Below are 52,679 nucleotides of genomic sequence, written 5' to 3'. Positions count from 1 at the left end.
AAGAAGGAATAAAGGTGTACCTAGCTCCCTTAAAAATCAAATATGAGTCCTATAGATACTTAATATCAAGTCCGGTTAATCACTTATGATTCAATACGGTTCAGATAAGCTTTTTTTTCTCCCCCTGCTTCCCCTGCATCCCCTGCTCCCCCTGCCTGCCTCAACGGATAAATTTCCTTAACTGAACCGTATTGACTTATGATTACCGCATCTGTGCAAAAATCCCAAAAGCCTCTTTCGCCCTGCTCCCTGCGGTCTAAATAATAAGTCTTTAGCCGGACATGATCTGACTGGATCTGAAATTATTAGCGGTTTGGTAATTTTATTAAGGGCATCATCGCAATATTATCTAAATTGATTGATTGCAATAAACTTTGCCAATCTTTTTTAATAGATGCATCATTAGAATTAGAAATGCGTATTTGTGCTAGCATATTTAAAGCATTAAACCAAATCCCTTTTTCAGCATAGATTATAATCTTTTGTCGAGGCTCATTTGCGGCTTGTAATTGTTGCATAACACGAGCATTTAAATTGATTCTTTTAATGTCACCTTCTACATATATGGGAATGCTTGCTGTCTCTTGGTTACAACGTACTTTCAAATACCAGCGATATGTCTTATTTACTTCTAATGAAGCAGTACTAGGGAGAGAAATACCAATAATACTTGGCTCTGAAGGTAGAGCGATCGCATTTCTATAAACATCATTTTCGGCGCTATCCTGTAAGCTAAATTCAGCGCTTGAGTTAGACAAATCCTTAGTGTAGGGAATGTAAAACCAAAACGTAGGCCGTTCTAAAGTGGTTAGTCCCTCTACAGTCCCAATAATTGATTTGTTTGTCTGTTTGCCAACCTTTTGTTGCTCTTGAAATGGTACTAAGGCAGTGAGCGGAGTTGAAACCGCAGGGCAATTATCTCGACTACCCATTCCTGTTCTCCGCCCAGATACAGGACTTAATGGAGCAGGTGCTTTTGGCAAAATAAAAACTGGTCGAGAAGTAGGTTGTTGAGGTGAAGCAGGTGTTTTAACTGGTTGTGCAGGCTGTTTATTAGTAATTGGTTGTTTAATTTGATCTGTTACTTGTGCTGAATATTGGGTAGTGCTGCTCAAAATCAGAGCAGTTGTTAAGATCCATTTCATTGACTTAACAGGTACGATTTTTGCTTGTTGCTATCGTCATCATAAAGGTTAACGTAGCATTTGGTTAAATCGATCGTCACTATTTTTGTACGCGATCGCATTTTGTTTGAATTGAAGCTGGGAGCACAGAAAGCACTTAATCGATTTATTCAAGAAATAAAACTTATGATTGACAGTTTCTGATTGGTGCTAAAAATGTGCTTATTAGGGCTATTTTCTTAATGCGTGGTGAAGTTAAGTCTTTGAAATCAGCCACAACTGTGGAATTTTGGGGTACTATCAACACCACTTGATTTTTCAGCAAGTTTTTGCGAGTCCCATCAACTAACAAACCTTTTTGCTGTAAAGCATCTATCTGTTTAGTTGCAGCTGAGATAAAAACGTCAACTCCTGCACCCTGTTCAATCTGTTGTTGCAAAGCGCCTGATGAACCAAAGTTGTAGCTCAGAGTAACATTTGGCTTTTCCTTACTGTAGAGAGGTTTGATTTCGTCCATTGCATCTCTGAGGCTAGCAGCTGCTGATATCGTCAAATTTGCTGTTTGGGCTGCTGGGCTAGCAGTTGAGGATAAGTTAGGTGTAGTCGTTTGACTACAGCCGACGATTAGTAAAAACGAGATATAGCGGTTCTCGGTTGAGTGAGGTGCAAGAACCCCACCCCCAACCCCCTCCACGAAATAACGGGGAGGGGGCTATGATGTACCTCATGTGATTAGGAAACGCTATAAATACCCAACTAACAAAAGTTAGGATTCGTTTGTTATTCATTATGCAGTCTCTCAAGCATTTTTTCTTAATCAATTCATAATTTACCAATCTAGCGACCTAGTAACCAAAAAAACTGGTAAAAAATTATAGATTACTACTTAGAACTACTATCAGATTTGCCCAAGGCAAGCAATCTCCCTGGTTAACTAAGATACTTTTGGTTGCTGCCATAGGATGAGTTTCAATTCAGAGCAGTAGCAAGCCTCATCACTGATTTGGTGTTCGTGGTCAGCTATCCAATCATAAATTCTTGTTGCTTTTGCTAATGCCACTTTTTCTGAACGATAAAGCTGAGGAGTAGGGCAGTAGGCTTGCCCATTGATGTGTATGGCTGCAATCTGCCAATAATCGCTCTCTGGTACAACTTCTAAAAACCCGTTACTGTAAGGCTGGATTATTCCTATGTTCATCTACAACCATCAAACTTTCTAACATTGGCCACAATAAAGCCGATACCAGCCAATTCTTCTGAGTCAAAGCTGGAATCACCCACCAGGGAATGCAGTCGCAACCCCTGCTAATGATTTTGGGTTCATAGTCAATGGAAATCTGAATTATTGGTCACTTTTTGGGCTTGATTCCTTTATTGGCAGCAACAATAGCACCACTTTTTAACTGAAGCACCCTGGTCTAATTCACAGATCAATGAACGTCGTTTAGGGGAACTTTACCTTTTGGTGCGACAAAAACATAATTCGTCGCCGAAGCAATGTCTTTTCCAGATAAATGTCACACTTCTTTATGGGTTGTTTTCCTTACAGACGCTTTGCTTGAGAGAATAAGCAGTCCTCTGCAAGATCCGTGTGTTCCTGAATCGGCGGATTCAGACTACGATAAGGTTACGCCACAGGCTGAAAAAATCAAAAAGCGGCATTCTATCAGACTGACCTGTAAGCTATCGGTGAAGACAACCGTCATGACAAGCACCATGATTAGCGCGATCGCACCTGACCAACGGCTCAATCGATCTCTGGTGTTCTCCAGCCAGCAGCAGGACTGGAATGGAATTTTGGTTCACCACTATCAAAACGCTCCATATCTCATTGAGACTGAAGTTCCTGCCCTGTCAAATCACTGGATTCAGTTGATGCTGCGAGAGCAACCAACTCGTTTAATCCAGAGACGGGACGATCGCGTGCATGACTCCATTGTGCAAACGGGTGACAGCATTTTTATGCCAGCGGGGCAGCCGAGCTACTGGCACTGTCCGGAAAAGAGTACCTGTGAGTCAATCCTGCACATTTACTTGAAGCCAGAATTAATCATGCAGGTTGCTGAAGCATCGAATCTCAATGGCGATCGTCATCAATAGACCTCTTGCAAAAGTCCCACATACGTGGGACAAGTAGGTTAGAGTTGGGTAGCATCTATGACCTACTTTCCAGGTAAAGAGCCTGAAGCCAGAAGACTTGAAACGCTTGTGTGGTGTACGTCCAGATACTTTTAGCAAAATGGTAGAGGTAGTGCGATCGCTTCATCGAACAAAACAGAAAACAGGACGACCGGGTAAATTCAGCTTAGAAGACCAATTGTTGATGACATTAGAATACTGGAGAGAGTACCGTACCTACTTCCATATAGGTCAGTCTTGGGGGGTAAATGAGTCTACAGCTTACCGAATTATCCGAAAAATAGAAGATACGCTGACCTATTTCTAGGGCATTCACGCTTCCAGGTAAGAAAAAACTCGCTACTTCTAATCATCAGTTAGAGGTCGTGGTGGTCGATGTTACAGAAAGTCCGATTGAACGCCCTAAAAAAAACAAAAAAAGTTTTACAGTGGAAAAAAGAAACAGCACACACTGAAATCACAAGTAGTGGTAGATCAAGCCAATGGTCAAATCATCTGCACTTCTCACGGGAAAGGTAGAGAGCATGATTTTCGTATATTTAAAAATAGTAAACTTAGGTTAAGAGAAGACATAGAATGCTTGGGAGATAAAGGTTATCAAGGTATTCAAAAACTACATTGCAATAGCAGGGTAAGCGCATCTAATTTTGTAGCATAAAATACAGATAATGTTGTACAGCTATAGTTTTACAGAGAGATTTGAGTATCTAGAGATGTTAAGTAGTAGGCTAAGGGAACAAAGCGTCTATCTTAGCTAAACGGATCATTCTCATGGGATCAGGTTTTGGATCTCGAAAAAAAATAGTTAAAAGCTCAAAAAAATTGAATATAGCGAATGCGGATGCACGTAAAGAAAAAATGGCATCGATTTTTAGGGAGATAGAAGACCCGCGTGTAGAGAGAAGCCGTGTCCATGTATTAACAGATATTTTAATCATTGGAATATTATCAGCGATCGCAGGTGGCAAGGGATGGGAGGCATTGGTGTCAACTTAAGCTGAAACTCCTTTAAAACCTCGTTTCCAGCCAGAGGCTGGAAATGCTGCTCTTGGCGGCTCTGCCGCCAGCAAAAGAGGCTCTGCTTCTAGGACGGCATTCCCAGTTGGAGACTGGGAACAAGACAATATCTAAAAGCTTGTTCTAGGATGGCTTTCACGTTAAGTTGACACCAATGGTAAGCGTAGCCCGTCATAGAAATCCTATCCAATTCCCAATGCCCTATGACCAACTACTTTCGCTCCAATGTTGATGCAATGGCTAGCTATGTTCCCGGTGAGCAGCCTCAACGCGGTACACAAATTATTAAACTTAATAGCAATGAAAATCCCTATCCTCCTTCTCCTGCGGCATTAGCTGTGCTACGAAATATTGATGGTGAGTGGTTGCGGCGCTATCCAGAACCTTTCGGGGGGGAGTTTCGGCAAGCTGCAAGTCAAGTTTTAGGAGTTCCTAGTGATTGGATAATTGTCGGAAATGGCAGTGACGAATTGTTGAGTGTGGTGATTCGAGCTTGTGCAGAACCTGGGAAGAAGGTAGTTTATCCGATGCCTACTTACGTGCTATATCGCACATTAACAGAAATGCAAGCGGCGGAAATTATTGAGATTCCCTACAGCAAAGACTACAGCTTACCTTTGGAAGAATTAGTTGCTGCCAATGGGGCTGTGACATTTATTGCATCGCCCAATAGTCCATCGGGGCATCTGGTAGCAACAAATGATTTACGAAAATTAGCCAGCCAGTTATCTGGAGTTTTAGTGATTGATGAAGCTTATGTCGATTTTACCGAAGAGAATGCATTAGCTTTGGTTAAGGAATACGAAAACGTCATCGTGATTCGGACACTATCTAAGGGGTACTCGTTGGCAGGATTGCGATTGGGCTTTGGGGTGGCGAATCCCAAACTGTTGCAGGGATTATTTAAGGTTAAAGATAGCTATAACATTGATGCGATCGCTTGTGCAATTGGCACGGCTGCCATCACTGACCAAGCTTATAAAAATGCTTGTGTAGCCAAGATTAAGACATCACGGGCTAAGTTAGCAACAGAATTGAAACAATTAGGTTTTCATATCTGGGATTCCCAAGCTAACTTTTTGCTGGCACAACCAAGAGAAGGAAACGCAGAATATCTCTATCAAAAACTGAAAGAACGGGGAATTTTAATTCGCTATTTCAAGCAGCCCGGACTAGATGATAAATTACGCATCACTGTTGGGACAGATGAGCAAAATCAGGCTTTAGTAGAGGCACTAAGCTGTTATGCAAAGAAAATTGCACATTAACTAGTGAGGGTTGTCCTTTGTCATTTGTCCTTTGTCCTTAAAAACACTTTTGACCGAATTTTAGATTTTAAATTTTAAATAATGGAATTGAAAATTCAAAATTTAGAATTTAAATTGGTTTGAAGCCCACGCCACTTGCTTCTCCCTTCTCTACGAGACGCTCCGCGTTCGCAAGTGCGTCTCGTAGAGAAGGCGCTAGCCTCTCCCAAAGGGAGCTATCCATTAGTCACATCTTTCTTTACAATCTTGAAACGCTTGTTTTGTAGGCATCTTAAACACGCTCGGTGTGAGGCATACTTGACAAGTTACCTCTTAATATTCTTGCTAAAAGTAGGTTTTTATTGAGAATTAACGACGAACGAATCAGGGTTATAAAAAACGTGAGTGAATACTCTCGCAAATGTTAAGAAAGATCCGGGTAATGGATAGCTTTGGGAGAAGGGGAGACGCGCAAGGGACAAGCCGGGAAACCCGTCCAACGCAGTGGCTCCCGAATTTAAACGCGAGAATAAATCCTCTCATCCAAAATCGAAAATTTTTAATTGAAGCCCCTGCATTCATGTATGGGGTCAATCTAAAATCCAAAATCCAAAATCCAAAATTGTGTCACATTAACTTACAGCACTTGAAAACTAAAGCTAAGACTTGCCCAATTATTCACATCTAAGCTATGTGAATCGGCTGCTGTGCCGTTCATATCTGTTTTGAAGGCACTAGCGTTATGTAGGTCTTGTAGTAAGGCTTGTACAACGTCTAAGGAGTTCAACAATGGACCAATTGACCCTTCTTCGGCTGTGGAATTCTTGGCAGCGTTCAAGGCGGCGAGAGTTCCGTTAAAAGGGGCAGTACTAAAAATCAGTTGGTGTTCGCACTCAGAAGCTGGCCCTGAAATCACCCAATCTTCGGAAGTAGTATTAGTTTGGGGTAGGGTGAGGGTTTCACCTGGAGCAATGACAACTTGTTTCAGGACGGGCTTGGTGTCCTCAGTGTTTGGTGCTTGGGGGGTTTCCCAAGAATAGAAGGCGATCGCTGTATGATTATTGTTTAATCCCAGCAAGATTAAATATACTGGGCGATCGCTCTGGTTTTCTACCCGATATTGTATTTGACTACCGATAGGGACAATCGGTGTGGGCACAGACGCGATTAATCGCGTCTGTACTGGTTTTTGAATCGAAGTTTCTGTTTTGAAAGTTCGTACTGTTTCGCGCTGCACAATCGCGCGAGGCGATATGTTGTTAATTATTTCTAAGGTTGTCTTCAGAGCCAAGCAGGAAGAACCTTGATTTTCTGTCAGTCGCCATAACTTAGCTGCTAACAAGGTTGATAATTTTGGTGCTAACTTTTGCACTGTTGATTTTACTGCTTCTCCTGCTTCCCCCGTGGCATTAGAAATTAGTTCGCCACTAAGAGAAAATAGACCATAGCGACTAGGTGTTTGCTGTAGTTTGGCAAATAAATAATCAGCTGGTTTTTCTCCTACAACTACGGTGGAGATATGGGGAAATGCAGCAAAGGCACTTGTGGCATCTACCCGCTCAATTCTTTCTAATCCAGTATCCAAAGCAATTATTAAATGGATATTTTGGGATAAAACCCGGACTGCTTCTTGGACAAGTTGCCCGACTTGTAGGGATACACCTTCAATTTGGGAAATTTGCGCTTTTGCTGTTAACCCAGTCCGCGATCGCAATACTAATTCTTCTGTTGTTGTTGCTAAGGTAAATCGAGAATTAACTTCGTAGTATAGCAGCACTTGTGGCGGTAATCCTGCTAACCACAGATGGACTGTTTTGCCGTCTTCTTCAATGGCTGTGATTGCGCCTTCTGCACCAATAATACCGTCTGGCGGTAGAGACGTTAGATGTTGATTTTTCTGACTACTTAATAACGCTGGTTGCTGTTTACTACCCAATTTGGATAGAGAATTTTCCATATAGGAGAGGGCGACTTGAATTCTGGTAGTTGGGGTGAATTCCCACAAATACTGCGTCAAGGCGTAGGTAAATAACCCAGCACTAAAACCAGAAAAGAGTTCTTCCCTCGCCGACTGCTTGGGATTTGAGGTAGCTGCTAAGACAATCGGCGTGCTGGGTAACTTCTGAGTTTTAAGTTGTTGGAGAAAGTCAAGTTCTTCTGCTGCTAGCTTTGCCCCTACTGATTCGGGAAGGGCGCGACTTTTTAATCCTAATACTGGGGTTGGCGCATAATAGCTAGTATCTAATACTGCTGTGACTCGATCTGTAGGCAGCGATCGCAATAATAGCAGTAGAGTTTCTTCTAATATACAGTTGACTATTGTCTCTTTTTCTGATGTCAAACTGCCATTAGCTGACACCAGAGCATTTTGCATTGTCTCTGGAGATGTTTCCAATTTGACACGGCTGCCATAACCGCTAAAGTGAAAGACGACCAGATCATCGGGTTTAGCTTGCTTACCCAAGCGATCTAAAAAAGCCCTCTCAATGAATTCCCTACTAGCTTCTTCCTCAGTTAAGGTTAGGATATCTGACCCTTGGAAACCAAAGCGATGAATCAAAAGTTCTCTTTGTAGTTCCACATCAGTCAGACAACCACTGAGGGCTGGAATTTTTAGGTATTGGTTAATACCTATTAACAATGCCAACTTGCGCGGACTGGGTTGTGCCAAAGCCTGATAATAGCGATTTCCCAAAGACAACCATTCAGCTTCAGTTATCCCCAATACCGCGAGTATTGAGCCAATTCTCTTTAAAAACGTGCGACGTTTCATAATTAGCTATCAGCCCTCAGCTATTCAGTTAGCAGCTTACAGGGCTGAACTCTGTATTGTAAAGTTATAAAAATGTGGGAAATGAGGGAGATGAGGGAGCAGAGGGAGCAGGGGGAGCAGGGGGAGCAGGGGGAGCAGGGGAAGATGAGGGAGATAGGGGGACAAGGGAACAAGGGGACAAGGAGGTAAACAAAACTCCTAACTCTTAACTCTTAACTCTTAACTCTTAACTCCTAACTCAGCACTCAGCACTCAACACTCAGCACTCCTAAACCCCAATTCCCTAAACCGTTACTTCTATCCGCATTGCCCGCGCCAACTCTGCTGCTACCTCTGGACGAGAAAATTCTGGTGGAGGTAACTCACCGCGCCGCAGCATTTCTCTAACTTTTGTCCCCGATAGGTGAATGCGTTCTTCTGGCCTGCTGGGACTGGTTTTAGATGTTGCCATCTGCTTAGTGCGCGTGCAGTAAAAAGCGTGTTCAAATTTCATCGGCACAATGCCTAATTCGTTTGGCGCAAATTCATCAAAGATATACTGAGCGTCGTAAGTGCCGTAATAGTCACCGACACCAGCATGATCCCGTCCGACGATAAAGTGAGTACAGCCATAGTTTTTGCGAACTAAAGCATGGAATATGGCCTCACGAGGCCCAGCATAGCGCATTGCAGCTGGATTAATTGCCAAAGTTACCCGGTCTAAGGGGTAGTAGTGTTCCAGCAAAATTTCATAGCAGCGCATCCGCACATCAGCAGCGATATCATCTTCTTTTGTTGCCCCGACTAATGGGTGCAAAAATAAACCATCAACGATTTCTAAAGCGCACTTTTGAATATATTCATGGGCGCGGTGGATGGGGTTGCGAGTTTGAAAGCCGACGATGGTTTTCCAACCCTTGTCTTTAAATAGTTGCCGTGAGGCCGCTGGATCGATTTGATAACTGGGAAACTGGGGATGAGGTTCGCGTTGCAACAACCAAATATCACCCGCCAGATGTACAGTACCTTGGTTATAGAGTACCTGCACGCCGGGATGATTGACATCATCAGTACGGTAGACTTTTATTGCTTCGCGGATTTTGTCGTAGTGATATTTTTGGGTAAGTTGCAAAACTCCGATAAATTCGCCTCTGGAATTATCCAGACGAATTAAGCCACCTTCTGGCAACGGTGAAGCTACTTCTTCGCTTACCGATAGTGTAATCGGGATTGACCAGACAAGACCGTTAGCTAATCGCATTTCTGTCACAGTGCGATCGTAGTCTTTCTGGTTCATAAAACCCGTTAGCGGACTAAAAGCACCGATCGCAATCATTTCTAGATCGGAAACGGCGCGATCGTCAAGTTGCACTCGCGGCAAAAAGTCAGCTTTTGAGAGAAACTCTGCCCTTTGTTCTGGTGTGGCGATACGGTTAACCAACTGTCCACCGTGGGGGGCTATGGCATCTGGATTGTGACTCAACGTAATCCCCTCTCTGCTTTTACTGTTATTGTTTCAGATTATGTACTAACTTACCAAATGCTGGTACGTAGAGAAAAAGAGATTGGGGATATAGGGGTCTGGGAACTGGGTTCTGAAATTGGTATCAGCGTTCCAAGAGATTGGGGGTATACCCTAACAAAAAACTCCCCTCAAGTGAATGAAGGGAGTCTAGAGAGTTAGTGAAGAGTTATTGCATTTCTAACAGTCCTATCACTTGCTCCAATTTCGTCATAAGAAAGGTAAAAACAATTATGCCAATCGCCAATTGGTGCATTATTATTGCCATCAGCAAATAAACTCACAATAAAAAGGACTGGGGACTGGGGACTGAGGACTGGGGACTGGGGACTGGGGACTGAGGACTGAGGACTGGGGACTGGGGAAGTAGGGCAAAACTACTAATAACTCTTAACTCCTAACTCAGCACTGGGAACTTTTCCAAGGCACTTTTGTAAAGTACATATTGACCTATCCAACCTGATAGTTGTAAGGAAGAATAATGGCAGATTGGCAAGAAATAACAGGTGGTATCACAGCACCAAGGGGGTATCAGGCGGCGGGAATTACCGCAGGATTAAAACCTTCGGGGTTGCCAGATTTAGCTTTGATATTCTCAGAGGTGGAAGCGATCGCAGCGGGTGTGTTCACCACCAGCCAAGTGAAAGCTGCCTGCGTAGAATATTGTCGCCAACGCTTGCAAGCCAAACAAAGCGCTCGTGCCATCCTCTGCAACGCTGGACAAGCAAACGCCGCTACAGGAACTCAAGGCTACCTTGATACTCTAGAATCTGCAATGGCAATAGCCCAAGCTCTAAACATCTCGTCTGAATCTGTGTTATTGGCTTCCACTGGTGTGATTGGTCAAAGAATTAAGATGGATGCTTTGCGAAGCGGGATTCCCAAGGTAGTAGCAGCACTATCAGAAACAGGCTCAGATGCCGCCGTTGGGGCGATTATCACTACAGACTTGGTAACAAAATCTATTGCCCTAGAGACAACTATAAACGACCGCTCGGTACGAATTGGCGGCATTGCCAAAGGTTCCGGCATGATTCACCCCAATATGGCAACCATGCTGGCATTTGTGACTTGTGATGCTGTAGTTTCGCCTCACCTTTGGCAACAGATGTTAGCAAGGGCAGCTGATAGAAGCTTTAATTCCATCACTGTGGATGGTGATACTAGCACCAACGACAGCTTAATTGCCTTGGCAAATGGTCAATCTCGCACCCCAGCAATTATAGAATGGGGCGCAGAAGCAGAGAAATTAGAGGCAATGTTAACAGCAGCTTGCCAGCATTTAGCCAAAGCGATCGCTCGTGATGGTGAAGGTGCAACCTGTCTCATTGAAGTGCAAGTGACAGGGGCCCATGATGAAATCTCAGCCCGACAAATAGCCAAAACCATCGCTGGTTCATCCTTAGTTAAATCTGCAATCTTTGGACGCGATCCAAATTGGGGACGCATCGCCGCCGCCGCCGGACGTGCAGGTGTGCCTTTTGAACAAGAAAACCTGCAAATTAAACTAGGGAATTTCTTAATGTTAGAAAATGGACAACCTCTACAATTTGATCGGGCAGCAGCAAGTGCTTATTTGAAAAAAGCAGCGGTGGGTGCTTATCTGCAACAGGATACGGTGTTAATCTCCGTTAATATTGGCAATGGTTATGGTTCGGGTAAAGCTTGGGGTTGTGATTTGAGTTATGACTACGTGAAGATTAACGCCGAATACACTACATGAACTACTCCCAATTGTTTGCGCTCTAAAGACGCAATGAATCACATCTTTACCGGGGGTAATTGCCACCTTCCCACTAATGTACCATTATCGAATTATTCCCTTGGACAGGCGGCGTGCGGATGTCGATATGTCGCGTCTAAAAGATTATGTGGAGTACTGGGGCAATAGTGCCAACGCCGGGAACTATATGTTAGATAGAGCAAACGCTAACTATGAGTTGGTTCTGTTTCTAGAGTATATACCGCATATTCTGGAAACATGGCTGCGGGAAAACCCTAACAAACTTCAAAAACCGCTGGATAACTTACGCACAACGACTACCTTTTTGAGAACGAAGGGAATCATCCATTTTGACGCACATTTTCGCAACATCCTCACCGACGGTAAGCAGACATATTTGACAGATTTTGGTTTGGTACTTGACAAGAGTTTTACATTGACTAAAGATGAAGAGTCTTTTTTTAGGCAAAATACATTTTATGACTACGGAGAAGGGTAAAATTTCTGAAAGTTACTCGGAAGTCTGATTGAGTGGTGGTTGTAAAGGTTTAACGACCACTCGGCCATTTTCAATTACAGTACAACTTTTAACCGTGCTCTGACTGTGGTTAACTGGCACATCCCGGCACTGCTTTTGGTGGGAGATATTTTGCTCTTGTTGTTGGTTGAGGATGACAACACAACAGGCGCAGGAAGCAAAGGACATATAACTTAATTTTGATCTCTCTATATCTATTATCGCGCTACTGATGCTGTTTGGCTGAAAAATTTGCTACTCATGTCTTTTGATCTTTCAAAGCTCTTGTCAAATTTTTGGTAAGTACTTGCTTTATTGTGCTTGTAGCCTGTTTGATATATCTAAACCAATTCAACAGGAAAGCGGTTATAGATCCCGCCCCGCTTTCCTCCCTGCCCAAACTTGTTTGCCAAGGTTAGATAATGGGTTTTTCTAATGAAAAAATTTTTGAGATATCTGGGTTTAGGTTTGTTATCTACGTTCTTGACTGCTACTCCCGGATTGGGGGCTGAACGCATTAGCTTTTATTATCCTCCCTTCGGGGAATTTTACTTATCGGTGGATTCGCTGGAAACCTTTGCTAAAGAAGGCAAAATCGATCAAGATTTTTCATTTTATGCTAGTCGTGCGACTCCCGAACAACTTGCTCAATTGCGGGATCTACTCCAGCAGCGCTTTAATGTCACTCCTACACTAGTATCTCAAGTTACCTACTCACCGATAGGCGAGCAGTTGGTGCAACAACTGGGAAAATTACTCCTCACTGAGTCTCGAAAAAATGGCTTCTATGCCATACGTGCCTCTTTAATTTTGTCTGCTGCCGATCGCGAGGGGTTAACAGTTGTGAATTTACTGCGAAAATTTCCTAGCGATACTATCCGGGTGAATTTCACAGAAGGGTTAAGGATAGTCGATGACTTGTCGCAATTGATTAAAAAAAAGGATGAAGTTTTTGCCTCTCTGCAAAAAGAAGCGATCGCTCAAGCAGCCACTTCCAAAATTGATTTCTCCCAAAAACCAGATTTGCGATCGCCAGGAAAATTCACTTGGCAGAAAAAAACCTTCGAGTTAAATGACATTTCTCGCTCACGCCGTCTACCCGTAGATATCTATCTGCCGTCAGCAGGTTCACAAAAAGCTGGAGAATTACTCGCGCCTCCCTTTCCCCTGATTGTAATTTCTCACGGACTGGCCTCAGACCGCTCTACTTTTGTCTACCTGGCTGAACATCTAGCATCCTATGGTTTTGCCGTTGCTGTACTGGAACACCCTGGTAGTAATGCCGAACGCTTTCAGCTATACTTTGCGGGTTTGGCAGGGCCGCCAGATGCAGCAGAATTTATCAACCGACCTTTGGATATCAAATATCTACTCAATGAACTCCAGCGTCTAGATCAATCCGATCCCACCCTCCAAGGAAAACTCAATTTTCAGCAAATTGGGGCGATCGGTCAGTCTTTTGGTGGTTATACTGTTTTGACTTTAGCAGGAGCGAATATTAATTTTAGCCAACTGAGGCAAGATTGCAATCCCGATAATTCCTCCTTTAATTTGTCGCTGTTTTTGCAGTGTCAAGCAAACGATTTACCTCCAAAGAATTACGAACTCAAAGACGATCGCATCAAGGCCATCATTGCGATTAATCCCATTGACAGCTCAGTTTTGGGTCAGGGGGGAATCAGTCAAATAAAAATTCCCGTCATGCTGGTAGCAGGTAGTCAAGATGTTTTTGCACCACCCGTATCTGAGCAAATTCGCCCCTTTACTTGGCTTTCTGACTCCAATAAATACCTAGCTTTGATTGAAAATGCCACCCACTTTTCAGCGACCGCCGAACCTACTTCTGGAAATAATGTCTTACCTGTGCCACCTGCTTTGCTAGGCCCCGATCGTACTGCTGTTTTTTCCTATCTCAACGCCCTCAGCGTCGCTTTTTTAGAAACCCATCTCCTCAACCGCCCTGAATACCGTTCCTATTTGCAGCCTTCCTATGCTACATTTATCAGCAAAGAGCCGCTTAATCTCAGTCTTTTACAGTCGTTGTCGGTAGCTCAGTTCAATCAAGTTTGGAGTGGGCCAACTCCCCAGTTAAGCAAGCCATCAAATCCTCAACCTACTCCTAGCCCTTATCAGCCTTTGAGGCAATGAAAGCGCTTTCTTCAACAAACTTCAAAAATTCTGATTGACTATTGATTTGTAACTCTGTTCTCGGTGAGGGTACAGAGTTTATTATTGAAATCCCCCTCTAAATTTTGCCACTTTCAGAAATGCCCCATGCCCAATGACTCTTGACTACTTACAAACTATCTGGGTCGATACCTCGCTGTTTGAGTCGATTTTGCAAGTCTTGTAGGGCGAGTTTCGCCTGTTGAGCTTGTTGTTGTGCCTGTTGAGCTTGTTGTTGTGCCTGTTCTACACGTTCATCAGGGGTAGGGAAGCGTGAGCCTGCTCGATCAAACCAAAATAACCAGTCTCGCTCCCAACCTTTATGAATACCTGAAGCTACCCCAATTCCCAATTGCAACTCCGGTATCCAAAACTGCTCTTGCGACTGCAACACAAATTCATCATCAACCCGCCGATACACCTCAAAGGGAGCATGATTATCTCGTTGCCAATATTCTGGATTGTAGATAACGTAATACAACACCCCCAAATCCACATATTTGCCCATTTTGATGTCGTATTCCCCACCATAAGTTTGAGAGACGATTTCCACAACCAAAATCGGTGGTGTCCAATTCTCTTCCCAAAGCACATAACTGAGTCTTCCATTCGGCACTCGTCGCCGTCGTTGGACACCCAAGCTCAAAAACCCATCGGGGATGACGGGTTTTTGGGGTGCAGTCGGGAGATAGTAGATACCCATGTCTACACCAAAGAACCAATCGGTGCGATCGCTCCAAATAGCTGACAAAATAGCCAACAGTAAGTTAGGAATCAGGTTTTGCAGTTCGTTATCCACTGGTGTATCGTCCGAGTCGGGAAGTTCGGCCGCCGTTGGCAGTGGCGGTAGAGGAATGGGGTGTTCCATAGGATTGATTTCCTGGCAACAGATAAACTCATTTTATCAACAACTGGAAATGGGTAACTTGGTTGCTGGTAAGCTAAAAAACATCTAATTTGCATAATCGAATTAAATATAACTCTTGTGGGGTGGGCATCCTGCCCGCCCAGCTTATGCAATTTAAATGTGGAACAGCTTATCACTCCATATCTGGGAACACTAAATCTGAAGTCTTGAGGATTTAGTGGGATGTTGAATATTTCTGGATACAAGATCAAGGACGAACTCTATAACGGTTCCAGAACTATAGTTTATCGAGCAGTTCGAGAGACTGACTCATTACCCGTAGTCATTAAACTGCTGAAAAATCCTTATCCCAGCTTCCATGAACTAGTACAATTTCGCAATCAGTATACCATTGCTAAAAATCTCAACTCACTGCTAATCGTCCAAACCTATAGCCTAGAAGCCTACCAAAATGGCTATGCGTTAGTCATGGAAGACTTTGGCGGGATTTCTCTCAAAAATTATTTCACCTCTAACCAGACGCGATATATCACATCTCTACAGGAGTTTCTAGAAATTGCGATCGCACTATGCGACACCTTAAATTTACTCTATCACGAGCGCATTATTCATAAAGATATTAAACCCGCCAATATTTTAATTAATCCCGAAACCAAACAAGTTAAATTAATCGACTTTAGTATTGCATCTTTACTACCACGAGAAACGCAAAATATCCAAAATGCCAATGCTCTAGAAGGCACACTTGCCTATCTTTCACCAGAGCAAACTGGACGGATGAATCGGGGGATTGATTACCGCAGTGACTTCTACTCATTAGGTGTCACTTTTTATGAATTACTCACGGGACAATTACCATTTATCTGTGACGATCCGATGGAATTGGTACATTGCCACTTGGCAAAAACTCCTATTCAAATCCATCAAATAAATCCTCATATTCCGTTAATTATATCTGAGATTGTTAGTAAATTAATCACTAAAAATGCTGAAAACCGCTATCAAAGTGCATTAGGAATCAAGCATGATTTAGAAATTTGTCTAAGTCAATTAAAAACCACCGAAAACATTGAATGTTTTATATTAGGAGAGCGAGATATTAGCGATCGCTTTATCATCCCCGAAAAACTCTACGGTCGAGACATGGAGGTTCAAACCCTCCTCCAAGCATTTGAAAAAGTCAGCCTTGGGGCAACGGAAATGATGCTAGTAGCAGGTTTTTCTGGCATTGGAAAAACTGCCGTTGTCAATGAAGTTCATAAACCCATTGTTCGCCAACGTGGTTACTTTATCAAAGGCAAATACGACCAGTTTGGGCGCAATATTCCCTTTAGCGCCTTTGTCCAAGCCTTCCGAGACTTAATCGGGCAATTACTTTCAGAATCAGATGCACAACTACAAACCTGGAAAACTAAGATTCTCGAAGCCGTTGGAGAAAATGGACAAGTCTTAATTGATGTCATTCCATCCCTAAAGTGCATTATCGGCAAACAGCCCCCAGTCACAGAACTATCGGGAACTGCTGCTCAAAATCGCTTCAATCTGCTGATACAGAAATTTGTGCAAATCTTCACAAGCGTTGAACATCCCTTAGTGATATTCTTAGATGACTTACAGTGGGCAGATTCCGCATCGCTGAAATTGCTACAATTGTTGATGTCAGGAGCCGGATATTTATTAATCTTGGCTGCCTATCGGGATAATGAAATATCACCGACTCATCCATTCATCCTGACTGTAGACGAAATCGTTAAAATTGGGGCAGTAGTTAATACCATTACGCTGCAATCGTTAAGTTTAGCGGATATGAATCATCTGGTAGCAGATACGCTAAATTGCAAGTTATCCCTAGCTCAACCCTTAACGGAATTGGTGGTGCAAAAAACGAAAGGAAATCCTTTTTTTGCCACGCAATTTTTGAAAGCATTGTATGAAGATGGACAGATTACTTTTGACTCAAAAACACGATATTGGCAGTGTGATATCGCTCAAGTCAGAGCCTTAGCACTTAGCGATGATGTGATGGAGTTTATGGCACTGCAATTGCAAAAGTTGCCGAACCAGACTCAGAATGTTCTGAAACTAGCGGCTTGTATTGGGGCACAATTTGATTTGAATACGCTGGCGATCGTTTCTGAACAATCATTAGAAGCAACGGCGGCTGATTTATGGAAAGCTTTGCAAGAAGGGTTGATTATTCCGAATACGGAAATCTATAAGTTTTTTATTCAGTCTGATAGTGCATCGGTTTCTGATGCCGCAGCAAATCCGACTTATCGGTTTTTGCACGATCGCATCCAACAAGCTGCTTATTCTCTGATTCCTGATGACCAAAAACAAATTACCCATCTAGAAATCGCTACATTGCTACTTCGCAACAGTAGCGAAACCCAGCGTCAGGAAAGAATTTTTGATATTGTCGGTCATTTTAACTTAGCCGCCGAGTTAATTACCGAGCCTGACGCCCGTTATGAATATGCCACCCTCAACTTACAGGCGGGCAAAGCCGCTAAAGCTGCCGCCGCCTTTGATGCCGCCTTCATGTTTGTGAGCAAGGGCATTGATCGACTACCAGATACAAAATGGCAAGATAACTATCCCTTGACCTTGGCACTGTATGATTTAGGCGCTGGAGTCGCTTACCTATGCAGCCAATTTGAGCAAACAGATCGACTAATTGCCTCGATTTTGCAAAATGCCAGAAATTTACTCGATCAAGTTAGTGCCTACGAGACTAAAATATTGTCTCATATTGCTCAAAACCAGATTCAGGAGGCTGTTTCTATTAGCCTAGATGTACTACAGCAGTTGGGACTTAAACTTCCCAAACAACCCACTAAAATCGATGTCTTGCTGGGATTAGCGAAAACAAAGCTGATCTTGGGTAATAAAAAAACAGCAGAGTTGATCGACTTACCCAAGATGAGCAATCCCAAGGCGCTGGCGATCATGCGAATTTTATCAAGTGCGGCATCTGCGACTTATATCTGCGCTCCACAGTTGATGCCGCTATTCGTCTTTGAACGGATTAATTTATCGGTTCGCTACGGTAATACCGCCCTTTCAGCCGTTGCCTACGCTTGGTATGGAATGATTCTTTGCGGTGTGGTGATGGATATTGAAGCGGGCTATCAGTTTGGGCAATTGGCTTTGCAAGTGTTAGAGCGTTTTAACGCCACTGATTCAAAGGCACAAACCCTCTTCATAAACTGTATCTTAATCAGCCATTGGCGCGAACCTATAAAAGACAACATTCCATTGCTATTAGAGGCTTACCAAACAGGGCTAGAAACAGGAGATGTAGAATATGCAACTTGGGCGGGGGTTATGTATCCTTACAACCAGTATTGTACAGGAAAACAGTTGAGTGACACGGAACAAACAATGCGATCGCTACTATTGGCGATGGCCCGGTTGAACCAGAAAAATGGCTCAATTTACCTACAAATTCATCATCAAGCTACCTTAAATCTTCTGGGTCATACCAACAATCCCAGCATCTTGTCGGGGGAAAGTTATCAAGCTGCCGAAGTAATTCCTATGCAGCAAGCCACCAAAGATCACTTAGGGTTGTTCATGAGCTATGTTCACCAACAATCCTTACATTACTTGTTTGAGGAGTATGCTGAAGCTGTTGAAAAAGCGAAGGTAGCAAAAATTTATCTTCATGCTGGTGTATCATCATTGCAGACAGTCATACATTACTTTTATGAATCTCTGTCGCGGTTGGCTGTTTATCCCCAAGTCTCATCTTCAGAACGTCAGCAACTCCTCAAGCAAGTTAAAGACAATCAGAAAAAACTGAAGAAATGGGCTTTTTACGCCCCAAGCAATTACCAACATAAGTTTCTACTGGTAGAAGCAGAACAACATCGGATACTGAAGAAATATCCAGAGGCGATCGCTCTTTACGATCGCGCCATTCAACTGGCCAAAGAAAATCAATACCTCAACGAAGAGGCACTTAGCAATGAGCTGGCCGCCAAATTTTATCTCGATTGGGGCAAAGAAAAAATCGCTCAAGTCTACATGACCGAAGCCTACTATTGTTACACCCGTTGGGGAGCAAAAGCCAAAGTTATCGATTTAGAAACCCGCTATCCCTTACTGCTCCTAGCAATCCTCCAAACACAGCAACCATCTTTCACACCCACGGAAACGATGATTCCTGTCTTCTCACAGACGATGCAGATTTCTACCTTCAATAATAATAGCCTCTCAGAAGCCCTCGATCTGGCAACTATCCTCAAAGCTTCTCAATCACTGTCGAGTGAAATTGAGTTGGAGAAATTACTCTCAACCCTACTTGAGGTCATACTCAAAAATGCGGGAGCTGATAAATGTGCTCTACTGATGCCTTCAGGCGATGATCGCTGGGTAATTGAGGCATTCTCTCAACTCGAACAACCAGCCATTGTCTTGCCTTCGCGTAACGGTGCGGATGCACTCTCGCTGTCGTGTGAGGATCATCAAACAGTACCTGTTACCCTAATCAATCGGGTCAAAAACACTCTCACTTTGGCTGTGATTGATAATGCACTAGTTGAGCCAACCCTAGCGGCTGATCCCTACATTCTGCGCCACTCACCCAAGAGTATTATCTGTGCGCCAATTCTCAACCAAGGCAAGTTGATTGGCATTTTATACCTAGAAAATAACCTGACAGTGGCAGCGTTTACGAGCGATCGCCTACAAGTTCTCAAACTTCTCACCAGTCAAGCAGCTATCTCCCTAGAAAATGCTCAACTTTATCGCCAATTAGAGGAATACTCCCACATTCTGGAGCAAAAAGTAGAAGAACGCACCCAGGAAATAACCCAAAAGGCTACTCAGCTAGAATCAACACTGGAGAAACTTTACTCGACTCAAGCCCAACTCATTCAATCAGAAAAAATGTCCGGTTTAGGACAGCTAGTTGCTGGAATTGCTCATGAAATTAATAATCCGATTAATTTCATCTATGGCAACTTAAAACCAGCAAGTGAATATGTTGCATCCTTAATTGAATTAAATAATTTATATCAGCAACTTTATCCGCAACCATTGCCAGAGATTGCCGAAAAAATGGCAGATATGGAACTAGAATTTCTTGTTACCGATTTACAAAAGCTCTTATCCTCGATGAGGGTGGGAGCAGATCGCATCTGTCAAATTGTGCTGTCATTGCGAAATTTTTCCCGTTTGGATGAATCAGAAATCAAACCCGTAGACATTCACTCTGGTATTGATAGCACGCTGTTAATTTTGCAGCATCGACTTCAGAATAATAGTAAACATCCCGAGATTGTAGTTATTCAGAAATATGGTCAACTACCTTTAGTTAATTGTTATGCTTCTGCTCTCAATCAGGTGTTTATGAACATTATCAACAATGCCATTGATGCCTTAGAAATATCAGACACAAATCGTCAGCCTACTATTGTAATTCAAACTGAATTAAAAGAATCAAACAAGATATTAATCTCGATTGCAGACAACGGTATCGGCATGATTAAGTCCGTGCAAAATAAGATATTTAATCCATTTTTTACAACGAAATCAGTAGGTAGTGGTACAGGTTTAGGATTATCAACTAGCTATTCGATTGTCGTAGAAAAACATCGGGGTCAGTTAAGCTGCATTTCTACACCAGGAGAGGGAACAGAATTTTTTATTGAAATTCCGGTATAATTTTTGGCGATTTTTCGTAAACAAATTCAGATATCTGGGAATACTAAATCTGGAAGTTTTGAGAATGAGCGCAATATGGTTAGCACTCTTGTGAATATTCCTGGATATCGCATCAATGAAGAACTCTACAATGGTTCCAGAACCCTAGTTTATCAAGGGTATCGAGAAAGCGACTCATTACCTGTAGTGATTAAACTGCTGAAAAATCCTTATCCCAGTTTCAGCGAACTAGTACAGTTTCGTAATCAGTACACCATAGCTAAAAATCTCAACTCACCTCTGATTGTCCAAACCTACAACCTAGAACCCTATCACAATGGTTATGCGCTGGTGATGGAAGACTTTGGGGGGATTTCTCTGAAGGATTGGAGAATCAGGGAAAGGCGACAATCTCTACAGGAGTTTTTAGAAATAGCGATCGCCCTCTGCAACACCTTAGATATACTCTACCACGCTCGGATTATTCATAAAGATGTTAAACCCGCCAATATTCTCATTAATCCCGAAACCAAACAAGTTAAATTAATTGACTTTAGTATTGCATCTTTACTACCACGAGAAACCCAAACACTTGTCAATCCCAATGTTTTAGAAGGGACGCTAGCTTACATTTCCCCAGAACAAACAGGGAGAATGAATCGCTTAATTGACTATCGTACAGATTTTTATTCTTTGGGTGTAACTTTCTACGAATTACTTACAGGAGAGTTACCTTTTGCATCAAATAACACAATGGAGTTGGTGCATTCTCATATTGCCAAAACAGCACCATTAGTACACGAAATTAATTCCGAAATTCCCTCAGTTATCTCAGAAATTGTCAACAAATTAATGGGGAAAAATGCTGAATATAGATATCAGAGTGCGTTGGGACTGAAATTTGACTTAGAGAATTGTTTACAACAGCTAGAAGCAACTGGTGAAATTAAATACTTTGAAATTGCACAGAGAGATTTGTGCGATCGCTTCATCATCCCCGATAAACTTTATGGCAGAGAAACTGAAGTAGAAAGCCTACTCCAAGCCTTTGAGCGAGTCAGCCTTGGTGCAACAGAAATGATGCTCGTCGCAGGTTTCTCTGGTATTGGCAAAACAGCAGTTGTCAACGAAGTGCATAAACCAATCGTCAGACAACGCGGCTATTTTATTAAAGGTAAGTTTGACCAATTTCAACGCAATATTCCCTTTAGCGCATTTGTACAAGCATTTCGGGATTTAATTGGGCAATTGTTAACCGAAAGCGATACTCAAATCCAGCAATGGAAAAGTCAGATATTAGAGACTTTAGGTGAAAATGGGCAGGTAATTCTGGAAGTTATTCCTGAATTAGAAAGAATTATTGGTAAGCAGTCATCAGCCACACAATTATCAGGAAAAGCATTAGAAAATAGATTCAATTTATTATTTAAAAAATTCATTCAAGTCTTTACTCATGCCGAACATCCATTAGTCATATTTTTAGATGATTTGCAATGGGCAGATTCAGGCTCGTTAAAGTTAATCCAACTCTTAATGACTGATACAGGTCATTTATTATTAATAGGCGCGTACCGAGATAACGAAGTCAATGCCGTCCATCCGCTGATGTTGACTTTGGGTGAAATCAGAAAAAACTCAGTCAATATTAACACGATTAATTTAGCACTACTGAATCAAGTACAAGTGAATCAATTAGTTGCTGATACGCTGAAATGTCCAGAAAATTTAGCATGGTCGCTTTCTCAGTTAGTATTTCAGAAAACCCAAGGAAATCCATTTTTTGCTAGCCAGTTTCTCAAAGCATTACATCAAGATGGATTAATTCAATTTAATATCATTGAAGGGGGGTGGCAATGTGATATTGCCCAAATACATCAGCAAGCAGTGACAGATGATGTTGTGGCATTTATGGCTTTTCAATTAGAAAAATTGCCCCAATCAACTAAACATCTCTTGCAATTAGCTGCTTGCATTGGCAATCAGTTTGACTTAAAAACATTAGCGATTATTTCTGAAAATTCTGAAGTCGAGACTGCCACTTGTTTATGGAATGCCTTACAGACAGGTTTAATTACACCCCAAAATGAAGCTTATAAGTTATATTTTGGGGCAGAACAGCAAACTATTACTGTAAAAAATTACGATATTGTTTATAAGTTTTTGCACGATCGCGTCCAACAAGCCGCCTATTCTTTAATTCCCGAAACAGAACGAGCGATCGCTCACTATCAAATTGGGCAATTGCTACTCACGCAAATTTCACCTGAAGCTAGAGAAGAACAGATTTTTACTTTAGTCAATCAGCTAAATTATGGTGTGGCGCTAATTGAAAACCAAGCAAAACGCCATGAATTGGCACAACTCAACCTGCTTGCTTGTCGCAAAGCTAAAGCCGCTACTGCCTATCAAGCAGCTCGTGAATATGTTGAAATTGGACTCAATTTGCTAGGTAGTAATACTTGGCAAACACAGTATGAGATGACTTTGATATTGCACGAACTTGGTGCAGAAATCGCCTCTCTCTGTGGCGACTTTGACCAGATGAATCAGTGGATTGAAGCCGTAATTTGTCATGCCATAACTCCCCTAGAACGAGTCGGCGTTCATATCGTCAAAATTCAGACACTAAGTTCACAAAATCAGTTTTTAGAAGCAATATCTCTGGCTCAATCGATTCTCCAAGAATTCGGAGTTAAGTTTCCTGATTCCCCTAGCTTCGATGATATTCAGCAGGCTATCCAGGAAATTAACGCCTTGATGGCAAATCGATTGATTGCAGAATTTTTCGATCTGCCAGCAATGGTAGACTCCGAAAAGCTAGCCACAATGCAAATCGCAGCAAGTATTCTCCCAGCTTGTCATCTAGTTGGTTCGCCTTTGTACGTGCTAGTAATTGCTCTCCAAGTCAGACTATCGCTTGAGTATGGCAATAGCCCCACTTCTGCCTTCAGCTATAGCATGTATGGCGCTACAATCGTCACCCTTTTACAAGATATAACGGCTACTCAGTGGGGGCGTTTAGCTTATCGTCTAGCTTCCCAAGCAGATGCTAAATATATTCGTCCGGCAACTTTTGCAGTCGTTGGCTTATCTTCACACCATTACACATCTCATTTACAGGAGACTTTACCTATCTTTCAAGCCGGCTATGAAGCTGCATTAGAAACAGGCAACTTAGAATATGTCGGATACAATGCACATGGATTTTGTTTGAGTTCCTACTGTTGCGGTCAACCCTTAGCAGAATTAGTACTCCAAATCGACGCTTATCATCAGCAATTGCTCGATTTCAAGCAATTAGCCGTTGCTAATTATTGTGCGATTTATTGGGAAACAACGTTGTTTTTACTAGGCAATCCAGAACAGAAACAACTATTATTTGAACAGTCTGCCTATGAGAAAGAACTAGTTGCTCAGGCGTTGGCAACTAACAATTTGATGCAACTATTTACGTTCTATATATGTAGGGCAATAGTAAAATTTCTCATGGGAGATATTGATTTGGCCAACGCCGATGTTGTTCGAGCCAGAAAATATATAGCAGGAGGAGCAGGAGCAATTATCCAAGTAGTAGATTTTTATGACTCCCTGATTGCCTTAGCGACTGTGGCTGAGTCGGAAACTGAGTTGGCAGGGCAACAACAGCGAGTCCAAGAGAATCAAGCTAAATTACAATTTTGGGCGCACCATGCGCCGATGAATTATCAGCATAAACTTGATTTGGTAGAAGCGGAAAAATGTCGAGTGTTAGGACACAAAGTCGCAGCCGTTGAGTTTTATGACAAGGCGATCGCTCTTGCTAAAGCTAACGAATACATTCAAGAAGAAGCACTTGCTAACGAACTAGCGGCAAAGTTCTACTTAGATTGGGGCAAACAGCGCATAGCTGCGGAATATATGACAAACGCCTACTATGCCTATGCTCGTTGGGGTGCTAAAGCCAAAGTCGCTGATTTAGAAAAACGCTATCCCCAATTACTTGCCCCCATATTACAGCAAATCCGTTCTCCCTTCTCAACTAACGAAACCATCTTTGCCTTGAGTAGTGTTACATCCACCAGTTCCCCCACATCCAGCAGTAGTAGTGTCTCAGATATCCTAGATTTACAAGCTATTCTCAAAGCTTCTCAAACTATTTCCGGTGAAATCGAACTCGAAAAACTGCTTTCATCGTTGCTTTCTCTGGTGATCGAAAATGCCGGGGCTGATAAATGTGTGTTAATGCTGTTGCGAGACGATTCGCTACGCGACACCAAAGGTGAACGCTTGCTAATTAAAGGGTCAATTACCGCAGGGACACAGCCAATCGTGTTGCAAAGGATTCCTGTTGAGGAAAGTCAAGATATTCCCCACAAACTAATTTACAAAGTCAAGCACAACAATCAAACTGTTGTCCTGCTGGATGCGACAGCAGATCCAATTTTAGCCAACGACCCGTATATTGTGCGTCAACAACCCAAGAGTATCTTGTGTAGCCCAATTTTGCATCAAGGCAAATTTATAGGCATTTTATATCTCGAAAATAATTTAGCAACCGGGGTGTTTACTAGCGATCGCGTCGAACTTCTCAACCTACTTTGCACCCAAGCGGCAATTTCCCTAGAAAATGCCCGACTGTACGAGCGCTCGCAAAACTATGCCCAACAGCTAGAGCGATCGCTTGATGAGTTAAATACTACTCAGTCTCGCTTCTACAATCTTGTAGACAACGTTCCTGGCGTGGTTTATCAGTTTCGCATCGCTGCTGATGGCACTATGACAATGCCATACATCAGTGCCGATTGTTACAATCTGTACGAGATCACAGCCGAGCAAGCGATGGCCAACGTGCAGCTGATCCTAGAGAGAATACATTCAGAGGATGCGGCGGGTTATCAGCAATCGATTGTAGAGTCGATGCAAACACTAAACCCTTGGCGCTGGGAAGGGCGAATTGTCACGCTATCGGGAATCATCAAGTGGATGCATGGAGAAGCCCGTATCGTCCAACAAGCAGATGGATCGCTAGTTTGGGATGGAGTATTGTTGGATATTAGCGAACGCAAAATCGCTGAACTTGTCTTACAGCAAAAATCAGATGAATTAGAACAGGCTCTTACCCTGCTACAAAACGCCCAATTACAAATCGTCCAAAGCGAAAAAATGTCTGCACTCGGTAACTTAGTTGCTGGTGTAGCTCATGAAATGAATAATCCTTTGGGTTTTATTGCTGCTAGCCTCAAACAAGCTAAACCCACGATTGCTGATATTAGCGAACACCTGAAACTCTACCGAGAAAGCTTTACCAATCCCGGTGAAGAAATCACAGAACACGCCGAAGAAATTGACTTGGAATATAGCTTGTCAGACTTACCGAAAATAATTGATTCCATGACGATAGCGTGCGATCGCCTGAAAAATATCAGCACCAGTCTCCGCACTTTCTCTCGCGCTGACAAAGATTACAAAGTACCATTTAACATCCACGAAGGCATTGATAGCACGATTTTAATTCTCAAACATCGTCTCAAAGCTAACCCTGAGCGTCCAGCCATTGAAGTGATAACTGAGTATGGCAATTTGCCTCAGATTGAATGTTTTCCTGGACAATTAAATCAGGTATTTATGAATATTCTGGCAAATGCTATTGATGCGCTGGATGAATCAAATACAGGACGGAGTTTTGAGAAAATTCAGATTAATCCTAACCAGATAAAAATTAAAACATCAAAAGAAAACGAAGGTGTAAAAATTACCATCACTGACAATGGTAAGGGAATGACTGAAGAGGTAAAACAAAAGATATTTGACCACTTATTTACTACCAAAGGTGTCGGTAAAGGTACTGGCTTAGGATTAGCGATCGCTCGTCAAATTGTCGAAGAAACTCACAGTGGAAAATTGAGTTGTAACTCAGTTATAAGTAAAGGTACAGAATTTATCATTGCAATTCCAGTATAGTTTTTAGCTTTTTTTGGTTTGGATTTTCTTAGTAAGCTGTTACGCATTTAATTTGTATATTTAATCGTGAGAGTTGTCATTGGTCATTGGTCATTGGTCATTTGTATTTCAAAGGACAGATGACCAATTGACCAAATAATTACTTAATTCGTAATTCGTAATTACTTGGTGTGACTTCAAAATTTAAATAGGACTTACGCACAAGTTACGGAATAACGAACCACAGAGGCGCAGAGGACACAGAGAAATCAGAGTTTGAGAGATATTTTGCGTAAGTCCTATTAAAGTCGTGGATCGACAGGTTCGCTTTCCAATGCCAGAATACCGAAAACACATTCATGCACGCGGCGCAGAGGGGTATGGGCGACAAAGCGCTCTAATGCTTCAACACCCAAAGCAAACTCACGCATAGCCAGAGAACGCTTATGAGATAAGCCTCGTTGGCGCAGACGTTGCAGATTCTCTGGGATTGAATATTCAGGGCCATAGATAATCCGCAGATATTCTTGTCCGCGACATTTCATCGCAGGCTGAACAATGCTGCGATTACCTCGAACGATAAAGTCCATAGGCTTGACAACCATACCTTCACCCCCGACTTTGGTAAGTTTTTCCCACCAATAAATCCCCTCTGCTTGACTGCTGGGGTCAGTCAAATCTATTACTTTATAGGCAGTAGCTAGGAGCAAGGCAGGGTCTTGTTGGCAGATTTTGGCAATTTGCTCTATATGCCAGCGATGGTCTTTATCGATATGGACGGCTCCTTCTGTTGCCAGGATGTGAAAAGGGGCTAACCTTAATCCAGAAATATCAGTGACAGACCAGCAGTATTGGCGGTAGGCAGTAACGTATTGATCTGCCATATCTGCACGTTGTTGGTAATGACTAAGTTGGGTGCTGATATCTACACCGCGATCGCTTGCTTGTTGTAAACAGCTAACAGCATCATTAAGGGCAAGGCGTGATGCTATTCCAACAGGTGCATACTGTTCTCTTAGCAGCCCCTGTGCTTTGGCTGACCACGGCATCAATTCACAGTCTAGACATACCCAGTCGGTTTGAAATTCTGACCAAAAACCGCTCTGAGAGAGGGCAATATTCACCCGTGCCAAAAATTCTGTCTCTAATGCTGAATCATCGAAAAACCTCCGTCCCGTGCGTGTATAGCAGATGCCGATGCCCTCATTTATTACACCAAATCGTTTCTCGGCAGCTGCCAAATCTCGGCAAATAATCACAACCGCCCGCGAACCCATGTGTTTTTCTTCACATACAACTTGTGTAACTCCCGCATTTTGGTAGTAGGCAAAAGCTTCGGCTGGATGTTCCAAAAATCCCGGCAATAGGGATGTTCCTACGGGGGACATCGTGGGAGGTAAATAAATCAGCCATTTGGGATTGGTGGCAAAACGGCTCATCACTTCTAAAGCAGCGATCGCATTTTCTTCCCGAATGGTAATGTTGGACTGAAGTCTGGTGTTAATGATCCGCTTACCCACAACATCCTCAATGTACAAAACATCATCCAATTCCTGTTGAGATGTGCGTGTTGCAGTGTTTTGTAGCAAAGGTTTCACAGGTTCACAGTAGACGCAAGCAGCAGGAATGCTCACCAGTTCCTTTTCTGGATAGCGGAGGGCAGTAAGTTTGCCGCCAAAGACGCAGCCTGTATCTATATCAATAGTGTTATTCAGCCATTCGGCCTCTGGCACAGGGGTATGTCCGTAGACCACCATCGCTTCACCCCGATACTCACCTGCCCAGTTGTAGCGGACGGGTAAGCCAAATTCATCAATCTCGCCAGTGCTTTCGCCGTAAAGAGCAAACTCACGCACAGCACCAGACCCTCGTCCTTGCATTTCCTGTTTCATCCCAGCGTGAGCCACGACTAACCGCCCATCATCTAAGAGGTAATGACTGATTAAGGAATCGAGAAACTTTTGCAGTTCTTTAGTGAAAGGTTCGCGCACCTCGTCGGGTAAAGCCTCAATCTCAGTCAGGGTTTGCTCTAACCCGTGATTAACGCGGACATTTTTACCGCGTAGTTTCCGCAATAGTTTGTTTTCATGATTACCAGGAACACAAAAAGCTGTACCTGCGGCAACCATGTTTCGTACTAGCTTAACTGTATCCAGGATACGCGGCCCTCTGTCCACTAAATCACCAAGAAACACAGCTTTGCGTCCTTCGGGATGGTGGTAGGTTGGGTAGTCCCAAGATGGAGCAGAGGGAGATGAGGAGATTTGATAGCCTAGCTGTTGAAGTAATATTTCGAGTTCATCACAACAGCCGTGAATGTCACCAATGATATCAAAGGGGCCGTGTTCGTGCTTCAGGTTGTTCCACAAAGGTTGGCGTTCGATTTCAATGGATTCAATTGCTTCTAAAGAGTTGAGAGTGTAGACATAGCGAAAGCCTTCCTTTTCTAAACCCCGCAGAGAACGCCGCAACATTTGACTATGACGACGTACTACATGGGGGCCAAATTGGCGGTCGCTTCTTTGTTGGTTACGTTCGTGGCATAATTCTTCTGGGAGGTCGAGGACGATGGCGATCGCAAAGCAGTGATACTGCCGTGCCATTTGCAATAAGGGTTTGCGGTCTTCCATCTGCACGTTGGTAGCATCAATTACTGTTAGTTTACCTGCTGCTAGCCGCTTGTCAGCAATGAAGCGTAGCACTTCAAAGGCATCTTTAGTCGCAGATTGGCTATTTTCCTCATTTGACACCAACCCCCGACAAAAGTCGGAAGACAGCACCTCAAAAGGTTGAAAGTGCTTATGAGCAAAAGTCGATTTACCGGAACCAGAAGCACCGATGAGGACAATTAAGGATAGTTCAGGAATAGTGATTTTCATATTCATTAATCTGCACTCAAAAGCTTGGCAATAAATTTGCTGTATTCATCCTTCATTGGCAAGTCCAAATCTCGCCTGACGCGTCGCCGTAGTGCTGGGACAGTTTCACCGATAATCGGGTTAAATCCCTGCTTTTGGTATTCTTCCCAATACAACCCCACACCTCGTTTTTGCCAATTCGGGAGATGATTAAAATTAATTCCATGCTGGAATAATAGTTCGTTTTTATTGGCAACAGACAACCCTTTCATCATGCTGGTTGCTTCAGTTACACTTTTGCCATCTCGACGCAGACACCAGTAACAATGAGCATTGAGAGCATTTCTGTGGGCATCCTCACTGCGCCAACGAAAATAATTTACAACTTCTTCTATATTAGGAAGCTGCGAAATGCGACAGTCAAAGCAGCCAATATCACCTAATAGTAAAGAAAATTTGGCGCTGGCTTCACCTGCTAAAACCGAATTGAGTTTTCTTAATTTCCGGTTGAAAGTGTTTTCTTGTTGAGCAAACAGTAGAGAAATTTCATCACTTTGGGTATAACCATAAGTGATATCTAACCCACAATTGAGCAAATGTTCGACAGTTGCAAGCATCAAGTCTCGAAAGCGAGTATCGTAGGGAGCCTCAAATTGATGCACTTCTTTTGTCAGGCGAGTAAAGCTACGTCCATCTAATCTTGCAACTATGTAAAGTCCAGGTAGCACACAATAATCGTGGGCTGTCTCAAACACCCGCATTTTGCTATCAAGCTCATCAAATTTCACGATTCCATTCCTCAACAACGAATGAATTATTTAAGTCATTTTTAACTGAGTAAAGTGCATCAAATTCTTCGCTCCAACTCGGTAAATCCAGCTTTTTATACGTTGCTAACAGTCCAACCAAAGGCACGATTTCTTCAGGAGGTCTCTGGCTATTTCGTTGCTTGCAGTCTTCCAGTTGAGATTGAAAGTAGTAACCCACAACCCGGAAACCTTTCGCTTTAGCTGGAGTAATATAGCGTTTTCTTTCCTCCACAGTTGGGTTAGTATTGTCCACAACGAAGCGCTGTTTAGTTTCTAAACAAGCTTGAAGAAAAATTTGCTCTCGATGACGGGTTTTGAGCATATCAAGATTAATGCGGATGTGAGTATTAAAGAAGCGATCGCGATAAAAAGTAGACTTACCTGCTCCCTGGATTCCTACAAAAATAATTGCTTCCATGATTGATGAAATTAAGAGTTATGGCTAAACACCGCCATTTGTGTGGGTGAACCGACTTCTGGATCTTCCGTCCCTATAGGTTGAAATTCTACAGTGTAGCCAAAGCCTGCTGCTACTTGGTTTGCCCAATTTTGAAACTGCGATCGCGTCCATTCAAAGCGGTGGTCTTGATGTCGCAGTTTTCCCGCCGGGAGGTTCTCAAATTTGATATTGTATTCAATATTGGGCGTTGTCACCACCACCATTTTGGGTTGGGCAAACTCGAACAAAACTCGCTCAAATGCTTTCAGTCGCGGCAAATCAAGATGCTCAATCACCTCGATCACCGTGGCAGCATCGTAACCACTAAAGCGTTTATCCTGGTAAGTGAGTGCGCCTTGGATCAGTTGTACGCGTTCCCACTGGTTGCGCGGCAGGTGCAGACGGTCTAATCTTTCTTGGGCAACTTCTAGCGCCCTGTAGGAAACATCAACACCTGTAATTTGGGCAAAAAAGCCGTCTTTGAGAAGTATTTTCAGCAGATTGCCTTGACCACAGCCTAAATCAATCACCCGCTTTGCATTGCTTTGTTTTAGAGCCGCAATCACCGCATCCAAGCGCTGCTGATTCAGACTAATCGGCTTTTCTACCGCCGCTTCTTCTTTGGCATGACTTTCTTCAACGCTATCGAGATCGGTATTGTCTGATTCTACTAGTTGAGCTAAGGCTAGACGAGTTAAACGTTGCTGTCGCTTCAGGTAACGTCTGGTAATTTGTTCTCGCGCTGGATGGGTAGTTAACCAGCCTTCACCATGCCGTAGTAACTTTTCGATTTCTTCATCGCCTACCCAGTAATGCTTATCGTCATCCAACACCGGAATTAGGACGTAGAGATGACTTAACAAATCACTCAAAGGTAAAGTGTGCTGAAGTTCGACGCTAAAGTATTTGCTCTGTCCCCAATCGGGGAATTTCTCATCTAAAGTATGACCTGCGGCACTGACACTATAACCCAACGGCTCAAACAATTGCCGCAGAAACTCTTCACCACCGCGACAAGGTAAAACTGACAGTTTTGCTACCAAAGGAATAGGAGTTTGTGCTAATTCTGGTAAATCTTTGCAGCGACCTCCTAAAGCCGTGCTAAACACCTGAGCGATCGCTACACTCAAAAAAGAAGAAGCAACATAAGGGCGATCGCTGACATATTGTTCTAGCCTTGCACCGCGTCCCCGCACCAACTTTACAGGATCGACATCCAACAACAATGCGGCTGTACATCGCTCTATACTAGCTTCTGGGTAGAAAATGTATGCCTTTCCAAAACTAAGGGCAAAAGACTGACAACGGTCTGGGTGTTTATGCAACAAATAGCCTAACTCCGTTGCTGGGGAGTGTGTTGTTGTGATTGTCAGCAGCATTTATTCACTTTTACAAAAATTTAGAGCAAAGAAATAATTAATGAATATCAAGGATAACTCGGATTTCTCACTTCTGATAAATCTGGGCTTAGTACCAATGACCAATGACTAATGACCAATGACCAATGACCAAATTTTTTGCTTTTGTTTATAAACAACTTCACTATCTATCTGGGAACACTATATCTGGAAGTCTTAAAGATTTAGCAGTATGGTTAGCACGAGAGTCAATATTCCCGGATATAAAGTAAGCGAAGAACTCTACAATGGTTCTAGAACTGTAGTTTATCGAGGATATCGAGAGACTGACTCATTACCTGTGGTGATTAAACTGCTGAAAAATTCTTATCCGAGTTTCAGCGAATTGGTGCAGTTTCGTAATCAGTACACCATTGCCAAAAATCTTAACTCACCTCTAATCATCCAAACCTACAGCCTCCAAGCCTACCAAAATGGCTATGCGTTGGTAATGGAAGACTTTGGCGGGATTTCTTTGAAAGAATGGAGAGTCAGGGGAAACCTGGAATCTTTGATGGAGTTTTTACAGATAGCGATCGCACTGTGCAATACCTTAGACATATTGTATCGCGATCGGATTATTCATAAAGATATCAAACCCGCCAATATTCTCATTAATCCCGAAACCAAACAAGTTAAATTAATTGACTTTAGTATTGCATCCCTATTACCACGGGAAACTCAAACACTGATGAATCCCAATGTCTTGGAAGGGACACTTGGTTATATTTCTCCCGAACAAACAGGAAGAATGAATCGGGGGATTGACTACCGGACTGATTTCTATTCTTTAGGTGTCACTTTTTACGAACTACTTACGGGTGAGTTACCGTTCCATTCAAACGACCCGATGGAGTTGGTACATTGTCATCTAGCAAAACTTCCACCATCCCTTCAGGAAGTTAAAAGTCAAAAGTTAAAAGGAGCCAGTGTGTTGGGGAGCCAGCGCGGTCTTGGGGGTTTCCCCCATGAGCGACTGGCGTCCGGCTCTGCCGATTTGTCCCTTGCGCGTCTCCCCTTAAAGAAGCAACTGGCGTCCAAAAGTGAAGAGATTCCGCAAGTGTTGTCAGATATTGTCATGAAATTGATGGCAAAAAATGCTGAAGACCGCTATCAAAGTGCATTAGGACTGAAATTTGATTTAGAAACTTGTTTATCTCAACTCCAAGAAACTGGTGAAATTAAGTGTTTCCCAATTGCTCAACGGGATCTGTGCGATCGCTTTATTATCCCTGATAAACTCTATGGACGAGAAACAGAAGTATCAACTCTACTGCAAGCATTTGAGCGCGTTAGTACAGGTGCGACAGAAATGATGCTGGTAGCTGGTTTTTCGGGTATTGGTAAAACCGTTGTAGTTAACGAAGTTCATAAACCAATCGTCAAAAAACGCGGTTATTTTATCAAAGGGAAATATGACCAATTTCAACGAAATATTCCCTTTTCAGCATTTGTGCAAGCCTTCCGGGATTTAATGGGGCAATTATTAACAGAAAGCGATGCTCAAATTCAGCAATTTAAAACCAAGATTTTAGCGGCTGTAGGTGATAATGGACAGGTAATTATTGAAGTCATTCCCGAATTAGAAAGAATTATTGGTCAACAACCACCTGCTACAGAATTATCAGGAACTGCCGCCCAAAACCGATTTAATTTATTATTTCAGAAATTTACCCAAGTCTTTACTAGTGAAAAACATCCATTAGTAATGTTTTTAGATGATTTGCAATGGGCAGATTCAGCATCATTGATGTTAATACAGTTATTAATGGCTGACACAAAACATCTTTTTTTAATTGGTGCTTATCGTGATAACGAAGTAAACCCAGCACATCCATTAATGTTGACTCTGAACGATATTCAAAAAACAGCAGCCACAATTAATACGATTACTTTAGCGCCTCTGAGTCAATGGCAAGTGAATCAATTAGTTGCTGAGACACTTAAATGTACAAAAGATTCGGCATTACCTGTTTCTCAATTGGTATTTCAGAAAACTCAAGGTAATCCGTTTTTTGCTATACAGTTTCTCAAGGCATTACACCAAGATGGATTAATTGAATTTAACTTAGAGTCAGGGTATTGGCAATGTGATATCACCCAAATAAATCAGCAAGCGGTTACAGATGATGTTGTTAAGTTCATGGTATTTCAATTACGAAGACTACCTCAATCAACTCAAAATGTGTTGCAGTTAGCCGCTTGCATTGGTAATCAATTTGATTTAGCAACTTTGGCGATCGTTTCGGAATCATCAGAAATTGAAACGGCTGCTAGTTTATGGAAAACTTTACAAGAAGGGTTAATTTTACCAATTAGTGATGTTTATAAATTTTATCAAGATTCGTCATTAATAATTGGTCATTTTTCATTAGAAAAGAGTGAACAAATGACCAAAGACCAAGGACAAATGACAGTTTCTTATAAATTTTTACATGACAGAGTGCAGCAAGCTGCCTATTCTCTAATTCCTGATAACCAAAAACAAGCAACTCATCTCAAAATTGGTCAATTACTTCTGCAAAATTCCTCTCAAATAGAACAAGAAGAAAAACTGTTTGATATTATCGGGCATTTGAATTTAGGAATTGAGTTAATTGCTCAATCACATGAGCGAGAAGCCTTGGCTAGACTTAACTTAGCAGCAGGAAATAAAGCTAAAAATTCTACTGCTTATGCTGCGGCTAGAGCCTATTTACAAACTGGGATTGAGTTACTCACAGTCAATTGCTGGCAAGATCAATATGAATTGACCTTGAGTTTCTATGTTGCTGCCACCGAAGCCGCCTACTTAAATGCTGACTTTGAAGGCATGGAACAGATAGCGTTACAGGTGTTGCAATCAGCCCAGACGATTTTAGACAAAGTTAAAATTTATGAAATTCAAATTGCTGCCCAGACAGCCGAAAGCAGACTATTAGAAGCGATCGCAGTTGGCAGAGATGCCTTAAAACAATTGGGAGTTGAGCTACCCATCGAGCCAAACAATGCTGAGATTGGTAGAGCTTTACAAGCCCTTGCTAGTCAACTCGCAGACAAACGAATTGAGGAACTAGCTGACCTGCCAGTGATGACCGATCCCCAAGCACAGGCAGCCATGCAACTGTTAGGAATGTTGTTTGCACCCGTTTTTCAAGGAATGCCCGGTTTATTGCCCCTAATTAGCTCCACAATGGTGACTCTATCGCTTCAGTTTGGGAATACGCCCGCCTCCACTGCGGGGTATGGGCTGCACGGAATGGTGCTGTGTGCATTTTTGGGAGAAGTCGAAACGGGCTATGGTTTTGGGCAATTGGCATTGAATTTGCTAGATCGGTTTAATGCGCGGGAATTTAAATCCACAATTTCCATGTTATTTGGTGGCTTTATTCAGCATCACCAAGAAGCTCTTTCGGCAACGATACCGTTGCTGAAAGCTGGTTTTACCTCTGGTATGGAAACTGGCGATTTTTTACACGCTGGCTATAACGTATGTTGTTATAGCTATGCGGTCTTTTGGAGTGGCTTTGAACTTAGCAATTTGGAATTAGATATAACAAGTTACAACGCCGCCTTAACTCAGGCAAAGCAACATTCTGCCCAGACTTATGTAAGTATTATGCGGCAGGCGGCACAGAATTTCAGGGAAACCCGAATTCAGCCTGATTGTTTGAGCGGCACGATTTACGATGAAACGGTGATGATTCCCAAGCATCGTCAGGCGAATGAACTGACGGTGATGGCTGAGTTGTATATCTACAAACTGTTGCTTGCCTATGCTTTCGGTGATTACAAAGCTGCGATCGCTTACATTGACGAAGGGGAGAAGTACTTACTCGCGGTATCAGGATTGATATTTATTCCGATTTCCCATTTCTATGCAGCCCTGACATACCTAGCCCGATTTTCCACCCTGCCAGAAATTGAACTTTCCGTAATTCTCGCCCAGGTAGAAATTCATCAAACCACTCTGCACCAATGGGCACAAAATGCTCCCACAAATCATCTGCATAAATGGCATTTAGTTGAGGCTGAGAAACAAAGAGTTTTGGGCAATAAAGCAGAAGCACTTGAAAATTACGATCGCGCCATAACTCTAGCTAAAGCCAACGGCTACATCCAAGAAGAAGCACTTGGCAATGAACTAGTAGCCAAATTTTATCTCGATTGGGGTAAAGAAAAAGTTGCCCAAGCATATATGCAAGAAGCATACTACTGCTACGCTCGCTGGGGCGCAAAAGCCAAAATAGAAGATTTAGAAAAACGCTATCCCCAACTACTTCAATCCATTCTGCAACAGCAACGAATCAACCTCAAACACGACGAAACTATTAGCTTTCGTAGCACTTCTTCATCTACTCGCACTTCTAGCACTGGCAGCACCAGTATTTCCGATGCACTAGATTTTACCTCTGTCCTCAAAGCTGCTCAAGCTATCTCCAGTACTCTAGAATTAGATCAACTCATTGCCAGCTTCAGCCAAATTATTCTAGAAAACTCTGGTGCGAAAAAAGCTGTACTAATTCTTCCCCAAGATGATACTTGGCAAGTTAGGGCAATTACCTTTATCAATCATGACCAAATACAAACCATTCTTGAACCAAAATCAATCGAAAATTGTCAAGATATTCCTGTAAAAATTATTAATTACGTTAAAAATACTCAACAAACAGTTGTTATAGACAATTGCAAAACAGATATTATTGGGTTGATTGGGGAATATATGCACTCCTCACAACCTCAGAGTGTATTATCTACCCCGATTATTAATCAAGGGCGTTTAGTAGGGATTCTTTACCTAGAAAATCAACTGACTCAAGGGGTATTTACTAGCGATCGCCTTTCTATTATAAATTTCCTCTGCACTCAAGCCGCAATTTCTTTGGAAAATGCCCAGTTATATAATCATCTCCAGGAGCGAGAAAAGTTCCTCAACTGTATTTACGAAGGTGTTGGCTGTCTAATCTGTGTGATTGATGTCCGAGATAATGGTAAGTTTGAGTACACAGGATGGAGTAAATCGTGCGAGTTAGCAGTTGGTATACCTGCTTCTCAAGTGCTGGGTAAAACTCCCCAACAATTGCATGGTGATGAAGGTGCAGTGGTATCTCAAAATTATCTGCGTTGTGTCCAAAGCGGAATACCCATCACCTATGAAGAATGTCTAACATTTCATGACCAGAAAACTTGGTGGTTGACCACACTCAGTCCATTAAAAGATGAGACGGGCAAAGTTTATCGCATAGTTGTAACAACTATTAATATTAGCGATCGCAAACAAGCTGAATCAGCAGTTACAGAAAAATCTCAAGCACTCGGAACAGCCTTAGAAGATTTACAACAAGCCCAATTACAAATTGTTCAAAGTGAGAAAATGTCTGCATTGGGTAATTTAGTTGCTGGGGTAGCCCATGAAATGAATAATCCTTTGGGCTTTATTGCTGCGAGTCTCAAACAAGCTAAACCTACTATTGCTGATGTTGTGCAACACTTGAAACTTTATCAAGAAAGTTTACCTAGTCCGGGTGCTGAAATTATTGACCATGCAGAAGAAATTGACTTAGATTATAGCTTAGAAGATTTACCCAAGGTCATAGATTCAATGGTGATGGCGTGCGATCGCCTCAAAAATATTAGCACTAGTTTAAGAACTTTCTCCCGTGCTGATAAAGATTACAAAGTGCCATTTAAAATTCATGAAGGGATTGAAAGTACAATTTTAATCCTCAAACATCGCCTGAAAGCCAATGAGCAACGTCCAGCAATTGAAGTAATAACAGATTATGGCAGTTTGCCCCAGGTTGAATGTTTTCCCGGACAATTAAACCAGGTATTTATGAATATTCTAGCTAATGCCATTGATGCCTTGGATGAGTCGAATACTGGACGGAATTTTGCAGAAATCCAAGAAAATCCTCACAAAATTAGAATTCAAACCTCATTGAAAGATAATCAGGTGAAAATAACGATTGCCGATAATGCTAATGGCATGAATGAAGCAGTCAAGCAAAAGATATTTGACCACTTGTTTACGACAAAATCTGTGGGCAAAGGAACGGGTTTAGGATTAGCGATCGCCCGTCAAATTGTTGTGGAAAAACACGGGGGTTCAATATACTGCAACTCCTCTCCAGGAAAAGGTACAGAATTTGTGATTGCAATTCCAGTGCGACAATGAAGAGTGCTTAACTATTGACTAATAGCTAAACAATCAGTTTCTGGCCACCAGGCGTAAATAGGCGTGTCGCGGTCTGGTAAAGTGCCAAAAGTATTAGGTTGCAACACATTAATACTAATGCCATTTGTTAATTCCATAACATAATTAACGTGTGTGCCCAAATACATCACGTTGACAAGCCGTCCTTCAAAGCAGTTAGCTGGCAAATTAGGTGGATAAAGCGAAAGCTGTATTTTTTCTGGACGCACACTCACTACTACAGCTTGTGATAATTCAGTTGGTGTATCTTCAGCGCGGCTAATAACAATTGAGAGTCCCATTTTTGTGGAAATTTTAATATTAGAGGAGTCTACCGCGACGATTTCACCACTGAATAAATTAGTATCACCAATAAAATCAGCAACAAAGGATGTACAGGGACGTTCGTAAATTTGGCTGGGAGTGCCAACTTGTTCAATTTTGCCTTGATTCATCACGGCAATGCGATCGCTCAAAGACAATGCTTCTTCTTGGTCGTGTGTCACCATCACAAAGGTTAACCCCAAGTCTTTGTGTAAATTTGATAACTCAACCTGCATTTCTTTACGTAGTTTTAAATCTAACGCTCCTAAAGGTTCATCCAGGAGGACGACAGTGGGATGGTTGACTAAAGCCCTTGCTAAAGCTACTCGCTGCTGTTGACCACCAGAAAGTTGATTGGGAAAGCGCGATCGCAAACTTTCCATTTTCACGAGTTTTAAAGCTTGTTCGACTCTAGCTTCAATTTTCGATTTGGGTATTTTTTTTAACCGCAGTCCAAAAGCGATGTTATTCCAGACATTCAGGTGGTTAAATAGAGCGTAACTTTGAAATACAGTATTGACGGGTCGGCGGTAAGGGGGCACATTAGTCATGGACTGACCCTGAATAAACACCTTACCAGCGTCAGCAATTTCAAACCCAGCAATTAAGCGTAGTGTTGTTGTTTTACCACAACCGGAGGGGCCTAAAATACTAAAAAATTCTCCTTGTCTGACATCCAAATCAATTCCATTTACTGCTGGTTCTTGGTTAAAAAACTTGAAGACGTTACGCAGTTCAACATCAAGTGGCTGAAAACTTGTTATCCCCCTCTGATTTTGCATGACAATTTGAGCCATAATCCTCAGTAGAATACCGTGATCTTACGTTATTTTGTCAATTGCTCTAGTCTTTTGGGCAGACTATATTTGACACTTTGGTTTATTGTATCCGCCAAAAACAATTGTTCAAGAATATACTCGCCCGATTCTTTCATACCCAGTATTGACAAGGAGATTAAAGTAAATTTATATACTAACTTCACTAGTTAGAGATTCTGTGATTAAGTTAACATGCCTTAAAATTGCATATTAGCAATTGCGAAAAGGCTGGCTGGAATTGCGTTTATTCATTTTGAATTTTGAATTTTGAATTAATACTTATGTCTTTATTCCCATCACTTGGCAGCAAAAAAGATACACGTACAGTTGGCCGTGGTTTCCAATCAATATTTTTAATCGTATTTACCCTATTAATGACCACTGGGATTGAGGCTCGTTTGGCCTACTTGCAAATAGTTGAAGGGCCAAAACTCCGAGAAAGAGCCGAAGCAAACCGAATTCGGATGATTCCCAAACAACCAGAACGGGGCAATATTTTTGACCGGAATGGCAAACTTTTAGCCAGTACTCGCTATCCTAGCTCAGTATATTTGTGGCCAATGGCACATACTAAGCCTTCATGGTCTGTAGTCGGCCCGCGTCTGGCGCAAATTCTCAATATTCCCCAAGATGAGATGGAAAAGAAATTAGAACAAGCAGGTGCTAATTCTTCTTCACTCATCCGGGTTGCTCGCGATTTAAATGAAGCAGAAATCACAGCATTAAAGGAGTATAAAAATGAACTTCCAGAAGTGGAAATCAATACAGATTCTGTACGTTATTATCCCCACGGTAAGCAATTAGCGCACGTACTAGGTTATACGCGAGAGTTGACGGCTGACCAGTTAAAGGGCAAGAAGGAGTTAGGCTATCGACTGGGAGATGTAATCGGTCAGATGGGCGTGGAAAAAGCTTATGAGAAAGCTCTACGGGGCGAATGGGGCGGTCAGCAAGTGGAAGTGGATGGTGCGGGTAGACCAATCCGGGTTATCGGAGAGAAACAGGCAAAAGCTGGTAATGATTTGCACCTAACCATAGATTTGGATGTGCAAAAGGCAGCCGAAAAAGCTTTGGGAAATCATCGAGGTGCGATCGCAGCACTCGATCCGAATAATGGTGCTGTTTTAGCGTTGGTATCTTACCCCACCTTTGACCCAAATATCTTTTCCAAACAAAAACTCTCTCAAAAAGATTGGGAAAGCGTCCAAGGTAAAGATCATCCCTTGGTCAATCGTGCCCTGAGTGCCTTTCCGCCCGCCAGTACTTTCAAAATTGTCACTACAACAGCTGGACTCGAATCAGGTGAATTTTCTCCTGATACAATACTACAAACCTTTGGTTCTCTTACCGTGGGTGGGGTGACATTTGGTGAGTGGAACCACGCCGGATTTGGGCCATTGGGATTTCCCAGAGCGATGGCTATGAGTAGCGATACTTTCTTCTATCAAGTTGGCAGAAAAGTTGGCGGCCCAACTTTAATCAAATGGAGTCGCAAATATGGGTTTGGTCAAAGAACTGGTATTGAATTTCGTGATGAAGAATCAATAGGCTTGGTTCCAGATGAAACATGGAAGCAGAAAGCTTGGAAAATACCTTGGACTGTTGGCGACACCATTAATATGTCAATTGGTCAAGGCGCTTTGCAAGTTACACCTCTGCAAGCGGCGATTATGTTTTCTGTCCCTGCTAATGGCGGGTATCGAGTTCAGCCACATTTGCTTAAAGACAACGAAGAAGCAAAAAGTTGGCGAGAATCCCTAAATATGAAGCCGACAACTATCAAAGTTCTCCGCGACGGACTGCAGAAGGTGGTGAGTGAAGGCACTGGTAAGCGCTTAGACATGCCGACAATTGCCCCAGCGTCCGGGAAGAGTGGCACAGCTGAAGCTGGTGTTGGTCGCCCAAATCATACATGGTTTGGTGCTTATGCGCCCAGTAATAAGCCTGAAATTGTGGTTGTGGCCTTTGGGGAAAATACTGGCGAACATGGCGGTACTATTTGCGGCCCGATGGTTTTACAAGTACTAGAAGCTTATTTCCAGCACAAGTATCCAGGTAAGTATCAAAAACCTCAGCCTGATCCATCAGAAGCTAAAACTCAAAGTTCAGGACATGGCACTGGAGACTAGAAGGAGACAGGAGGCAGTCCCCATGAACTTCGTACATCACCAAGCATGAAAATAGGCAGTTCTTGCTGGGGGCTAAGAACTAGTATTTTTACTCAGTACTCAGCACTCAGCACTCAGCACTTTCAAGTCAGAAGGTTGGAAATCGTGATTGACGACTATATTCGAGCCATAATGAATTTAAAGGCGATCGCCTCTGACAATTGAGCTATCAATCAATCAAAAACTATGCTTAAAAAGCTATTTGTCGCGCTCAGTCGAGGTTTTGGCAGCAGAGGCCGAAATCAGCCGCTCTTACTGGCATGACATAGAGGCAGAACGAATGAGAGATACCTTGCCTGAAGATACTCTTAGAAAGATTGAGCAAGTACTCGGTGTCGATCTAGGGGTGAAATTTGATGCTTAACCACGAAGCTTTTTACGAGTTGTCAGACAGAATTAAAACAAACGCACAACCTGTAACGGTTGAGGAGCTTGAGGAAATTCTCTCTTCAAAAGTCAATCTTCAACAGCAACAAACCGAATGACCCAAAACCAACCAGACAGATTAGACCGGATAGAAGCGACATTAGAGCGAGTGTCACAGCAGCTTGATAATCAAGTGGTGGTTAATGCTGAGTTGCGACAGGCAGTAGGTCAATTACAGCAGACAGTAGGCGAATTAACTAGCTCAGTTGATTCCCTCATTGGCATTGCCAACCAGCACCAAGAAAACTTTATGGTTTTGGTGACAGAAATGCATGAGATTCGTACTGACATGAGAGAAATGCAAAGCGAAATCCGCGAAATGCAAAGCGATATTCGAGGGCTACAAACCGAGAACCGACGAATTCTTGGAATTCTTGAAGGCTTGGGAAATGAAGAGTAAAGGTATTTTGTACCTGCATTGGGGCGGGGAACTGAAGCCGCTGGATCGCTCTAGTGCGGGCGGGAAGAAGGCGGAAGGCTGTTAAGTTTGCACTGCTTAATATGGGGTTTTAGTTAATTTGGCAGATGCCGTTGCAGACGAATTATCTCTACCATTTGACCGCATTTCTCGCTTAGATGTTCTACTCTATTGGGGATCACCTTATCTAAATCGATCCACTCATCCCAATTAAAAGTTTTTGCTAGCAGTTGATGGTAACGCAGGGGTGTAAGCGTCATCAGTTAAGGTTATTGTCGGAGTGTCCTAATTGTGGAGCGAGGTTTAAGGTTCCGGCTTTGTGGGTAGATGGTTGGTGTCAGAGGTGTTTTATAACATTTACGGAAATGATAGAGTATGAGAAGCCTATAGAAATATTAAAAGAATAGATATTTAGTAATGCTGAGGATATATCTACCAATTGAGATAAAGCTATTTTGCAATTACTTTACAACCTAAACTTAACTAATTTAATATAAATAATTAAGTAATTGCGAGTTTTGGATTTATACTGAAGCTGTATTAGTAGGAACTAAAGAAGTAATTATTTTTAATAGTAAATGGTGACAACGAAATTCAGCAGGATATGATTTTCCTGATGGAACTACCCGCTGGTGATCGGAGGTTTTGTGGTCACGGTTTGGAAAATCTGGATGATCGCTTAATGTGCATGGTACTTTGGTTGCAATATTGGTAAAAGCTTTGTTTGAATCACCATAAAAAAGATAACCTAGCATTCCTCCTTGACTAGAAAAGGGTGCATATCGGCAAGTTACAAAGTTTTCATTTATCTCTTTTATATATTCACCTACCGCCCCATCTGTTTTCAATACCTTAGCTTCTAAAGGCCAGATAACCCTCTCATTCGATATTAAATAAAAGGCAATATCATATTGTGGTGGTTGTGCTTGTGCTGATTGACTACTTTCCCATTCATAAGCTTCATGTTGAACATCAAATGGCTCATCTCCCGTCATATTTCTGCGAATTCTGCGCTCAAGAGATTGAGTTAGGCTCCTTTCAATCTGCTCCTCTGCTTCATCACAATTAATTTGTGATAGAATCTCGGCAACCAACAAATCATATCCTTCCCAAACAAGTTTTACCAGAATTCTTATTGCATCATTATTCCAAACTTTTGCTACTTCAACAAAATCCGGTGTATCTTTCCAGCGCAATTCTGGAATTGTTTTACCTCTTCTACCCACTATATGACTCCTCTATAACTGCTGATTCCTTATCAAATGATGTCTGCCACATCATGATATCTGTGGCTACTTCATCAGCATCTCTTAAAGCCATAGAGCGAGTCCAGTAACGAATTTTGTCGGGTTTTATCAAATAAATAGTTGGAATTTTTAACCCATTCAATTGAACGGAATCATAAATCCTGGCAACACGTTGATAAAATATACCACCATCTTCTGTATGCCCTTTTTGCAAAGACAAATCATTTAATTTTTCCAATAGTTCTAGTAAATCATGGGAGTCAATAGACTCAATATGAACGCTTTGATAGTCGGATCTGTTGAGATAAATTGCAACTAAGCGGACAGGAAGCTTAGCGTTAGTTTGCTCCTGAAATATAGTGGCGCAAATTTGTTTATCTTGTCCAAATCCTGCTTTCAGCACCCGCAAGAAATACTCGCAATACATTGTCAGTTCTGGTTCAGTATTATTTTCTAAATGACCATTATCTCTACGGTGAGTTCTTTTGCGTCCTGGGGAAGCACTATCTCCTTTAAAATCTGGTAGGGTGTAATTAAATAGATCATTAATTAGCACCCATTCACTATCTTTGAATTCAAAAGCTTGACGTATGCGTTCATCTACGTCATCAATCGTTTTTATATTCTGCAATTCTCCTACTGATAATTCAGGTATTGGCACACGCAGTAAATCATCTACATTGACTTCTGGAATATAAGAAGCAAAACGACCGCTAGAAAGTAGTAGATAGTAGACGGCTAACTTACTGTTGTATGCTAAACAAGCAGCATTTAATTGTGAAATATACTCTTCACTAGTATTAATACTCACATAACTTTCAGAGCAGATAATTCCTTGATTTGTATTATCAGCTTCAATTATTACTGAACGGAATCTGCCGCTCTTTTTTTGCCAACTTAACTTTAAAATCATTTGCGGCAGTTGAAATGCAGCTAGGCTACTTAAACCTGTACCGGAGTCAATATATGGATCATCATTTATAGGAAGTTGTTCAGCGTTTAGGTAGAGAAAACTTTTATCAAGGAATTTGGATGATTTCAGAATTCGTTTATTTATTAAATTGTTTTGTAATTTTTTTCTATCACCTTTCGTGACCCCTTGACGTGTTTTAGCAATGCCTTGATTTTTAAGTTTTTGAATAGTCAATTTCTGATTTAATCTTCTTGCCAAGGATAGATCGCGTCTACCTCCCCAGATTAATGCTATCCAAACTAAAGGATCTGTTATTGCTTCTTGTGGTTTGATGTGATTAATATCATGTGGCTCAATAATTATATGATAGTCATCCTCATTAGTCATTACTGGCTTGGGACAAATGTATGTAACAGGTTCACCGTCAGGAGGTGTTACTGACATTGTGATAATACAAGCTGGAGAAATAGCATCTTTGAACAGTCCAAAACGCAATGCAGATAAATTAAATATCTCTTCAATTTTGAACTTTGAAAAAAGCTTTGCTCGGAATTCTTGAGCCGTACTAACCTGATTAAAAATTAACGCAAGTGCAGGCTGCATCATTGCTACTTGTCCACCTGGCTTGGTTAAAACAGCGGCTTTTGGCAGAAAAAGTGGGCCAATATTACCGTAAGTTATCTTCCATTCATCTCCAGCCCAAGATTTAGCTGCTGGAGTAACAGTATTTTTTCCCCACGGTGCATTGCCAACAACTAAATCATATTTATTGGCATCTTGAATAGAATTAAATCCTTTTTTGTCTTCTTGAAAAAAATCAGCAGCTACTAATTGACGTTCACGCAATCTGGGAAAGCAAAACTCATTCTCCCAATAGTCTTGGGGTTTAACTTTATCAAGCATAGTTAAATAGAGGCTGAAGGAAGCTACTCTTACTGCTTGAGTATCTACATCAACACCAAATAAATTATTTTCTAGTAACGACTTTAAATCATTTGGCTGAATTGTTTTATTAGAATGAGCTTGTTCCCATCTATAAATTAACCGCCCAAATGCTTTAACCAGAAAAATTCCTGAACCACAAGCAGGGTCAAGGATTTTAATATCCCATTCTTGACTATCCCAAGGTAAAACACCATCTAGTACAAAATCAACTATGTGTTCTGGTGTGTAATGAATTCCTGTACCAGATTCTTTACTGACAAATTCTTCATATATACTGCTAATAAAGTCTAAAGGTATAACGTCAAAGTGATAGTATGGCCATAAACTCATTTGTCCAGTTTCAATGTCTAGATCACCACAAACAAAATGAGCAAGTATATTTAGATGAGGTTGTTTAACTTTTTGTTCTTCTGTTTGCCATTCAGCTTCACGTTCTTCTTCGGTAGCACCTTTACCTGGGAACAAATCACCATTGAACTTGCCGTTGAGCCAACGGAAAAATTGATAAGTATCTGTATGATTTCTTAATATGTCAGCTAAATGAGAGTATCTAGTCGATAATTCCCCAATTCGATGTAAATGAGCCAGTAAATTTGTATTTAGAGTAGGGTTTCCTTCAGAATCTTGACGGTCAAAAAGAAATTGAATAAAAATAATTCTCGCTAATAAATCATGAATTGTGTCATCATCAAGTTCATTTTGTTGAAGTTTTTGCCGAACACTTTTCAGGTTGCTCAATAGCATCTGATCAGCGGCCTGACTTCGTTGAAATCGCTGGCTATGTTCTTGGAAGAATTGACCTGATACCAAATCAGCCCAGTGTAGACATAGAGTTTCAGCAGCTTGTTGTGAAACAGAAGGCTGATTAAATAATTCGAGTTCCTGTCTAGAAACTTCAATTACTGGATTTATATTAGCTTCTGCTGTTGGTGGTTCTTCGTAGCACGTCCAAATTCTTAAACGGTTAGGTTCTGTTGTAATTAATGATGGTGTACGAGAAAAACTCCAAGCAAGTCTATAAGTTATTCTCAATGTGTCTTCTGATACTTGTTGTTGAAAATCGCACACTAGAGCAATAGGTGTTTCTGTGGAGTCACCTTCAGGGTTTGCAGCCAGTACTCCTATTTGCACACCATGACTATCTGAAAGCTTACTAATAGTTCTGCCTAATTTTTCTCTGGCGATTCGTGCATAAAAACTAGGCCCAGCACCAGATGGCTCCAAAATTTGTTGTGGAGTTGGCCAGTGAAGCTTTTCATGTGCTAGTTCAAGTAGTCCAGATTGTGACATTCCGTGTTTTAAGCTGCATTAAAGTAAGATTCTACATTTCAACAATCAGATTGTTATGAATTGATTGACATTATTCAACAGTACATTAGTATTAATATCGATGCAACAATATTTAACTGGAGTTGACAAAATCCTTATTGAATGCAAACACAATTTCATTAGACGCAAGCGATGCACATAACATACAACATAATATCTTGCGACTTCAGTTTTAATCAGCCAATTTAATAGTCAACTGCTGATGAATCACATCTAACCAAAGGGGAATCACAGGCTTACCTTCCACTACAGAAGCGATCGCTTTATCTCGGTCAAACTCCACAAGGGAAAGCATCAGCCCTGTTCCTCCCTTGACAGCTTTTTCTCCTACTGCTCCCAACAGCATAAAACGCTTTGCCTGGCCAGATTTAAATAACTCCGGCTCTTTGTCTTTCAAGGTTTTGACCATTTCACCAGCCAGATCAAAACTCAACCCAGCAGACAAAAAATATACCATCACAGCCAATTCCACCAAATTGGCTTTTGAGTAATAAATACTACGTCCAGTTCCCGTTTCACTGATAACAGGAACAATTACCCCCTTCTCTCGCCAGTACTGAAGCTGACGCAGGGTACAGCCTGTTATTTCAGCTGCTTGTTTGCTCGTAAAAAATGTCTCTTGCATGAAATAATTTTACACATGGCTATTTATAAGACAAAAATGTTATTATTAAACATATATGTTTTAAAAGGCCATGAGCCAAATCACAATTCAGTGCCGTTTGGTTACTAGTGCATCTACCCGCCAATATTTATGGAAGTTAATGGCAGAGCAAAACACGCCTCTGATTAACGAGTTACTGGAACAATTAGGTCATCACCCAGACCTGGAAAATTGGCGACAAAAAGCTAAAATCCCTGCTGATATCGTCAAGCAACTAAGTCTGACACTCAAAACTGACTCGCGCTATAGTGGTCAACCTTCTCGGTTTTATGCCAGTGCGATCGCATTAGTGAATTACACTTATAAATCGTGGCTGGCGTTAATGAAGCGGTTGCAGTCCCAACTGGACAACAACAGAAGGCGGCACCCGGATTTGAACCGGGGGTGAAGGTTTTGCAGACCTCTGCCTTACCACTTGGCTATGCCGCCACAGCAAGATTCCCTGAACTACTTTAATGTTTCTAAGCAGATGTCTTAGTAGGCATTTAGTAGCTATAGGACGCTAGCTAAACCATGATAGCATAGGATTCTGAGGTAGACCTAGTGGGTTAACTGGATGTTTCTGGTAGTCTTTAGGCGATCGCTAAAAGGTGGTGATTACAAGTTGACCAAACCACAAACTACTCTTAGCAGATTAAAAAAAGTTTTGGGTTGTAACTCCTCACTCCTAACTTGTTACACCTTTACTTCATCGGCAAAACTACCCCAACGGAGAAAGTGAAATGGACCGGCGATAGAACCCCAGAGACGTTCATCGGTGTCTAAATCCCTTCCCCGGTCGAGGCTGAAAAATTCTTTAGCGTCAATCTCAAATTCGTTATCCAGATAAGTATTTTTGCCATCGCGAAACACTATGCAGCCTTTACCAGGTTCAACTTTGCCTTTAAAGCTTTTTCCTGTCCACTCTACAACCATGTTGCAACCTGGCATTTTTTCTAATTGGTCAAAAGACAACTCTTTGAGGCGTTCGGGTTCACGAGATGCGCCGTAAAATTTTTGTTCTTCTTTAACCGTGTAGTGTTCAATCGCAATGTGGTTTTCTGCCGGAATTAACTTCATTACCCGCATCCGGTAGGGTTGATTGAGCATAAAATCATAAGCTTGTTCCAGAAACAAACTTACCCCTGAGAACAACTCTAAGGGAAGGGGACGGATACAAACGCGGATATGAGCATAAAAAGGCGGATTTTCAAAAGCTTGTTCTTGATTGCTAAAGTCAGCTGCCATCCAGCGGGCTAAGGTGGTGATATCAGTAGAATGAGTCATTACAAAACGATCGACTAGTTACTTAAATATTATCTAGGATTATTTTGACACTCCCCTGACTCAAAAATTCTGGCTGCGATCGCAATTTTTAAATTACATCTACGATAAATCCTCTAACTGGAGAAAATTAGTCTGCTTCAGTACAAGTTAAACTGCTTATCTCTTGCGCCTAACAACTAGAACTCGTTAAGCATTTATTTTGGCAAAATTCGCACACTGCCTTTTATCTGTGTGCTGAAGCCACATAGCTCTCAGGTAGGCAATTCTAGTAAAGCTGGAGAATAGTTAGTCAATAATAGGGGATGGGGATAATCGCTAATTATCTCATGCAAATCACTCAAGGTAAAGTAAAGTACCCATGCTCAGACACTTAATTGCGATCGCTACTGCCACTATACTCTTTAGTAATTCCTTAACATTGGCAGAGAGTAAACCGCCAAAACCACCCGATAAATTTCCTCCCAGCCCTCTAGAGATTACCACACCCGATCCACTGTCACCACGATCGCCCAAGAATAAACAGCCGTTAACTTCCCAAGAACGGCAAAAGTTAGAATCAGCGTTGGATGCGTTAAATCAAGAAGCGGCGGCGAAACTGCAAGCAGGGGAACCGATTGCGGCGTTTGAAATTTGGAACCGAGAATTGCGTTTGCGGCGCTTTTTAGGTTCATTAGCAGAGGTGCAAGCATTATCACGAGTTGGGGCGATCGCTTGGAAGCAAAACGATGCACAAGAAGTACAATATATTACGCAACGATTGCAAGCAATTCAAAAGCAAGCTCAATCTCAGAAAAAAACTGCCCCAATCGATCTAGAATTGTGGCGATCGCTAGGTGAAGCTTACAAAAATGTGCGATCGTCTAAACTGGCTATAGAAGCTTATGACCAAGTTTTGCTAGTAGTGCGACAACAAAAAGATCAGACAGCGGTATTAGAAACCCTCAAAACAATTGGAGAACTGCATTTGAGTTGGTTTGATTATCGCAAAGCTGCGCCAATCTATGAGGAATTGTTGAGTTTAGCTACATCTCTTGGCGATCGTGTCAACGAAGTAACATATCTGCAACAACTGGCTGATATTTACGAGCAGACAGACCAACCGCAGCAGTCTTTGAATGTACTTAACAAACTAGCAGAAATTTATGTCAATGAAAATAATCTTACAGAAATACCAGAATTAAAGCTAGCGATCGCTTCAGATTATGAATCTCTAGCTAAGAAAGATCCTAACTTACTCCTAGAAGCTTTTAAAAATTATCAAGAAGCTTATACCACTGCTTGGCAATTAAAGGAGTACGTTCGTGCTGGTGATGCTTTGCAGAAGTTAATTGCGCTGTATCGTTCGCAAGGACAAACAGAAGAAGCTTTGCAGGCTAGCGAAATACTTGTGCAGATACAAGCGCAAGCTGCCAACTTTTACGGAATGATGCAAGCTTATGACCAAATTGGGCAATTGTATCTAGAACGCAAAGAATTTCCTCAAGCACTAACAGCTTTTCAACAAGGGTTAAAACTGGCGCAACAACTTAAACATGAAGAAGCATACTTTACTGGACAAATTAAAAAACTGTCGAAAGCAAATTAACTGAAATTTCTGCGATCGCTTAATATAAAAATACCCGCCACGCCTCCCCATAAGGTGAAAAGCTATGTCAGAAACTACCCTAGCTGCACCAGATATTCAACTCCCACCCACTCAAACAGAATTACCCGATGATGACGGTATTCCGATGGAAAGCCCGCGACACAAAGCCCAGATGGATTTGCTGATAGATGCTTTGATACCTTGGTTAGAAGAACGAGAGGATGGGTTTATCGGCGGTAATATGTTTGTTTACTACAGTCTGGCCCAGGTGCGAAACAAAGACTTTAAAGGGCCAGACTTTTTTGCTGTGTTGGGAGTCCCGAAAGGAGAACGTCGCAGTTGGGTGGTTTGGGAAGAAGGTAAAACACCAGATGTAGTCATTGAATTGCTTTCTGACAGCACAGCCCAAGCAGACAAAAATGAGAAAAAGCTGATTTATCAAAATCAAATGCGTGTGCCAGAATATTTCTGGTATGACCCTTTTAACCCTGATGATTTGACTGGTTTCTCTATTGAAAAAGGAGCTTATCAACCGATTGCAGTCAATGCTCAAAATCAGTTAGTGAGTCAATCTTTAGGGTTAGCATTACAGTTGTGGCAAGGAAGTTATAAAGGTATTGATGCTACTTGGTTACGCTGGGCAAATTTGGCAGGGGAATTGCTGCCAACTCCTGAAGAAAAGGAACGTCAAAGGGCAGAACAAGAAAGCCAAAGGACAGAACAAGAACGCCAAAGGGCAGAACAAGAACGCCAAAGGGCAGAACAAGAACGTCAAAGGGCAGACAAGGCAGAATCGCAGTTATTACAAACTGCACGCAACTTACTTGAGTCTGGGATGACAGTAGAACAGGTAGCGAGGTTAACAGGTTTGAATGTCTCTGAGATAGACACTGAAAAGGATGGATGATTTGTAGGATTTGTTTAAGCGATGCCTTCGGCAACGTCTTCGACGAACGCTCCAGCAACGTAATTATACAAGCGATCGCTAATCAATATCAATCCTGTTCTAAAATCCTTTCTATATCTTGCTAATTCAGGTAATGCATTTAATCGGGAACTTGTACAATGTCAGCGATTGCATTTTCCAAACGAGTAAAGTGATTTGGATTCAGGGTCAACAAAGCGTCTACCTCTGCTTTTAAAGCAGCTTGAGCAATTAAAGCATCAAAAATACCGCCACCTGGAAGATTTAAGGTTGCCATTTGAGCGATTGCAGCCTGATAGTCATTGAAAAGCAGTGGAACTCCCTCTAAATACTGTGACATATCTACAATAATCATTTGAGCTTGTTGGGGACTAATACGCGGCTGAATGGGTAAGCGGGTGATGACAGAATATGTTTCAGCTAAACTGTGAGTTGAGATAAACCCTTGAATTTGCCCAGATTTTGCAGGTTTAATCTTGGAAAAGCAAACAGAATGTTGCGGGTGATTGACAATGAATGCAGGAACTAAGACAGAAGTATCAAACAAGACTTTCATTAAGTTATTTGATCCTGAATGCGTTCTTCTCTCAACTCATCTATAAAAGCATTAACATCAAAGTTTTCTGGTAATTCTGCCCCTACAACTAAAATCCCTTCTTTTCGATAAATGTTTGGTTGGTTAAGGGGCAGTATATTGGTCATTTCAGAGTTTTGTTGAGTATGTTGTTCAGTGACTTGCTGACTCAACGTGTCAATTTTTTCTGCAATAGCTTGCAAAATAAACTGCTCAGTCGAAATTCCCTGACTGTTTGCCCATTTTTCAATCTTTTGTTGGAGTTGAGGAGGAAAATTCATAAAGGTAAATATAATTAATATTCCAATTGTAAAAGGCGATCGCCTACGACGGGCTACGCCTATGCATTTATTATATTAATGAGAGAACAGCGATGTCTGATAACAAGCTGCTTCGAGACAATACCTTCCCCAGTATTACACAGAATGAATCACCAATATCACCAAGTAATACATGGGAGAGAGAATCCCTTCAACCATGTATTACACCGAATGAGGAGCATTTTCAAAGGTCAGCTGCCTTACTACCCCAACTAGACGCACTTGAAGCAAAACGCGATCGCATTTTGTTTGAACTGAAGTTAGGTAAGCAAGCCACTGGATACAAAGCCGTTCAAAAAGCTCTCAATCGTTTGATCGCTGAATTAATTACCCCAGCATAAGCGTTTCCCAAATTCGCCAACAGTGTCCTCGCTACTTTTACCCCATATTAGAACTTTTAGAAAGAGAGGGAATTGATTCGTTGTATATTGAACTA

Annotated in this window: 38 protein-coding genes, 1 tRNA gene and 1 pseudogene; 20 read left to right on the top strand and 20 right to left on the bottom strand. The window is 41.9% G+C overall.

Annotation, left to right across the window (positions count from 1 at the left end; all coding sequences use genetic code 11):
* Nucleotides 1-305: 305 nt before the first annotated feature.
* The 3 genes from RMY63_RS30695 to RMY63_RS30685 all read right to left on the bottom strand — a co-directional run bounded on the left by RMY63_RS30695 (nt 306) and on the right by RMY63_RS30685 (nt 2,322).
* On the bottom strand, nt 306-1,145 hold the full coding sequence (locus RMY63_RS30695) for a DUF928 domain-containing protein (protein WP_322732337.1): 840 nt from the start codon (nt 1,143-1,145) through the stop codon (nt 306-308).
* 163 nt (nt 1,146-1,308) lie between these two features.
* On the bottom strand, nt 1,309-1,818 hold the full coding sequence (modA, locus tag RMY63_RS30690) for a molybdate ABC transporter substrate-binding protein (RefSeq protein WP_322732336.1): 510 nt from the start codon (nt 1,816-1,818) through the stop codon (nt 1,309-1,311).
* A gap of 240 nt (nt 1,819-2,058) precedes the next feature.
* Complete coding sequence (locus tag RMY63_RS30685) at nt 2,059-2,322, bottom strand: hypothetical protein (RefSeq protein ID WP_322732335.1); 264 nt, start codon at nt 2,320-2,322, stop codon at nt 2,059-2,061.
* 506 nt (nt 2,323-2,828) lie between these two features.
* Between RMY63_RS30685 and RMY63_RS30680 the strand changes: the two genes are divergently transcribed.
* The 5 genes and pseudogenes from RMY63_RS30680 to hisC all read left to right on the top strand — a co-directional run bounded on the left by RMY63_RS30680 (nt 2,829) and on the right by hisC (nt 5,548).
* Nucleotides 2,829-3,224 (top strand): hypothetical protein, encoded by a 396-nt coding sequence (locus RMY63_RS30680; RefSeq protein WP_322732334.1) that lies wholly within the window; start codon nt 2,829-2,831, stop codon nt 3,222-3,224.
* A 97-nt stretch (nt 3,225-3,321) separates the two neighbouring features.
* Complete coding sequence (locus RMY63_RS30675) at nt 3,322-3,570, top strand: transposase family protein (RefSeq protein ID WP_322732333.1); 249 nt, start codon at nt 3,322-3,324, stop codon at nt 3,568-3,570.
* Nucleotides 3,571-3,729: 159 nt separating this feature from the next.
* Entirely contained in the window at nt 3,730-3,921 is a 192-nt protein-coding gene (locus tag RMY63_RS41950; protein ID WP_416212563.1) for a hypothetical protein, read from the top strand.
* Between the two features lie 200 nt (nt 3,922-4,121).
* Nucleotides 4,122-4,241, top strand: a pseudogene (locus RMY63_RS30670) (transposase family protein); the annotation flags it as partial.
* A gap of 242 nt (nt 4,242-4,483) precedes the next feature.
* On the top strand, nt 4,484-5,548 hold the full coding sequence (gene hisC, locus RMY63_RS30665) for a histidinol-phosphate transaminase (RefSeq protein ID WP_322732331.1): 1,065 nt from the start codon (nt 4,484-4,486) through the stop codon (nt 5,546-5,548).
* A gap of 616 nt (nt 5,549-6,164) precedes the next feature.
* On the opposite strand, the gene RMY63_RS30660 is transcribed toward hisC, so the two are convergent.
* Nucleotides 6,165-8,300, bottom strand: a complete 2,136-nt coding sequence (locus tag RMY63_RS30660; RefSeq protein ID WP_322732330.1) for a caspase family protein — start codon at nt 8,298-8,300, stop codon at nt 6,165-6,167.
* A 74-nt stretch (nt 8,301-8,374) separates the two neighbouring features.
* Between RMY63_RS30660 and RMY63_RS30655 the strand changes: the two genes are divergently transcribed.
* Nucleotides 8,375-8,509: a hypothetical protein gene (locus tag RMY63_RS30655; RefSeq protein WP_322732329.1), complete on the top strand. Its 135-nt coding sequence runs from the start codon at nt 8,375-8,377 to the stop codon at nt 8,507-8,509.
* A gap of 74 nt (nt 8,510-8,583) precedes the next feature.
* On the opposite strand, the gene sat is transcribed toward RMY63_RS30655, so the two are convergent.
* Nucleotides 8,584-9,762 (bottom strand): sulfate adenylyltransferase, encoded by a 1,179-nt coding sequence (gene sat, locus RMY63_RS30650; RefSeq protein WP_322732328.1) that lies wholly within the window; start codon nt 9,760-9,762, stop codon nt 8,584-8,586.
* Nucleotides 9,763-10,282: 520 nt separating this feature from the next.
* Here sat and argJ point away from each other — a divergent pair.
* On the top strand, nt 10,283-11,524 hold the full coding sequence (argJ, locus tag RMY63_RS30645; protein WP_322732327.1) for a bifunctional ornithine acetyltransferase/N-acetylglutamate synthase: 1,242 nt from the start codon (nt 10,283-10,285) through the stop codon (nt 11,522-11,524).
* 76 nt (nt 11,525-11,600) lie between these two features.
* Nucleotides 11,601-12,023 (top strand): hypothetical protein, encoded by a 423-nt coding sequence (locus RMY63_RS30640; protein WP_322732326.1) that lies wholly within the window; start codon nt 11,601-11,603, stop codon nt 12,021-12,023.
* A gap of 12 nt (nt 12,024-12,035) precedes the next feature.
* On the opposite strand, the gene RMY63_RS30635 is transcribed toward RMY63_RS30640, so the two are convergent.
* Nucleotides 12,036-12,230 (bottom strand): hypothetical protein, encoded by a 195-nt coding sequence (locus tag RMY63_RS30635; RefSeq protein WP_322732325.1) that lies wholly within the window; start codon nt 12,228-12,230, stop codon nt 12,036-12,038.
* A 246-nt stretch (nt 12,231-12,476) separates the two neighbouring features.
* On the opposite strand from RMY63_RS30635, the gene RMY63_RS30630 reads away from it, so the two are divergent.
* Nucleotides 12,477-14,189, top strand: a complete 1,713-nt coding sequence (locus RMY63_RS30630; RefSeq protein WP_322732324.1) for an alpha/beta hydrolase — start codon at nt 12,477-12,479, stop codon at nt 14,187-14,189.
* Nucleotides 14,190-14,337: 148 nt separating this feature from the next.
* Here the strand turns inward: RMY63_RS30630 and RMY63_RS30625 are convergent, their stop codons facing one another.
* Entirely contained in the window at nt 14,338-15,075 is a 738-nt protein-coding gene (locus RMY63_RS30625; protein ID WP_322732323.1) for a Uma2 family endonuclease, read from the bottom strand.
* Nucleotides 15,076-15,297: 222 nt separating this feature from the next.
* Between RMY63_RS30625 and RMY63_RS30620 the strand changes: the two genes are divergently transcribed.
* Both RMY63_RS30620 and RMY63_RS30615 read left to right on the top strand, forming a co-directional pair.
* A complete protein-coding gene (locus tag RMY63_RS30620) occupies nt 15,298-20,745 on the top strand; it encodes an AAA family ATPase (RefSeq protein WP_322732322.1) in 5,448 nt (1,815 codons plus the stop codon).
* Between the two features lie 75 nt (nt 20,746-20,820).
* On the top strand, nt 20,821-26,664 hold the full coding sequence (locus RMY63_RS30615) for an AAA family ATPase (protein ID WP_322732321.1): 5,844 nt from the start codon (nt 20,821-20,823) through the stop codon (nt 26,662-26,664).
* Between the two features lie 281 nt (nt 26,665-26,945).
* Here RMY63_RS30615 and RMY63_RS30610 read toward each other — a convergent pair whose 3' ends face one another.
* Genes RMY63_RS30610 through RMY63_RS30595 form a run of 4 tightly spaced genes read right to left on the bottom strand, consistent with a single transcriptional unit; the run spans nt 26,946 to nt 32,128 of the window.
* A complete protein-coding gene (locus RMY63_RS30610; protein WP_322732338.1) occupies nt 26,946-29,522 on the bottom strand; it encodes a polynucleotide kinase-phosphatase in 2,577 nt (858 codons plus the stop codon).
* A 5-nt stretch (nt 29,523-29,527) separates the two neighbouring features.
* Complete coding sequence (locus RMY63_RS30605; protein WP_322732320.1) at nt 29,528-30,289, bottom strand: tRNA(His) guanylyltransferase Thg1 family protein; 762 nt, start codon at nt 30,287-30,289, stop codon at nt 29,528-29,530.
* Complete coding sequence (locus RMY63_RS30600; RefSeq protein ID WP_322732319.1) at nt 30,279-30,728, bottom strand: ATP-binding protein; 450 nt, start codon at nt 30,726-30,728, stop codon at nt 30,279-30,281. The genes RMY63_RS30605 and RMY63_RS30600 overlap by 11 nt, the downstream gene beginning before the upstream one ends.
* 11 nt (nt 30,729-30,739) lie before the next feature.
* Nucleotides 30,740-32,128: a 3' terminal RNA ribose 2'-O-methyltransferase Hen1 gene (locus RMY63_RS30595; RefSeq protein ID WP_322732318.1), complete on the bottom strand. Its 1,389-nt coding sequence runs from the start codon at nt 32,126-32,128 to the stop codon at nt 30,740-30,742.
* A 211-nt stretch (nt 32,129-32,339) separates the two neighbouring features.
* On the opposite strand from RMY63_RS30595, the gene RMY63_RS30590 reads away from it, so the two are divergent.
* Nucleotides 32,340-38,303 (top strand): AAA family ATPase, encoded by a 5,964-nt coding sequence (locus tag RMY63_RS30590; protein WP_322732317.1) that lies wholly within the window; start codon nt 32,340-32,342, stop codon nt 38,301-38,303.
* An 11-nt stretch (nt 38,304-38,314) separates the two neighbouring features.
* Here the strand turns inward: RMY63_RS30590 and RMY63_RS30585 are convergent, their stop codons facing one another.
* Nucleotides 38,315-39,442, bottom strand: coding sequence for an ABC transporter ATP-binding protein (locus tag RMY63_RS30585; protein WP_322732316.1), 1,128 nt, complete (start codon nt 39,440-39,442; stop codon nt 38,315-38,317).
* A gap of 302 nt (nt 39,443-39,744) precedes the next feature.
* Between RMY63_RS30585 and mrdA the strand changes: the two genes are divergently transcribed.
* The 4 genes from mrdA to RMY63_RS30565 all read left to right on the top strand — a co-directional run bounded on the left by mrdA (nt 39,745) and on the right by RMY63_RS30565 (nt 42,457).
* Nucleotides 39,745-41,592, top strand: coding sequence for a penicillin-binding protein 2 (gene mrdA / locus RMY63_RS30580; protein ID WP_322732315.1), 1,848 nt, complete (start codon nt 39,745-39,747; stop codon nt 41,590-41,592).
* Between the two features lie 241 nt (nt 41,593-41,833).
* On the top strand, nt 41,834-41,995 hold the full coding sequence (locus RMY63_RS30575; protein WP_322732314.1) for a helix-turn-helix transcriptional regulator: 162 nt from the start codon (nt 41,834-41,836) through the stop codon (nt 41,993-41,995).
* The gene (locus RMY63_RS30570; protein ID WP_322732313.1) at nt 41,988-42,116 is read left to right on the top strand and encodes a hypothetical protein; all 129 of its coding nucleotides are present in this window, start codon (nt 41,988-41,990) and stop codon (nt 42,114-42,116) included. Before RMY63_RS30575 ends, RMY63_RS30570 begins: the two co-directional genes overlap by 8 nt.
* Entirely contained in the window at nt 42,113-42,457 is a 345-nt protein-coding gene (locus RMY63_RS30565; protein WP_322732312.1) for a hypothetical protein, read from the top strand. The genes RMY63_RS30570 and RMY63_RS30565 overlap by 4 nt, the downstream gene beginning before the upstream one ends.
* Nucleotides 42,458-42,570: 113 nt before the next feature.
* Here the strand turns inward: RMY63_RS30565 and RMY63_RS30560 are convergent, their stop codons facing one another.
* From RMY63_RS30560 to RMY63_RS30545, 4 genes are all read right to left on the bottom strand, one after another.
* Complete coding sequence (locus RMY63_RS30560; protein ID WP_322732311.1) at nt 42,571-42,735, bottom strand: hypothetical protein; 165 nt, start codon at nt 42,733-42,735, stop codon at nt 42,571-42,573.
* A 264-nt stretch (nt 42,736-42,999) separates the two neighbouring features.
* Nucleotides 43,000-43,701, bottom strand: coding sequence for a hypothetical protein (locus RMY63_RS30555; protein ID WP_322732310.1), 702 nt, complete (start codon nt 43,699-43,701; stop codon nt 43,000-43,002).
* Nucleotides 43,694-46,870, bottom strand: coding sequence for an HsdM family class I SAM-dependent methyltransferase (locus tag RMY63_RS30550; RefSeq protein WP_322732309.1), 3,177 nt, complete (start codon nt 46,868-46,870; stop codon nt 43,694-43,696). Before RMY63_RS30550 ends, RMY63_RS30555 begins: the two co-directional genes overlap by 8 nt.
* Before the next feature lie 211 nt (nt 46,871-47,081).
* Nucleotides 47,082-47,534 carry a MerR family transcriptional regulator gene (locus RMY63_RS30545; RefSeq protein WP_322732308.1) on the bottom strand — a complete coding sequence of 151 codons (453 nt, stop codon included), beginning with the start codon at nt 47,532-47,534 and terminating at the stop codon, nt 47,082-47,084.
* 70 nt (nt 47,535-47,604) lie between these two features.
* On the opposite strand from RMY63_RS30545, the gene cas12k reads away from it, so the two are divergent.
* A complete protein-coding gene (cas12k, locus tag RMY63_RS30540; RefSeq protein WP_322732307.1) occupies nt 47,605-47,961 on the top strand; it encodes a type V CRISPR-associated protein Cas12k in 357 nt (118 codons plus the stop codon).
* On the opposite strand, the gene RMY63_RS30535 is transcribed toward cas12k, so the two are convergent.
* A tRNA-Cys gene (locus RMY63_RS30535) sits at nt 47,932-48,002 on the bottom strand. The two genes, cas12k and RMY63_RS30535, sit on opposite strands and share 30 nt — an antisense overlap.
* A 246-nt stretch (nt 48,003-48,248) precedes the next feature.
* Nucleotides 48,249-48,839 (bottom strand): chromophore lyase CpcT/CpeT, encoded by a 591-nt coding sequence (locus tag RMY63_RS30530; RefSeq protein ID WP_322732306.1) that lies wholly within the window; start codon nt 48,837-48,839, stop codon nt 48,249-48,251.
* A gap of 358 nt (nt 48,840-49,197) precedes the next feature.
* Here RMY63_RS30530 and RMY63_RS30525 point away from each other — a divergent pair, with 358 nt between their 5' ends.
* Nucleotides 49,198-50,424: a hypothetical protein gene (locus RMY63_RS30525; RefSeq protein ID WP_322732305.1), complete on the top strand. Its 1,227-nt coding sequence runs from the start codon at nt 49,198-49,200 to the stop codon at nt 50,422-50,424.
* Between the two features lie 64 nt (nt 50,425-50,488).
* Nucleotides 50,489-51,331, top strand: coding sequence for a Uma2 family endonuclease (locus RMY63_RS30520; protein ID WP_322732304.1), 843 nt, complete (start codon nt 50,489-50,491; stop codon nt 51,329-51,331).
* A 139-nt stretch (nt 51,332-51,470) separates the two neighbouring features.
* Here the strand turns inward: RMY63_RS30520 and RMY63_RS30515 are convergent, their stop codons facing one another.
* Both RMY63_RS30515 and RMY63_RS30510 read right to left on the bottom strand, forming a co-directional pair.
* Nucleotides 51,471-51,905, bottom strand: a complete 435-nt coding sequence (locus RMY63_RS30515; protein ID WP_322732303.1) for a type II toxin-antitoxin system VapC family toxin — start codon at nt 51,903-51,905, stop codon at nt 51,471-51,473.
* Nucleotides 51,905-52,204, bottom strand: coding sequence for a hypothetical protein (locus tag RMY63_RS30510; protein ID WP_322732302.1), 300 nt, complete (start codon nt 52,202-52,204; stop codon nt 51,905-51,907). The genes RMY63_RS30515 and RMY63_RS30510 overlap by 1 nt, the downstream gene beginning before the upstream one ends.
* A gap of 92 nt (nt 52,205-52,296) precedes the next feature.
* On the opposite strand from RMY63_RS30510, the gene RMY63_RS30505 reads away from it, so the two are divergent.
* Nucleotides 52,297-52,584 carry a hypothetical protein gene (locus RMY63_RS30505; protein WP_322732301.1) on the top strand — a complete coding sequence of 96 codons (288 nt, stop codon included), beginning with the start codon at nt 52,297-52,299 and terminating at the stop codon, nt 52,582-52,584.
* Nucleotides 52,585-52,679 lie beyond the last annotated feature (95 nt).

The sequence above is a fragment of the Nostoc sp. ChiQUE01b genome (genome assembly GCF_034531255.1).
GTDB lineage: Bacteria > Cyanobacteriota > Cyanobacteriia > Cyanobacteriales > Nostocaceae > Nostoc.
This window is presented reverse-complemented; position numbering and strand designations above follow the sequence as displayed.

Bases quoted from the DNA above. Each gene is read 5' to 3' on its own strand.
- cas12k (WP_322732307.1), top strand. From the start codon at position 47,605: ATGAGCCAAATCACAATTCAGTGCCGTTTGGTTACTAGTGCATCTACC.
- RMY63_RS30620 (WP_322732322.1), top strand. From the start codon at position 15,298: ATGTTGAATATTTCTGGATACAAGATCAAGGACGAACTCTATAACGGT.
- RMY63_RS30545 (WP_322732308.1), bottom strand. From the start codon at position 47,534: ATGCAAGAGACATTTTTTACGAGCAAACAAGCAGCTGAAATAACAGGC.
- RMY63_RS30570 (WP_322732313.1), top strand. From the start codon at position 41,988: ATGCTTAACCACGAAGCTTTTTACGAGTTGTCAGACAGAATTAAAACA.
- RMY63_RS30615 (WP_322732321.1), top strand. From the start codon at position 20,821: ATGGTTAGCACTCTTGTGAATATTCCTGGATATCGCATCAATGAAGAA.
- RMY63_RS30595 (WP_322732318.1), bottom strand. From the start codon at position 32,128: ATGCTGCTGACAATCACAACAACACACTCCCCAGCAACGGAGTTAGGC.
- RMY63_RS30600 (WP_322732319.1), bottom strand. From the start codon at position 30,728: ATGGAAGCAATTATTTTTGTAGGAATCCAGGGAGCAGGTAAGTCTACT.
- RMY63_RS30585 (WP_322732316.1), bottom strand. From the start codon at position 39,442: ATGGCTCAAATTGTCATGCAAAATCAGAGGGGGATAACAAGTTTTCAG.
- RMY63_RS30505 (WP_322732301.1), top strand. From the start codon at position 52,297: ATGTCTGATAACAAGCTGCTTCGAGACAATACCTTCCCCAGTATTACA.
- RMY63_RS30625 (WP_322732323.1), bottom strand. From the start codon at position 15,075: ATGGAACACCCCATTCCTCTACCGCCACTGCCAACGGCGGCCGAACTT.
- RMY63_RS30530 (WP_322732306.1), bottom strand. From the start codon at position 48,839: ATGACTCATTCTACTGATATCACCACCTTAGCCCGCTGGATGGCAGCT.
- RMY63_RS30695 (WP_322732337.1), bottom strand. From the start codon at position 1,145: ATGAAATGGATCTTAACAACTGCTCTGATTTTGAGCAGCACTACCCAA.
- RMY63_RS30560 (WP_322732311.1), bottom strand. From the start codon at position 42,735: ATGACGCTTACACCCCTGCGTTACCATCAACTGCTAGCAAAAACTTTT.
- argJ (WP_322732327.1), top strand. From the start codon at position 10,283: ATGGCAGATTGGCAAGAAATAACAGGTGGTATCACAGCACCAAGGGGG.
- hisC (WP_322732331.1), top strand. From the start codon at position 4,484: ATGACCAACTACTTTCGCTCCAATGTTGATGCAATGGCTAGCTATGTT.
- RMY63_RS30565 (WP_322732312.1), top strand. From the start codon at position 42,113: ATGACCCAAAACCAACCAGACAGATTAGACCGGATAGAAGCGACATTA.
- RMY63_RS30550 (WP_322732309.1), bottom strand. From the start codon at position 46,870: ATGTCACAATCTGGACTACTTGAACTAGCACATGAAAAGCTTCACTGG.
- RMY63_RS30630 (WP_322732324.1), top strand. From the start codon at position 12,477: ATGAAAAAATTTTTGAGATATCTGGGTTTAGGTTTGTTATCTACGTTC.
- RMY63_RS30590 (WP_322732317.1), top strand. From the start codon at position 32,340: ATGGTTAGCACGAGAGTCAATATTCCCGGATATAAAGTAAGCGAAGAA.
- RMY63_RS30635 (WP_322732325.1), bottom strand. From the start codon at position 12,230: ATGTCCTTTGCTTCCTGCGCCTGTTGTGTTGTCATCCTCAACCAACAA.
- RMY63_RS30660 (WP_322732330.1), bottom strand. From the start codon at position 8,300: ATGAAACGTCGCACGTTTTTAAAGAGAATTGGCTCAATACTCGCGGTA.
- RMY63_RS30515 (WP_322732303.1), bottom strand. From the start codon at position 51,905: ATGAAAGTCTTGTTTGATACTTCTGTCTTAGTTCCTGCATTCATTGTC.
- RMY63_RS30510 (WP_322732302.1), bottom strand. From the start codon at position 52,204: ATGAATTTTCCTCCTCAACTCCAACAAAAGATTGAAAAATGGGCAAAC.
- RMY63_RS30520 (WP_322732304.1), top strand. From the start codon at position 50,489: ATGTCAGAAACTACCCTAGCTGCACCAGATATTCAACTCCCACCCACT.
- RMY63_RS30640 (WP_322732326.1), top strand. From the start codon at position 11,601: ATGTACCATTATCGAATTATTCCCTTGGACAGGCGGCGTGCGGATGTC.
- RMY63_RS30610 (WP_322732338.1), bottom strand. From the start codon at position 29,522: ATGAAAATCACTATTCCTGAACTATCCTTAATTGTCCTCATCGGTGCT.
- RMY63_RS30685 (WP_322732335.1), bottom strand. From the start codon at position 2,322: ATGAACATAGGAATAATCCAGCCTTACAGTAACGGGTTTTTAGAAGTT.
- RMY63_RS30680 (WP_322732334.1), top strand. From the start codon at position 2,829: ATGACAAGCACCATGATTAGCGCGATCGCACCTGACCAACGGCTCAAT.
- mrdA (WP_322732315.1), top strand. From the start codon at position 39,745: ATGTCTTTATTCCCATCACTTGGCAGCAAAAAAGATACACGTACAGTT.
- RMY63_RS30525 (WP_322732305.1), top strand. From the start codon at position 49,198: ATGCTCAGACACTTAATTGCGATCGCTACTGCCACTATACTCTTTAGT.